This is a genomic window from Corynebacterium mendelii (assembly GCF_017307055.1).
Lineage (GTDB): Bacteria > Actinomycetota > Actinomycetes > Mycobacteriales > Mycobacteriaceae > Corynebacterium > Corynebacterium mendelii.
The window spans coordinates 228,965-286,635 of record NZ_JAFLEQ010000008.1; the positions used below are offsets into that span (position 1 = coordinate 228,965).

Here is a 57,671-nt window from a genome sequence, read left to right on the forward strand (position 1 = left end):
CGGGGACTGGTAGTGGATGAGCATTTCCAGTACCCATTTTTTCTGCAGGTTCGTCTTGGTCAGGACCTGTTCCAGCTCCGGATAGCACGACAGTAGGCTGGCGCGTATCTGGTTGATGTGGCTGGTGCAGTGTCTCCTGAGATCCTCGTCAATGCCGTTCAGGTATTTCAGGGCCGTAAACAGTTCATTTTCCCGGTCGGTGGGAAGAAGTACCTCGGGCCGCACGCGGCTGGTATCAGCAATGATGTAGGCATCGCGTTTGTCGTTTTTCGCGTTTCCTTTGTAGGTTTTTGCCATGTTCCGCATCGCCAGCCCCGGTAGATATGCGGTGTCCAGGCCTGCGTGTTTGGCCGTGACAACAGCCAGTTTGCCGATATTGTTGGGTTGATCAACAGTGACTAGTACTTTTCCCCACTGCGTGACTTCGGTGAACATGGACATCAGTGCGTCGGTGGTGTTGGCCACCGGAGCGGCTTTGATCTTTTTTCCCTCGGAATCCAGTGCGTAGGCGTAATGCTTGGTTTTGCCTACATCGATACCGAGGAAGACGTCATAGTCGGACATGTGAGTCTCCAGGGATTGAAAGTGGATGTTTTCAAGCCGCTGGATTGTCTACGGCGATGCAGAACTGGCAACCACATTACAAGGAGACGTGTCCGCACCTACGGCGAATGTCATGCTTCTATCAGCAAATCCTGCACGCCACTGGTGCCCGGCGGCATCACCCCCCGGATCATCTGGGACAGGGCAAGAATTAGCCATACCGGGCTCCAGCGACTACCCCTTCAACAGAAGGGCCATCTACAAGCTTAAAACTCGGAGGCCCCCGTTCTCGGGATAGTCTTCAACGTAATGGGCAAGTTTGCGCGGATGAACCCGGGGATTTGTGTGTGTTGCCCCGGGACACGGAAGGTGAAATCCCGGTCGGTGCAGCACGGTGCCTTGGCTTGCGCTGCACGGACACTGGTGTGGGCCGGTACGGCCGGGACTAAACCCGTGGACCGATGGCACCGACACGATTGGCGCTATCTGCCTGTGCTACGGCACGGGCGGCCCTTGCGCCGGGTATGTCGGGTGCGAATGCAATCACCGGGTGTCCCGTGAGATTGGTGCCTTGATTCCGACGCAAAAAAGGACCAGCGGCTGCTGTGTGGTGCTGTGGGGATGCGTGTTTAGGAGGATGTTGCGTTGTGTGCGGTCACTTACCTAGCGCGGGTTTTGTGCCCGCCCGGTGGTGGTGAATGGGTGGCTTATCGCAAGCTGTGCGTAAAAAAGTAAAACCCCGCACCCCGGCCGTGCGTGGCGGTAACAGGGAGGGATCACTCGGCACACCACTGCGACGGATGTCCGTTGGCGCTTGTTCTGGTGAGGTGTTTTCCAGGTGCCACCTGCATTCGAACTGCTGGGCACACATCGCTGGTGGTGTTGGTTGCCGGTGTGATCCCCGTGGCTGTCGCCGCTTGTTGCGGGCCGGGCTGCGGGTGCTTGTCGGGCAGGAAAGCCGCTGGCTTTGCTGCAGGTTCCGGTACCCGGCCGGTTGCCAATTATTTTTGGTGATTGGCAACCGGCCGGTGCCACAGGGCCACAAGATGTGTGGCCCTGCAGTTGTTGGCCGGGTGGTTAGTCCAGGCCGAAGATGCCGTCGTCGTTCAAGCGGGCATCAGTATCGAGCAGCATCCGGATTTCGGCTTCGTGGGCGCCGTGTTCCGGCAGGCGGCGGGCAACCGGTACCTCGTACAAAGGTGTGGCGCCAATCATGCCGGCTTCCAGGGTGCGGGCACCGGCCTGCAGACGGTTGGTGGCGGCTTCACGCCACTTGTCCACGTCGTAGCCGGCGTTTTCGGCTGCCTTTTCGAAACAGGAGGGATGCGCCAGCACAACCACCGCCGAGACGTGGCCGAAGCCGAGGGAGGTCAGCACACCGGCTTTGACCGCCCCTTCGCCCAGATCCAGGTTCTGCCGCAGCCACACCAGGTTTTTCGCCTTCGGTTCGATCGCCGGATCAACACAGTCAAGCGAGGCGTTGGCCGGCAGTGCGCCGGTGGCCAGAATGTGGGTCAGCCCGCCGATCTGGAACAGGGCTGCACCACCCTTGGCGTGTCCGGTCAGCGACTTCTGGGAGACCACGAACAGCGGGTTGGCGTCGTCGCGGCCCAGTGCCTGCCACATCAGCGAGTGCAGCTCCGACTCATTCGGGTCGTTGGCGTTGGTGGAGGTGTCGTGCTTGGAGACCACCCGCACATCGTCGGCGGTCAACCCCAGTTTAGTGAGCGAGGTCGCCAGCGCCGAGTTCTTGCCGCCGCGGGCCGCGGCCAGGGCACCGAGTCCCGGGGCGGGAATCGAGGTGTGGGTGCCGTCGGCGTAGCTTTGCGCGTGCGCGACCACAGCCAGAACGGGAAGACCCAACCTGGCGGCGACATCGCCGCGGGCGAGGATCACTGTTCCGCCGCCCTCGGCTTCCACGAAACCGCCGCGGCGCCGGTCGTTGGCCCGGGAGTAGAAACGCTCGTCGATGCCCTTGTCGGCCATGGCCGATGATTTCGCGGTGGCGTTCATGTCACCGAAACCGGTCAGCGATTCCACGGAGATGTCGTCGATACCGCCGGCCACCACCACATCGGCTTTGCCCAGTTTGATCTTGTCGACACCTTCCTCGACCGATACCGCCGCCGTGGCGCAGGCCGCCACCGGGTGGATCATGGAACCGTAGCCGCCGACCCAGCTCTGCATGACGTGGGCCGCCACCACGTTGGGCAGCGCCTCCTGCAGAATATCGCTGGGCCGGTCCTCGCCGAGGAAGCGGGAGACGAACACTTTGTGCAGGGACTCCATGCCGCCGATGCCGGTGCCCTGGGTGGAGGCGATGGCAGAGGGGTGTACCGCTTTGAGCAGTTCAGCCGGGGTGAAACCGGCGGTTAAGAATGCGTCCACGGCGGTGACCAGGTTCCAGGCGGCAATCCGGTCCAGGCCGTCGAGCATGGCCGGCGGGATGCCCCACTTCGCCGGATCGAAACCGGTGGGCATCTGGCCGCCGACAGTCCGGCTCAGGCAGGCTTTCTTCGGGATGCGGGCCATCGCACCCTTGGATTTGGTGACCTGCCATTCGCCGTCCTCGGTGAGGGTGACGGTGGTGGTGGCCGGATCGGCTGCCTCGTAGTCGCGGGCCTCATCTTCGTTTGCGACGGTGAAGGTGATGTCGCGGTCGAGGAAGACGGTGGCCACATCGATCGAGCCCTTGTCCACCAGGGTGAAGTCGTCGACGAAGCTGCGGATACCGCAGCGGGCGATCACCTCATCGCGGAAACGGTCGTAGACGTCTTCTTCTGCAACCCGGTTGCCGTCGGTGTCGTACCAGCCGGGGTTGGAATCATCCGAGAAGCTGATCAGCCCCATCATCCAGGCCAGTTCCATGACACCGGCGGCGGTCAGCTCCACCGAGCCGTCCCGGCCCATGCCGTATTCGGCCTGGGTGCGGGTGCGTCCCGATCCCCACGAGGAAACCTCGCCGACACCGCAGATGACAACCATATCCGACAGGTCGGCGGTGACATCACCGATGGCCACCGGTTCCGGTTGGGCGGCGGTGGCCGGGTTCGGCAGCGCCTTGATGGTCACGCCGTCTTGCGGCTTATCGGCGTTGGTGCCGCGGGCTGCGGCAAGCTCCGCCGGGTCGATGGATGCCGCAAGCTCCGACAGGGACACCCCGGCATCAGCCAAACCGCCGGTGAAGTCGGCGTCCAGCGGTGCGGTGGCAGCCTTGCTGCGGGAGTCTGTGCTTGCAAGATCCAGCAGATGGCCGGTGATCTCGTCCGGGGTGTAGACGTGGATGCCGGCTTTTTTCGCCGCCGGAACCATGATGTCGTTGCCGCCCATCAGGTTGGTGCCCGCCACCCAGCCGATACGGGCCTGGGCGAGGGTGACGTATTCCGGCCAGCCGGTTTCCGACGCCCACTTGGCGAGTATGGCGTCGAAGGCGGCTTTGACTTCACCGTAGGCGCCATCCCCGCCGAAGGTTCCGCGGTTGGGGGAACCCGGCAACACGACGTGGACACGATCGCCCACACCGGCTTTGTCAGCCAGACCGGCAAGACCGGCGATGGTGCGTTCCACCGACCACAAAAGCAGCCGGGCCTGGTTTTCCGCCTGCGCACCCGCGTCAGCCAGTGACCCGGCAACCCGGGGCGCGGCAAACGGGAAGCACAGGGTAGGCACCAGCGCCGGTTTGGTGATGATGGTGTTGTCCCCGACGGTGGTTTTCTGCTCTTCACCGATCCAGCCGATCAGGGAATCAATGTCCCGGAAAGAGGTGAGGTTGGCGGGCACCAGCCACAGTTTCGCACCGTCGATGGCGTGCTCGGCATAGAGCTTGCGGGCGTATTCCTTGCGGGCCTGACCCACATTCGAGGCGGTCATCACCACGGTGGCGCCACCGGCCAAAAGGCCTGCGGCAACGGAACCGGCAATCGAACCCGGGGCGGCACCGGTGACCAGTGCCACTTCGCCGATGAACTCGCCGGAGGGTTTCTCCGTCGCCATCCGGGAGATGGATTCCAGCAGCTGGGTGGCGGTTTTCGTGTCGGCTTGTTTTGCCCACCAGGCGGCCTGTTTGGCCACGGTGCAACCGGTACCGGCGAACCGTCCCGCCCGGATGCTCTTCAACTCCTCGCCGCGGACCGCCCCGGAGCCGATGCGGGCAATGTCCTCCCGGGCCTGCGCCCACCGGTCGTCGAAGACCACTGCCTTGTCCGCGTCGAAGCAGGGGGTGACGGTTTTAAGCCAGCCGGCACCAAGTTCAGCTTCCACTGCCTCCAGCAGCGCGGTATCGGCCGGCTCGCCGGGTGCTTCCGGCGCGGGAAGAAGACCCAGTTTGTCGAGCACGGTCCGGGCGGCGGTGGCCAGCACACCATTGTCGCCGGTGACTTCCTCGGCGAAAGCGCCCAACGCTGCGGAATCAACAACCCCGCCGCCGACGGCGGCATCGCCGCTGGACAAAGAGACTGTGGTGCCGTTGGCGGCGGCCACATTCTGCACCGCGGCATCGGTGAGCGCGTCCAGGTCGGCCCCGGAGGTCGGGGCCGCGGTGGGCAGGGTCGCCAGATCCCCGCCGCGGACTGATTCCTCATCGCGGGTGCCGAGCACGATTTCGATTTCCACCGGGGCGACCCAGCTTGCGGGAAGAGACCAGGTGCCGGTGACCCGGTCGCTGATGCGGGAGGCTTTCGCCCCGGCCTGGGCGGCCAAAGTGCGCAGCCTGGAGCCTGTCAGCTCACCGAGGACCGGGCCGAAGGCCTGGTAGGAGGGGGCGGCCTGTATGACCCGGGTTTTCAGGGTGTCGACATCGGCTTCCGCGGCCCCGTCAATGGTGGGAACCCCCAGTTCACCGGCCATGTCCATCAGCAGCTGGTTGCGCCGCGAGGACACCCCGTTGGTCAGTGTTTCGGTGGTGTCGGTGCCGGTGATCTGGTCGATGCGGATTTTGTTTTGTGCCGCCACCAAAGCCAGGATCGCGTTGGCCGCGTTAAAGCCCAGCTCCGGGGCGGGCCCTGCGGCCGCCGCACCGGCTGCTGCCGGTGCCGGGGCAGCGGCGGCCGGGGACGCCTCGGCGGGAACCGCCGCCGGCTCCGGTGCTGTCCCGGTGGTGGTGGCCTCTGCCGCCGGGGCGACAGGGGTGGCATCGGTGCCGGTGGACTCGATGTCGTCGTCTGTGACTGTGGTGGCCGGGGCTTCCTGTGCGTCAGCGAAGTAGATGATCTTCTCGTCGCGTTCGACGTTGTAGACCTCCACCTGGCTGGCGGTGTTTTCCGTCAGCTCCAGGGTGCGGGCCATAAGGTTGGCCAGCGTCGGCGAGGAGGCGAGCCCCACCTCGATCACCCGTTCCACACCGTCCGGGCCAAGGAGCAGATTCTGGGTTTCAATCCACCGCACCGGGGAAGCGAACTGCCAGCTGAGCAGCTCGATCAAAAGGATGCGGGCAAGTTTCGCCGGTGCCTTGTCGGCCATGGTCTCGAAACTGTCGCCGTCGGCGAGCAGTGTTTCCACCGGCTGTGCCGGCACCACGGCAAGAATCGATTCGGCGAAGTCGCGGGTCAGCTCGAAGGGGCGGGCCACCAGGTTCGGGATGTAGCGTCCCACCAGCGCATCGACATCGAGTTCGTCCGGCAACAGGCTGTCGAGTTTCTCGGCGAAAGCCGGGACACCGGGGCGCAGCACCTCCGAGTGGAAGGGCACGTCAATACCGGGAATCTGGATGTAGGCGCGCCTGCCGCCGGCTGTGGCGGCCCTGGCTTCGGCATCGGATCGCAGGGCTTTGAGCCCCTTGATGGTGCCTGCCACCGCATACTGCTGGCCGGCCACATTGAAGTTGACGATCTGCAGGAATTCGCCGCTGGTGTCGGCAATCGAGGCAACATAGTCGACGACCTCGGAATCGGTCATGCCGAACTGGTTGGGGCGCAGCGCAGCCAGCTGGTAGTTGGAGCGCCCCTTGTCGTCGCGGGGCACCAGCGAATGCATCGCCGAGCCGCGGGAGAACACAATGTCGATAACCCCCTCCAGCTCGAAGATACCGGCGGTGGAGGCCAGCGAGGTGTATTCACCCAGCGAATGCCCGGCATACATGGCACCTGGGGTGAGCAGCCCCTCGCTGCGCAGCCGTTCGGTTTGCCCGTAGGCCACCACAGCCAAAGCGACCTGGGTGAACTGGGTCAGATACAGCACACCGGCCGGATGCCGGTAGACGGTATCGCCGACTTTCAGCACAGTCGGGTTGTTGTCGACCACATCGACAATCGAGAACCCCAGGGCTGTGCGGGTGTGTTTGTCGGCCCGCTCCCACACCGCCCGGGAGGCGGCGGAGGCCTGCCGGTCGGCGGTGGCCATGCCCTTTTCCTGGATACCCTGGCCGGGGTAGACGTAGGCGGTCGACGGGGCTTCCAGCAGCGCCTGGCCGCGGGAAACAACGTTGCCGCCGATACGGCAGGTCACCTCAACGGCGGGATTGGATCCGGCCCGGCCGACCCGTTCGACGGTGATTTCCACCTCGTCGCCGAGCTGCACCATGCCGTACATGGAGTAGGTCCAGCCGACAAGCCTGGCACTGTGGCCTTTCTCGCCGGTGGCGCACGCCAGGTGCTGGGCGGTGGCCGACAGCCACATGCCGTGCACCAGGGGCGCGGAAAGACCGACGAGTTTCGCCGCGTTGGTGGAGGTGTGGATCGGGTTGTAGTCCCCGGAGACCATGGCGAACGGGGTCATATCGCCCGGGGCGGTCACTGTGGCCCGGCGGATGAAACTGCGCGGGGTGTCGGTGATCGCCGCACCGGTGTTGCCGAAGTTCGGTGCCAGCGGGGCGGCTTCGGTGGTGGTGACCCGGCCGCGGATGGCGAAACGTTCGATCATCTTCGCCACCACAGTGCCGGTTGCGGCACAGGTGAGCACCAGATCAACGGTGACGATCCGGCCCGAGGCGGATTCGTCGAAAGGCCGGGTGCGGGCCTCGACATTGATGGTGCGGGTGGTGCCGTCCATCAAGGTGTCGACCGGGACTTTCAGGTCGATCAGGTGATCCAGGTGCACCGCGTTGAGCAGGCCCTCAATGACCGGGTAGCCGTCCGCGAGCCTGCCGGACCCCAGGGCCGCGTAGATGGCCGGCCAGCAGGGGCCGACCAGCGCGTCGGCGGTGCCGGCGGCAGTCAACGTACCCGGCAGGGCGGAACCGGTCACCCCGGTGTGGCTGGTGAACAGATGCGCCGGCAGGCTGAAGGAATCCTTGACCACCCCGAACGCCGTGTCAGCGTCGTCGTGGACCTCGGGGATGGCGGTGATTTCATCGCCCGCGGCAGAGACACTTCCCACACCGGCCACACCGGCCAGAAGACCGTAGACGGCCTCCGGCAGGTGCTCCCGGGACACCACCGGGGATGCGCCGGTGGCGCAGGCGGCGGTGACATGTACGGGAATATCGACCTGCGTGACGACATAGGGACGCTCGCCGTCCATGCCGTCCCAGTAGGAATCACACAGAATACGGATGATCCACGGGTCGTCAGCGGACTCGGGGGCAATCAGTTCGAAACTGTCCTCGTCGAGCACATGCGCCGGGTTGTCGATGAGATGACCGTGCCAGACGATATGCGGGGTGGCGCGCAGGAAAGCTTCCGCATCGGCGGCCGAACCCAGCCGGGAGAACACGGCCGCGGGCTCGGTGCCGTTGCCCTCCAGATCGGTGATGCAGGCATGTTCGAAACGGCCCAGAATATCGGCCACCGGCTCATCGACGGTGGTGATACCGGCCACAGACACCGGCCCCGGGATCACCCGCACAGCCTGGGCGTCATAGCGTTCATCCTGTGACTGCCACAGGGTGTCCAGGCCCCACCAGCGGGCCACATCGGTGTCGATGGCGGGCACCCACGGCATCGGCTTGTGGTGCTTGCGCATCAGCCCCACAAACCATGTCGCGTCGCGGGCGCCGACAATGAGTTTGTTCGCCCGCGGGTAGCGGGCGAGGAATTTCTTCACCGCCGCCGGGGCATCCATGATGGATTCCTCATCCGGGAAATCGGTGGTGATCTCCCCGTGATCGGCCTCGTTGAGGCGGGCCTCGAAACGGTGGATCAGATCGAGGAACCGGTCCGACCAGGTCGGGTCGGTGAACGGGTGGGCCAGCGACACCCAGCGCTCAAGCACCTGCGCGTAGGTCATGGTTGTCAGATCGCCGAAATAGGGCTTGGCGGTTTTATCCAGGGCGGCGATGATCTCGTCGCGGTGGGCGTCCACAGCCTCCTGGCTGGAGGTGTCCAGCTGGGAGAGCAGACGCGAGCAGGCCGCGGAATCATTGTCGACCTCGTACATGTCGGCGTGCAGGTGCGACAGCCCGGAGGTCACCCCGCCGCGGGCCGCACCCCGGCCCACCCAGCCGCCCTCATCGTCGATGCTGATACCGGGGGTATCGACCAGAAGCTGCTTGACCTGCGGGGAAGTGGTGGCTTCTTTGGCGGTCATGGTGGCGGTACCAATCAGCACACCATCAACCGGCATGGCGGGAAGGCCGTGCTTGTCGGCCCACGAACCGGTGATCCACTGGCTTGCTTTGTCGGGGGTTCCGATACCGCCGCCGACACACAGCACCACATTGGTGTGCTCCCGGATCAGGGCGTAGGTGGCCAGCAGCAGGTCGTCGAGGTTCACCCACGAATGGTGCCCGCCGGCATGGCCGTCCTCGACCTGGATGATCACCGGGAAATCGGGTTTTGCCTCCGCAATCGCCAAACAGGCGCGGATCTGTTCCACGGTGCCGGGCTTGAAACAAATGTAGGGGAAACCCTCCCGGGACAGGGTGTCAATCAGTTCGGTGGCCTCGTCGACCTCCGGGATGCCGGCCGAGACTGTCACACCGTTGATCGCCACCCCGGCAGCCCGCGCCCGCGACACAATGCGCTGCGCGCCGAACTGCAGGTTCCACATGTAGCGGTCGAAAAACATCGAGTTGAACTGGGCGGCCCGACCCGGCTGCAGCTGTGCGACCAGCCCTTCCCGGTTTTTCGCGAACACTTCCTCCGAATACTGTCCGCCGCCGGCCATCTCCGCCCAGTAGCCGGCATTGGCGGCGGCGGCCACAATCGCCGGATCCACGGTGGTGGGGGTCATGCCGGGCAGGAGCACCGGCGAATAACCGGTCAGCTTCGTGAAACGGGTCTCCACCACCACAGTGCCGTCGGGCAGCTCAATCAGACGGGGGGCGAAATCGGACCAGTCCGGTGCCGGGGCGATGCGGGTGCCGGGAGTGGCCAGCCTGTCACGGGCCGAGGAGGTGGAACCGTCGACCAGTTTCACGCCCATGCCGGCCACGACCGGTTCGGTCAGCCTGGCCAGGGAACCACCCGGATCAGTGGTGATCAGGTGGGTGCACTGTGTGGGGTAGCCGTTGAGCTCTTCCACCCAGTTGTGGTGGTCGACCAGAATGTAGCGGGCCAGCTCAGCGGCGTCGGGAACATCCAGCCGGCAGGCCTTCGCCCAGGCCAGTGTGTTGTCGACGGCCTGCTGCATCGACGAGTGGTGGAAGGGCGCGCACACATTCAGCCAGGTGATCTGCGGCTCAATGGTCGCTCCGCCGCGTTTTTTCTCCTCAATGGACTTGTTGTGCTGTCTCGCCCCGTCTTCCAGTGCCCGGACCACCAGGGCCAGGTTCTTCGCCCGCCCGGAAAGCACGAAATGGCGGGAAGAGTTCTGCAGCGCGACCTCCACCCCGGAGCCGCCGATTGCCGCCAACGCGCCATCGATGGCCGGGCGGCACAGCCCCCGCACACTGACCATGCAGCTTTCCGAGGAACCGATGCCCTGCCGGCGGGCCTCCGCGGAAGTCGCCGCCCCCATGATCAGGGCGAAAGCCAGCACATCGACCAGGCCCTCCTGGTCGCCGTCGCGCAGGGCGCGGGCAGCCGCCACTCCCAGTGAACCCTGCGAATGGCCCGCGAAACGGCAGGCGCCGATATTCAGCCCCACCCCGATCAGCTCATTGACCACCGCGATCTGTGACAGGGTGATGCCGGCCACCGACACTGCGGGCTGGGCATCCAGTTCCGTGTCGCTGGAGGCCGGGGAGCTGATCAGGGTGCTCAGGCGCTCCTGCGCGCCGGGCACAATGACAGCCAGCTGACGGGCCACCGGCGCGGTGCGCGCCCGGGCCTTGGCCAAAAGTTCGTTCAGCAGCGCCACCGACGAGGTGGTGGCGGCGCAGTCGCGCAGTGCCTCCTGCCATTGGGAGGCCTGTCCGGCGAACAAAATACCGGGCTTGTCGAAGCTCAAAAGCGGAACCGCGCCGATCGTGCCGGCCGTGCGGGAATCGCTGAAAGTTGTGGTCACGTGAAAAGTCTCCTGGAAAAGTAGCCCCGGATCGCCAACACCCCTTCGCTGTCCGCGGAAAACGGACAAAACAAAAATGCATTGAAACGTGGTGATCCGGAAAGTTCATACCGAACGGCCCCGGCGGCGGAAGAGTTTTTTCCGCGCGGGGCGTGCTGCCGGATGGTAGGAACATTCCCCGCCGGAGTCGAATACGGATAGGTATTGGCAAACCGGCCCCCGACGGGTGCCACACCCGCTGTAACACCCGGGGTCAACGACGGGTGAGGGGAGAAAATAAACCCAGCGCACACCCGTGATTGAGGCCCGAAGCAGGATACGGGCGTGTATCGGCCGCCCGCCCCCGAAGGCCCATATCCGCCCGTATGGTGTGTCCATACAATCACGCATGCGGCGAATACGTATCGGTATCCTCACCCGGCGGTGGCGGGGAGCGGATTTCGCCGCCGGGTGAGGGGGTGACCTGCCGGTTGCGGCCACCGAATGACCCACCCCGAAAAACACCCCCATTGTTCATTAAATATCTAAAGAGAAACTGTGTCCAAGATCACAGTTATGCGGGGTTGCCGGGGCGCCGACGTAAACGGGCCGGTGCCGTCTTTCGGCACCGGCCCGGGACAGGGTGGGGCATGGTTGCGCTGTGGCTAGGACTGCTCCTGGCCGGTCGCCCCGCCGTCGTCTTTTTCGACCGAGGAAGCAAACAGCAGGGTCACCACCAGATCGAGAACGTCCTCGAGCTGCAGCAGGGTGCCGCGCACCTGGTAGGTGGGTTTTTTCTCGGAGAGGTAATCCCACCACACGCTGACCCCGGTGTAGCGCATGGCGATACCGATCACGGCCTGGGCCAGCGCCTCGGTGCGTTTGGTGGCCACCCGTCCGACCTCGGCGAGCATCAGCTCCAGAATGTGGCCCATGCACACCACGAACTGGCGGTTGATCTCCATGAACTGCAGTGCCCATTCCGGTTCCCGGGCGGCGCGGGCCAGCAGCTCGTTGTGCAGCACCAAAAATCTGCGGTCCATGCCGACGCGCTGCCTGGTCTGCAGCAGAAACATCGCCACCCGGGCTTCGGTTTCGTCGTCGGTGAAGCTGAAATTGTCGGAGACAGGGGTGGTGTGCAGCTGCCGGATCCAGTCCTCGCTGACGGTGTTCATCCGGTCGATGATCTGGTTGTACTCGTCTTTGACGAGCATGGTGAACAGGGCTTCTTTGTCGGTGAAGTTCGAGTAGAAGGCACCACGGGTAAATCCAGCGGTCGAACAGATCCGCTCCAGGGTGCAGCCTTCGAAACCGGCGTCCACAATGACTTTCCGGGCGGCATCAACAAGCTTTGCTTCGGTTTCAGCGCGGTTGTGCATGAGGATCGGGCCTTCCTGTCGGATGCGTGACAGTGTGAAAAAACTGTCCTGTGCGAAAAGCGTCAACGTATTGACATGCGCGGCAGGGTCCAATCATAACCGACGCAGCCTGCCCCGCCCGTTGCGGCCGCGGGCCGGCCGGACGGGGTGGCGGACAGGCGGTGACTGGCGCGGGTAGTGAACAAACGGGTGTGGTGTCCACAAAACCCGGCCCGTTGCGGCCTAGACTTTTCCGGTGTACCTGCGGGAGCCGCCGGAAAAAAACTTTTCCCCGGCTGAGAGGGCTTTGTGTGGAGCCGACCGCCATACCTGATGCGGATCATGCCGCCGGAGGAAAGGACAAGTGTGGTGACACCTGCCGCTTGTTGTGTCATTGGGGCGGGCCTGGTGGGCCTGGCCACCGCTTTTGAACTGGCCAGCCGGGGCCATCCGGTCACAGTCATCGACCCGGAGCCGATGTCGGGGGCGTCGCACCATGCGGCCGGCATGCTGGCCCCGGCCGCTGAAATCCAGTACGGCCAGGACAATCTGGTGCCGCTGATGCGCGCATCAATGGCACTGTATCCCGATCTGGTTCAGCGGGTGGCCGCAGCATCCGGCTGCCCGACCGGCTATCTGACCTGCGGCACGATTGTGGTGGCCGCCGATGGTGCCGACCGCAGACACCTGCGGGAACTGGCCGATTTCCAACACGCCGCCGGCATGGATGTTGAGGTAGTCACCACCCGTTATCTGCGGCAGCTGGAACCGGCGATCGCCCCGGTGGTGGCTGGTGCGGCGCTTATCCCCGGCGACCACCAGATCGACCCGCGGGTGTTCGGGGCGGCACTGATGTGCGCGCTGAAGAAACTGGGGGTGCGGTTCGAGGAAAGAAAAGCCACCCCGGACGATCTGGGCCCCAAGACGGTGATGGCCGCGGGCCTGGGGGCGGCCGAGTACTTCCCCTTCCTGCCGCTTCGGCCGGTGTGGGGGGAGATCATGAGACTTGATGTTCCCGACGCAATGACACCCCTTGTCACTCATGTGATCCGCGGTTTCGTCGAGGACCGGCCCGTCTATGTGGTCCCGCGCGGCAACGGCAGTGTGGTGTTGGGGGCAACCAGCCGGGAAAACCACCGGAAGTGGGGGAGTCTCGGGGGCGTGTACCAGCTGCTGCGCGACGGCATCCGGCTGGTTCCGGGACTGGAGGAATGCTCGATCAGCGACATCGGCACCGGCGGCAGGCCCGGAACACCTGATGATCTGCCGCTCGTCGGCACGGACACCGCCACCGGCACCGTCATCTCGACCGGATACTTCCGGCACGGGATTTTGCTCACCGCCCTAGCCGCCCGCCTCGGCGCCGCCCTGGTCACCGGTGACAGGCATGTGACGGGCCTGGACGACCGGGCAGTTGAATCGATACTCACCCACACCGACCCCTACCGTTGGAGCAACTGATGGACAACACAATCACAATCACCCTCAACGGCGAGACGACGGTCATTGCCGCACACACCACGGTGGCCGGCCTGATCGATCAGCGCGGCATCAGCCCCGATGGGACGGCGGTCGCGGTCGGCGAGACTGTGCTGCCCCGGAGCCGGTGGAAAGACAACCGGCTCAGGCCGGGCGATACCGTCGAAATCCTCACCGCGGTGCAGGGAGGCTAGACGATGACCACGCACAAAGATGGCGGCACCACGCTGACCCTCGGCAGCCTGGAGATAACCAGCAGACTGCTGCTGGGAACAGGCGGCATGACCGATCTGGACGCCATGGACAAGGCCCTGGTTGCCTCCGGGGCGCAGGTGGCCACGGTGGCCATGCGGCGCTACGGCACAGGCGGGCCTGACGTGTACGGCATGCTGACACGACGCGGGGTCAACGTGCTGCCGAATACCGCCGGGTGCAAAACCGCCCGGGATGCGGTGCTGACGGCACGCATGGCCCGGGAAGCGTTGGGGGTCAACCGCATCAAACTGGAGATCATCGCCGACGATCACACTCTTCTTCCCGACACCGTGGAGCTTCTCGATGCCTGCGAGCTGCTGGTCGCAGACGGTTTCGAGGTTCTGGCCTACACCAACGACGACCCGGTGGTGGCCCGCCGCCTGATGGCCGCCGGCGCGGTGGCCGTCATGCCCGGCGGGGCGCCGATCGGCACCGGCCTGGGCATTTTGAACCCGCACAATATCCGGCTGATTGTCCGGGAAGCCGCAGCCCACAACATTCCGGTGATCATTGACGCCGGGGTGGGCACCGTTTCTGATGCGGCATATGCCATGGAGCTGGGCTGTTCCGGGGTGCTTCTGGCCAGTGCGGTCACCCGCTGCCGGCAACCGGCGGTGATGGCCAAAGCCATGGCCATGGCGGTGGAGGCCGGATACCTGGCCCACCGGGCCGGCCGGATTCCGCGGCGCGATCATGCCCTGGCCTCATCCCCGGTGACCGGGCGGGCCTGGTCGCAAGAAGTTCTGTAGCAATGGGAAAAATACAGCCTCTGGTCAGTGACGCCCGCGCGGCGGCGGTTGAATTATCGGCAGCCGAAAAGCGCCGCACCGCCCGGCAGATGGTGCTCGACGGGTTCGGCGACATGGCGCAGAAAAGACTGGCCGCCGCCCGGGTGCTGGTGGTCGGTGCCGGCGGGTTGGGCAGCCCCTGTGTGATGTCGCTGGCCGCCGCAGGGCTGGGGCATGTCACCATCGCCGAAGACGACACCGTCGACTATTCCAACCTGCAGCGCCAGATCTTGTACGGGGTGGATGATGTGGGAAAAAACAAAGCCGACACCGCCCGCGCGCGTCTGCTGGCCATGGCCTCGGACATGACCGTTGCAACCCCCGGCCGGATGACCGCCGCCCGTGCGGCGGAGATGATTGCCGGCCATGATCTGGTCATCGACGGCTGCGACAACTTCGCCACCCGCTATCTGTGCGCCGATGCCGCGGAAATCGCCCGTGTGCCGGTGGTGTGGGGTGCGGTTTTGCGGTATTCCGGCCAGCTGGCGGTCTTCGGGGTGGACGGCTTTCCGGTGCTGCGGGACATCTACCCGTCACCGCCGCCACCGGACAAGCGTCCCAGCTGTGCGGCAGCCGGGGTGTTGGGGGCGACCACTGCTGTCATGGGTTCGCTGATGGCCACGGAAGCGATCAAACTGATCACCGGTATCGGGGAGCCGTTGGTGGGCGCGATGCTGGTCTATGACGCACTGTCCGCGCGCACCCGCATATTTCGTGTGGGATGTGATCCGTCACGGACCCCGGTTTCAGCCCCCGGCACCGGGCCGGTGGTCCACCTCGGCGCGGCGGATTTCCGGCGGTTCGTATCCGCGCCCGGACATGTGGTCATCGATGTCCGGGACGCAGCCGAGATCACCCCGGCCACCACTGTTGACGCCGCCGGCGGGCGCCGTGTGCAACCGGTGGCTGATCTTGTCGCCGGGGGACTTGCATCCCTTGATCCGCCCCTGCCGGAGACCACGGAAGCGATCTGTTTCTGCTGTGCGTCCGGGGTGCGCAGTGCGGCTGCCGCCGAAGCCGTGGCAGAAGAAGCAGCCGGGAAAGGTATCCGGGTTTTCTCCCTTGACGGTGGAATCACCCCGCGGCCCTGAAATTGGCCAGTGCTTGTCGTGCCTCGGCCGCCGGATCGTCGGCATCCATCAGGCTGCGCACCATGGCGCAGCCGGCGATACCGGTGGCCGACAGGTCGGCCACATCATCGGCGGTGACATCACCGATGGCGATCACCGGCAGTGTGGTGGCGTCAACAATCGGCCGGTAGCCTGCCACCCCGAGGGGCGGCCTGCCGGAGTTTTTGGTCGGTGTCGGCCGGAACGGCCCGCAGCCGAGGTAGTCGATGACCCCCGGGTTCCGGTTGAGCAGCTGCTGCGCCTGCCGGACAAGATCCAGTGTTCCGGTGGTCAAACCGATCAGCGCATCCGGACCCAGCATCGCCCGGGCCGCGATGGGCGAGAGATCATCCTGGCCCAGATGCACCCCGTGGACCGGGGCACCGGCGGCCCGGGCGGCAAACGCCACATCAGCCCGGTCATCGACCACCGTCACAGCCGTGGGATTGGCCCGCCGGACAGCTTCGGCCACCGCCACGGTAAAAGCGGTCAGCTGCCTGGCTGTGGCATCTTTGACCCGCACCTGCACAATCCCCGCCCCGGCCGCGGCAACCGCGGCCGCGGTAGCAATGGTCGTGTCATCGGTTCCCTTGGTCACCAGATACAGCCGGTAGTCGGGGGTCATGGAAGGTCACATCCTCATCACATATTTTTCCTCCCCGGCTTGCGGTCAGCCGGCCGGGGGCAAGGAAGACAAGCGCTGTTTAACGCCCCTGGCCTTCGGGGACGAAATGGATCACCATCGCCTTGAACCCGGGGGTGTTGGATTCCCGGGCCACCAGGTGGCGGTGCACCAGCGGGTTGGCTTCCGGCATGTAGGCGGCGGCGCATCCGCGGGCAGTCGGGTAGGAGACCAGACGGAAGGAATTGACCCTCCTGGTTTCCCCCTTGTACGTGGAGATCACATCGACCATGTCACGGTCGTTGAACCCCAGCGTGGCCAGATCATCCGGGTGGACCAGAATGACCCGGCGGGCATTGTCGATGCCGCGGTAGCGGTCATCCAGGCCGTAGATCGTCGAATTGTACTGGTCGTGTGAGCGCATGGTCTGCAGCAGCAGGTGGCCCTCGGGGCAGGGCAGCCACTCGAACGGGCTGACGGTGAAATGTCCCTTGTTGGCTGCGGTGGCGAACTGGCGCTTGTCCCGCGGCGGGCTGGGCAGCTGGAAGCCGTTGCGCTGGCGCACCCGGGTGTTGAAGTCGTCGAAACCGGGAATGGTGCGTTCGATGCGGTCGCGGATCACATCGTAGTTGTCGGCCATCGCCTGCCAGTCGATGTCGAATCTGTCGCCGAACACGGCATCCGCCAGACGGCACACAATCACCGGCTCGGCCAGCAGATGGTCACTGACCGGATCCAGGCGGCCCTGCGAGGAGTGGATCATCGACATGGAGTCTTCGACGGTGACGAACTGCGGCCCGGCGGCGTGTTTGATGTCTTTGTCGGTGCGCCCCAGGGTCGGCAGGATCAGCGAGGTTTCCCCGTGGACCACATGCGACCGGTTCGGCTTGGTGGACACATGGATGGTCAGCTTGCATTTTTTCAGCCCCGCCTCGGTGTGGGTGGTATCCGAGTTCGCGGACGCGAAGTTCCCGCCCATCTGCATGAACACATCGACTTTGCCCTCGTAGAGGGCGTTGAGCGCCATCGTTGAGTCGTAGCCGTGGCTGCGCGGGCAGGTGATGCCGAATTCTTTGTCGGTGGCGGCCAGAAGCCACTCCGGCGGGGCTTCCCAAATACCCATGGTGCGGTCGCCCTGCACATTGGAGTGCCCGCGCACCGGGCAGGCACCCGCCCCGGGTTTGCCGAAGTTGCCCTGCACAAGCAGCAGGTTGACGATCTCTTTCAGGGTGTTGACCGACTGCGGTTGCTGGGTCAGCCCCAGTGCCCAGCAGATCACCGTCGCCTTGGAATCGGCCAGCATGCGGGCGACTTTCTCGATTTCTTCCCGCGTGAGCCCGGTGGCTTTTTCCGTCGCCTCCCAGTCGATGGTGGAGCGGGCCGCCGCATACTCATCGAAACCGGCTGTCACCGAGTCGATGAACTCGCGGTCGACAATGGTGCCGGGGGCTTGTTCTTCCCATTTCAGCAGCAGATGCCCGAAAGCCTGCAGCAGCGCCAGGTCGCCGCCGACGCGCACCTGCAGGTATTCGTCGGAGATTTGGGCGGGTTTACCCAGCATGCCGGTGGGTTTCTGCGGATCCATGAACCCCTGCAGCCCGGCTTCCTTCAGCGGGTTGACGGCCACAACTTTTCCGCCGTTTTTCCGGCAGGTCTCCAGGGCAGAGAGCATCCGCGGATGGTTGGAACCCGGGTTTTGGCCCATCACCAGGATCAGTTCCGCTTTGTGCAGATCCTCCAGATGCACGGTGCCTTTACCGACGCCGATGACCGGGTTGAGGGCTTTACCGGTCGACTCGTGGCACATATTCGAACAGTCCGGCAGGTTGTTGGTGCCCACACACCGGGCAAACACCCCGTAAAGGAACGCCGTCTCATTGGCGGTGCGCCCCGAGGTGTAGAACACGCACCTGTCCGGATCGGTGGCGTTGATGTGGTCGGCGGCCAGCCGGAAAGCCTCCGCCCAGGGGATCGGCGAATAGTGGGTGTCACCCGGGCGCAGCACCATCGGATGGGTGATCCGGCCCTGCTGGCCCAGCCAGTAGTCGGTTTTGTCGGCCAGCTCGTCAATGGAGTAGGCGGCCCAGAAATCCGGTCCCGCGGTACGGGTGGTGTTTTCCTCCGCGGCGGCTTTGATGCCGTTTTCGCAGAACTCGGCGGCTTTGCGGTGCCCCAGCGGATCCGGCCAGGCGCAGCCCGGACAGTCGAAGCCGCCGCGCTGGTTGATGCGGTGCATCGATTTCACGGTGCGCACCACACCGGACTGGGTCAGACCACGGTGCATGGCGGTGACAACGGCCACGGGACCTGCGGCAGCGTCTCCCGGTTCGCTGACTTTCAGATTGTCCTCGTTGATTTCCTCGACGGGGGACTTGCGTGTCATATCCGCTCCTGGTCTGTTGTGGGGCAGTCGTCACCCCGGGTGAGGTTGATGATTTTCTGTGTGTGCGTGTACACCGTGGCCCGGTCGCCGCGGGAAAACCCGACCAGTGTCAGGCCCGCATCAGCGGCCAACTGCACGGCCAGTGATGACGGTGCACTGACCGCGGCCATGACCGGGATACCGGCCAGCACACACTTTTGCACAAGTTCGAAGCTGGCTCTACCGGAGACCTGCATGATCGTCCCGGCCAGGGGAAGCCGGTCGGCCAGAACCATCTCGCCGATGACTTTGTCCACCGCATTGTGCCGGCCCACATCTTCGTGGGCGGCAAGCAGACGACCGGCCCCGTCAAACAGTCCCGCCGCATGTAAACCACCGGTGGAATCGAAAAGCCGCTGGTGCCGGCGCAAGGAATCCGGCAGGCCGAGCAGAAGGTCACGGTCGATGACCGGGCCGGTGGGATCAATGGTGAATTCCGAGGTTTTGCGCACCTGGTCAATCGAGGTTGATCCGCAGATACCGCAGGCAGAGGTGGTGATCACCCGGCGGAAATCCACCGCGCAGGAATCCAGCGACGGGATGGTCGCATCCACCACGTTGTAGCTGCGGTCCCCGTCGGGGCCGGGATTGTTGCTGCAGTAGCGCAGCGAATCGATCTGCTCTGCCCGGGTGAGGAAACCTTCGGCCACCAGGTTTCCGGCGACGAGGAAAAAATCATTGCCCGGGGTGCGCATGGTCACCGCCAGCTGCTGGCCGTTGACTCTGATCTCCAGCGGCTGCTCACCGGCCAGGGTTTCCCGGCGGATGGTGGACGTGCCGTCTGCGCGCAGCACAGTGGCCCGGGTGCGGGTGGTGATCCGCCGCCCGGGTGTGGTGCCAGCTGCCGACGACATAGGTGCATTCTACGTGTGGGCGAAGATGTGCGTGTACGGGGCCTATAGATGCTGGTTGGCAAGGATGGCCGGTGACAGAAGCCGACACGGTGGCTTAGGCTTTCGACTATGACGAACACCGGAATCGATGAGCTCGTGGCCAGACGGATCGACGCCATTGTTGATGACCCGGGGCTGGGCACCGATCAGCTGACCGCCGCCCTGGACCAGGCGGCCTGCTGCGGGGTGGGGCAGCTGGTGGTGGCCCCGACTTCCCTGGTGGCCGCCACACATGCGGCCGACAAAGCCCGGCGCAGGCCGCGTCTGGTCGCCCAGTGTGGCTACCCGTCAGGTACCCACCAGGACCTGGTGAAAGCAGCCGAAGCCCGCCTGGCGATCGAATACGGGGTCGACGAGATCGATGTGGTGCTCAACCACCGGGGTATCGTCGACGCCGACAGCAACCGGCTGATCAGTGAGATCGTCACCGTGCGGGAAGCAGTCCCGCGGCCGATGGTGCTGAAAGTGGTCCTGGACACCGTTTTACTCACGGGCGAACAGATCGCTTTCGCCGCCCGCACCGCACAACTGGCCGGCGCGGACTACATCCGGGCCGGAACCACCCGCACCAGCGACGGGGATGCGGCCGAGGTGATTGCCGGCATCGCACAGGTGGCGGGAACCCGCCTCGGGATCGAAGCGGTCGGTGATTTCACCGCCGCGGATGTCCGGCGCCTTTTTGACGCCGGTGCCAGCCGTATCGGCACCCGCACCCCGCAGCTTCTGTTCTAGGGTTCACCCAAGCCCGGCAGGATCCCGGACACCAGGTCAAACGCCTGCGACCAGTCGGTCATTCGGGGACCCGGCACCTGCCTGTTGTAGAGCTGGTCGGCCACGATCACCGGGATGTTCTGCCGCCGCAGGGATTCGATATTGCCGGGGGCATCCTCGATATAGACATCCGCCCCGACACTGTCTTTCAGCCCGGTGAAACACAGCGACATATACGGGATGCTGTTGTTGTCCAGCCATTCGGCGGTTTGCGCCACGGTCTCCCGGTGGGTGCCGCCGAGAAACAGCCGGTGGCTGACCACCCTGATGTGGGCGCCCGCTTCGGACAGGGACTGCAGCGCTTCCGGCGCGCCGTCGATGACGGGAAGACTCGCCAGCATGCCGTGCTCGACACCCGCTTTGTGGGCGGCGCGGAAATCCGCGAAATCGGCGAAACCCCAGGCTTTGACCATGTCGTAGACAGCCGGGTCGGCGAGATCGTTGTCGCCCACCCCCAAATGTTTCGCGGCGTAGGGGCGGAAACCGGCAGTGTAGTCGGCGCACACCCCGTCCAGGTCCAGGCCGATCACCAAGCGTCCGCCGGGGGCGGTGTCACCGAAACCTTTCATGCTGGTTGCAGTTCTTTTCTTCCTCGGGGTGGTCAGTAGGTGGTGTCAATGGTGTTGATATTGACGTTGCTGCCGTGCAGGGTCAACCCCAGGCCGTCGTCGCCGACAGTCGCGGAGACGATCTCCATTCCGGTGGCGGCCATATCGGCGGACTGTTTGCCGATCGCGTCGGTGATCACCGTGGAGACGGATTCGGGAAGATCAAACCCCAAAATCGAGGCATTGTCGGCGGTGAAGGTCATATTCCCCTTGGCGACCTCGGGCTTGAGGCTCAGCACGGCGGCACCGTTGGTGAACACCACATCAAGATTGCCGGTGGCGGCGTTGGCGTTGACGTCGGTGACTTTGACCAGGTTTCTGAAAAGCTGCGCGCCGAAACCATCATCGTCCCCGGCTGTCTGCTCGGCCATGGCCTGCTGGATCTGCGCCAGAATGAAGGTGTCCGGCACAGCCGTATCCACGGTCAGTGACTCGGCGATCGGGGCGTTTGGATCACTGATATCCAAATTGTCGATGGTCACTGTCGCGGCGGGCATACCCTCGATGACCGGTGCACCATCCGCGCCCTGCGGATAGGTGATCGACAGCGTGGACGGGGTGTCGACCGCCACATGCGGCACAGAGCCGGTGGCGACCGAAAACAGCAGCGGTGTCGCCGAGAATTCGATTGACGGCTCAGCCTCGGTGGCGGCACCGGTGGCGGTCGCCTGCTGGGCGTAGGAGCTTTTCAGCTGGTTGCCGATGTAGTGCCGCAGACCGAACTCGGCCAGCGCCCCGCCGGCAATGATCAGCACGAGGATGACAAGGAGGATGGTCCAGATAATGGAGGAGACGGACTTTTTCATAGTGCGGTCCAGTCTTCACGAATGATCCGCCGCTGTCATCTTCCCCCGGTTTCCACAGGTGTCAGCATCCACTTAAAAAAACAGTCACCGCCCGGGTGGCACCGGCTGGCGGCTACAGCGGTGCCACCTCGTGCCAGGGCAGGGTGATCTGGTTGTCGCGCAACACCCGCCGCTGGGCGGTGAACTCCAGCCCGCGGTCGTGAAGAATGCGCAGTGCTTCCCGCCAGCGCACCCGGGGGCCGAACGGGGCCAGCGGGGCAGCCACCTGCCAGGCGTCATCCATCATCGACAGCACCCGGTGAATACGGTTTCCGGGAGTGTTGAGATGAATGAGAATTTTCGGCAGCCGTTCGGCGATCCGGGACGGGACATCCACATCATGCGGATCCCAGCACAAAGACAGCGATACCGGTCCGGTGCGGTCGAGCAGAATCCAGGTTGCCCGCCTGCCGATCTCATCACAGGTGCCTTCCACAAACAGCCCGCCGCGATCCATATTCGAGGTCACCGTCTCCCAGGCCCGGTAGACCTGGTCGACGTCATACTGGCGCAGCACATTAAATGCCCGCACCAGTTGCGGGCGAAGACCCGCCAGCTCGAATCCACCCAAAGCGAAAGTCACCCCGTCACGGGGCTGAAGTACCCGGTCGGGATGGATTTCCAGACCTGTCACCGCAATATCGGCCCGGATCGTCCGGAGTCTGGCCGCCCACTCGCAGGTGGTGGTGTGGCTGGCACCGTAGCCCACATCCACCGCCACAGGCCGTGGCGCGGTCAACAGCAGCCGACGGATATCCGGATGGTGGATCATCCAGCGATCGGCTTTGCGCAGCCGGTTGGTGTTCGTGGTCCCCCGGGTGGCAACACCAATCGGCCCGGTGGTGGAAAACCGGGCTTTCATATTGTGGGAATGGTCGGCCATGGGAGATCGGCTGGTTGAAAAAGAAAAAAGGGGACGGCGGGAAAACCGTGACAACCCGGAATCTGCCGGTGGGGCGTTTTTGCCGGGTGAACACGAAAACCGGGCCACCAGCAGGCGGCCCGGCGATACCGATATTTTTCTAGGAGTTGTTGCGGATGAAGTCGGCGGTCAGGTCGGCTTCCTTCTTCGACAGCTCAGCCAGGGCGTCAGCCACCTTCGGCTCAATGGCGGAACCCATGAACGGAATGTTGACGGTGACTTCGTTGGCGTAGGAAATGGTGGTGGAGTTCTCGTCACCGGACAGCGACATATCGGCCTTGAACTCGACCGGGGCGCCCTTGACATCGGCATTGAAATGCCCGGAGAACGAATCCCCGTCGAGGTCGTTCCAGGAGACAACCCGCTTGATCTTCAGCGAATGGCTGACCATGGCCTGCACCGCCTCGGGAAGAAGTTCCATCGGCATGACCTCGTAGAGGACTGCCTCACAGGTGTTCTCGCCCTCAGTGAACTCGTGCACCTCGCCCGGCTCGGTGGAGAGGTTTTTGACGTTGTACTCCCAGTACTCCTTGTTCCGGAAGGCTTCGGCAACCTTGGCGGGCGGGAACGGAATAGATACGGTGTGTTCTGTACGCTTCGACATGGCAACAACACTACCGGTTTTGTATGTCACGTCCCAGTTACGCGCATTAGGATTCAGGCCGATCATCATGTCCCACACCCCGTCGCCCCACAGCCCAGCCACCCCCGTGGATACGCCCGCCGAAATCCCCCCTGACAAGCTGGAAGAAGCCCTGCGTACAGTCGGGGATCTGTCCTTCGACCCCGATTTCACCTTCGCTTCAGCCACCTCACTGCGCTGTGGGGGCGCACCGCGGCTCGCCGTCAGATGCCGGACAGCCGAAGCACTGGCCACAGCGGTGGGCCTGGTGGATGCGGCGGGAAAAAAGTGTGTGGTGGTCGGTGGCGGATCAAACATGGTGGTCGCTGACGGCGAACTTGATGTGGTCGCCGTGATCGCCGCCGACACCGGGCTGCATGTCGACTGTGCAAGCGGGACAGTGATTGCCGGTGCCGGGGCCACATGGGACGACGTTGTTGCCACAGCAGTAGGCAAAGGCCTCGGCGGCATCGAAGCACTGTCGGGAATCCCCGGATCAGCCGGTGCCACACCGGTGCAAAACGTCGGCGCCTACGGTGCGGAGATCGCCGATGTGCTTGTTTCCGTGGAACTCTACGACCGGGAAAACCGCACCCTGTCGTGGGTTCCGGCGGCGGATCTGGATCTGGCTTACCGGTACTCGAACCTGAAACACACCGCCCGCGGGGTGGTGTGCGCAATCGAACTGAAATTGTCCACCGACGGGTTGTCGGCGCCACTGCGCTACGGGGAACTCGCCCGGCGCCTGGGGGCGGAGAAAGATCCCGCTTCCACAGGCGCGAAGACACTGCGCTTCCCGGTGGCTGAAGTCCGGCAGGCGGTACTGGATCTGCGCCGCGGCAAAGGGATGGTGCTCGACAGTGGCGACCACGACACCTGGTCGGCCGGAAGCTTCTTCACCAATCCGATCGTCGATGAGCATGTGGCAGACCTGGCCGCTGACAAAGTGGCAGCGCTGCACGGGGAGAAAGAATCATCAACCATGCCCCGTTTCGCCGCCCCCGGCGGGAAAGTGAAACTGTCGGCCGCATGGTTGATTGAACGGGCCGGCTACCCGAAGGGGTACCCCGGAAAAGGCCCGGCCACACTGTCGACCAAACACACACTCGCCCTGACCAACAGGGGACGGGCCACCACAGCCGACATCGCGGCCCTTGCCCGGGAAATCCGTGACGGTGTGAAAGCCCGCCTGGGCGTTGAACTGGTGCCGGAACCTGTATGGATCGGGACCGGCATCAACGACGCCCAAGCGTCCTGAGCCGAAAACTACCTGGCGGAAAAGCGAGGGCCGCCCCGCTCACGCGGGGACAACGCGGCTTTTTCCTCCACTTTCTCCAAGCGCTTGGGATCAGCCCCGCTCACGCGGGGACAACAACTGCATGGCGAACAGTCGGACCTGGTCATCAGGATCAGCCCCGCTCACGCGGGGACAACGCTAGTACGCAGTCTGCCGTTGAGGGGGAGGATGGATCAGCCCCGCTCACGCGGGGACAACGCCGTGGGGCTTTCCGCCAACGAGTACAACGAGGGATCAGCCCCGCTCACGCGGGGACAACACCGCGGATGCGCGCCGGGCCCTCGGCGATAACGGATCAGCCCCGCTCACGCGAGGACAACGCTGGTCATCTCCCGGCATGACATGAGCGTAGGGGATCAGCCCCGCTCACGCGGGGACAACCTGGTGTGGACAACCCCGGCGGGGAAAACCAGGGATCAGCCCCGCTCACGCGGGGACAACCAGTCGGGGTCGGTGCTGTGATTTCGGAGCAGCGGATCAGCCCCGCTCACGCGGGGACAACGTCGATTTCCTTACGTAGCCCATCCCTGTCTTTGGATCAGCCCCGCTCACGCGGGGACAACTGTGTCATGTGTGTTTCCTTCATGTGTGTTGTGGGATCAGCCCCGCTCACGCGGGGACAACTCGGCTTCGGCGGCGAAAAGAGCAGCAAAGACGGGATCAGCCCCGCTCACGCGGGGACAACACGGTACGCGGGTCGAGTGCCACGCTAGAAGAAGGATCAGCCCCGCTCACGCGGGGACAACCGCTGTTTCTCCCAGCGTGTGCCCCAGTCTTGGGGATCAGCCCCGCTCACGCGGGGACAACAGCGCTGCCGCTCGTCCTCCCGTATGCCAGCGAGGATCAGCCCCGCTCACGCGGGGACAACCAGGGAGCGTTTGATCAGCTCCCGCACACGCTGGGATCAGCCCCGCTCACGCGGGGACAACATCCACGCCGTGTTCAGCTGCTTATCTTTTATCGGATCAGCCCCGCTCACGCGGGGACAACTCGCGGTGTCGCGGGTTCGATGGGATCCGTTCCGGATCAGCCCCGCTCACGCGGGGACAACGTGCCACAGTCACGGGACAGGGCCTACTGGATAGGATCAGCCCCGCTCACGCGGGGACAACTCCCGGCATCGTGCGGTATTGCGCTATCAGCTGGGATCAGCCCCGCTCACGCGGGGACAACCTCTCAATCCCTCAGTGGACGGTGGCCGACCGGGGATCAGCCCCGCTCACGCGGGGACAACGCACCTGCTTTCCATCTACTGAATGCCGATTGGGGATCAGCCCCGCTCACGCGGGGACAACACTGCTTGGCGTGCTGAGTTCTGGGAAAGATGGGGATCAGCCCCGCTCACGCGGGGACAACTTTTTCAGCGTATTCTTTTGCTTTAATGCATTCGGATCAGCCCCGCTCACGCGGGGACAACGGGCATACGGCGATCCAGCTGCCGGACGGAACCGGATCAGCCCCGCTCACGCGGGGACAACGATACAAATCCTCTGTCCTGGCCCTCCGACGTGGGATCAGCCCCGCTCACGCGGGGACAACAGCCCCGCGAATTGGCCGCGGTGACCGCCGAGCGGATCAGCCCCGCTCACGCGGGGACAACGCGATCACCTGACCGATGAGCACGAAATCCAGGGGATCAGCCCCGCTCACGCGGGGACAACCTTGCGCCGTCGTAGGCCAGGGGGCGGATTTCAGGATCAGCCCCGCTCACGCGGGGACAACCGGTGGACCCGGATCCGGTTGTCGGCCAGGTGCGGATCAGCCCCGCTCACGCGGGGACAACATGACCACCACCGCCACCACCAAGCAGATCACCGGATCAGCCCCGCTCACGCGGGGACAACCTCCGTGGTGGTTTCAGGCCCCACCCGCAGCGGGGATCAGCCCCGCTCACGCGGGGACAACTTCGATTCCGGCCATGACGTTGCTGGTGTCGAAGGATCAGCCCCGCTCACGCGGGGACAACACCCGGCAGTATCCCGTGACGGCAGTATCACTAGGATCAGCCCCGCTCACGCGGGGACAACGCCTGCAACCGCGGGATCATGCGATTGTGCAGGGGATCAGCCCCGCTCACGCGGGGACAACTCCTTTCCCGTCCGCTGACGTATAAGGAGAAAAGGATCAGCCCCGCTCACGCGGGGACAACGCCTCTACCTGCTCGGCCGTGGCCTTCGCATCGGGATCAGCCCCGCTCACGCGGGGACAACTAACCGTACAACTAGCCAACCGTCAACTAAAAAGGATCAGCCCCGCTCACGCGGGGACAACCTGCGACCCTGATCGGTGGAACCCGCCGGGACGGGATCAGCCCCGCTCACGCGGGGACAACCCGAAGACCCCAACCTTCCCGACCCGGCACACAGGATCAGCCCCGCTCACGCGGGGACAACAAGATCGGACCACATCCCAAATGCAATCCGACAGGATCAGCCCCGCTCACGCGGGGACAACCGGACTGGCACCGGCACATCACAGCGTCAAAGGGGATCAGCCCCGCTCACGCGGGGACAACGCCGGTGCTGTCCCGGGTCTCTGCCATGCCGCGGGATCAGCCCCGCTCACGCGGGGACAACGCCGGTGCTGTCCCGGGTCTCTGCCATGCCGCGGGATCAGCCCCGCTCACGCGGGGACAACTTTTTCGAAGGCAACCTTGTTGATGCCCCCGAAGGATCAGCCCCGCTCACGCGGGGACAACGCAATTGCATTGCTGGTCATGTTGATGCCGATAGGATCAGCCCCGCTCACGCGGGGACAACGATCCACTTCACCGTGGCGGAGTCACCCACTGCGGATCAGCCCCGCTCACGCGGGGACAACACACGCAGCGCCTTCGTGTCCTGCTGCATCAGGGGATCAGCCCCGCTCACGCGGGGACAACAAACCGGCCGTGGCCTGCCAATCGACCTTCTGGGGATCAGCCCCGCTCACGCGGGGACAACCGATTCACGATCCAGCGGGTCGTCTTTTCCCCGGGATCAGCCCCGCTCACGCGGGGACAACGTGGGGTTTTGATTACCGGAAGCGGGGTGATTGGGATCAGCCCCGCTCACGCGGGGACAACCCTCCTCTCCCCCTTGGAAAGCTCCCGGCCTGCGGATCAGCCCCGCTCACGCGGGGACAACCAAATTACGCCATAGGTACGCTACCGCTTGCTAGGATCAGCCCCGCTCACGCGGGGACAACGGCGCGACGAGCCTGATGGACCTACAGAAAAAGGGATCAGCCCCGCTCACGCGGGGACAACACTTCTTTACCTGCAGAAATGCAGGAGTGAAGCAGGAATTTACTTTACTTTATTCAGTTGGATGTTTTCCCGGGGGATTGTCTCCCAGCATACGTGGTGTCCGGGAGACGGGATACCCATGTGGCCGGGTGGTTTTTCAAAGCTAGTCTTTGCGGTGTTTGGCGGCGGCCAGTCTTGCTTTGTCTTCCTCGGAGCCGTAGCGCTCGATCAACTGGTCGCGGACCTCCCGGCGGCGCACTTTGCCGATCTGGTCGGTGGGCACTTCATCGAAGTGGTAGAAGGTGCGCGGAACCTTGTAGCGGGTCAGCCGCTCACGGCAGAACTCTTTGAGTCCTTCCGGATCCATGGCGGCGCCTTCGACCAGGGACACCGCGGCGACGACGTTTTCGCTGCCGTCGGGTCGGGGCATGCCGACCACGGTGGCGACTTCGACGTCGGGGTGGGCCAGCAGTGCTTCTTCGACCTCGACGGGGTAGACGTTGAAACCGCCGGTGATGATGACTTCTTTGATGCGGGCGACGATTTTGATGAAACCGTCTTCTTCCATGACGCCGACATCACCGGTGCGGTACCAGCCGTTGTGGAAAGCGTCGGCTGTTGCTTCCGGCTGGTTGAGGTAGCCCTGGAAGACCTGTGGTCCCTTGACCAGGATTTCACCTTCCACGCCGCGGGGCTGTTCCCTGTCCAGATCATCGGGGTCGGCGATCATCACGGTGGTGTCGGGGAAGGGGATGCCAACATAGCCGGGGCGCCGGTTGCCGTCCATGGGGTTACCGACGATCACCGGTCCGGTTTCGGTCAGCCCGTAGCCTTCGACCAGCAGCCCGCCGGTGAATTCTTCCCAGCGTTCCACAGTCCGCGGCGGCAGTGACGAGGCGCCGCAGAAGCTGTTTTCGACACCGGACAGGGATACGCCGACTTCTTCGGCGGTGTCGACGATTTTCTCGTACAGGGTCGGCACACCGGGCAGCCAGGTGGGGGTGTGTTTTTTCATCACCTGCATGATCAGTGTCAGATCGGGGGCGGGAAGCAGCACCACCTCACCGCCGATCAGGACCGACAGGGTGATGTTCATTGTCAGCCCGTAGGCGTGGAACATCGGCAGCGCGGCGAGCATGATTTCGTCGTCATCACCCAAGCCGGGCACCCAGGAGCGGCCCTGCAGGATATTGGCCACCAGGTTGCCGTGGGACAGCTGTGCCCCCTTGGGCACACCGGTGGTGCCGGAGGTGTACAGGATCAGGGCGATGGCGTCTGTGGTGTTGTTGTCCGGGTTGTCGATATCTTTGCCGTCGCCGCCGATGGCGTTGCCGACCAGGGCTTCCCACGGCACGGTGTTGGGGGCCGCCCCGGAGAGTTTGTCGTGTTTTTTCTTCATCCCCGGCAGCGGCAGGTTCAGGGCGAACCGCATGGGCCGCGGCATGGCCTCGATCATGTTGACCGAGATGATGGTCTCCAGGGGGGTGGTGTCGCGGAGTTTTTCCAGCATGGTCGCGACTTTGTCCCAGCAGATGGCGATCCGTGCCCCATGGTCGTTGAAGGGGTGGCGCAGCTCGTGGTGGGTGTAGAGCGGATTGTGCTCGACCACTGTGGCCCCCAGTTTGAGGGTGGCCCAGAAAGCGATCACATGCTGCGGGCAGTTCGGCAGCACCAGCGCAACCCTGTCGCCGGGGCGCACGCCGAAGGCCCGCAGGCCGGCCGCGGCCCGGCGGACATGCCGGTCCATTTCCGACACCGAGATGGTGCGTCCGAAAAAGTACAGGGCCGGTTTTTCGGGGCGTTCGGCCAGGTTCCGGTCATAGATGTCGAGCAGCGTGTCGTCGCCGTAGTCCAGGTGGTGGGGTGTCCACTCGGCGTAGGAATCAAGCCACACCGGTTCATCGGCCGGGCGTTGGGGGGTGTCAGTCACTGGGGCTCCTGATGCTGATGTAAAGCAGGATTGCTGTTGGCGGAACGAGGATAAAATCAAGCCTTCTGACGCAGTTGGGGATTGCTTATTGACCGCCGCGTCCCCACCACCCTAGCCATCCCGCAGCCGGGGCGGTCACCCAGGGAGCGGGTCGGCATGATTTCGCCTACTGTGTGGCTCATGCGTATCGCGATGATCTCCATGCATACTTCGCCGCTGACACAGCCGGGCAGCGGGGACGCCGGCGGGATGAATGTCTATATCGCGAATCTGGCCCGGCAATTGGCCGGTCTGGGGCACAGTGTGGACGTCTACACCCGGGCGACCCGGCCGTCGTTGGGGGAGGTTGTCGAGGTCTGTGAGGGCTACCGGGTGATCAATGTGGTGGCGGGCCCCTATGAGGGGCTGCCGAAAGAGGAACTGCCCACCCAGCTGGCGGCTTTTGCCGGCGGGGTGTGGGCGTTTGCCCGGCAGCACCGGCTCGACTACCACCTGATCCATTCCCACTACTGGCTGTCCGGGCAGGTCGGCTGGCTGTTGTCGGATGTGTGGCAGCGGCCGCTGGTGCATACCGCCCATACGTTGGCGGCGGTGAAAAACCTGGTCCGGGCCGCCGACGACACCGCCGAATCAGAAGCCCGCCGTATCTGTGAACAGCAGATCGTCGACAATGCGGCCCGCCTGATCGTCAATACGGAGGAAGAAAAAAACAATCTGCTGCGCCACTATGACGCCGATGGCAAAAAGATCGCGGTCATCGCCCCGGGGGCTGATACCGGCACGTTTACCCCCGGCAACGACCGGGCCACCGAACGCTGCCGCCGGGAGCTGGGGTTGCCGTTGAACGCGAAGGTGGTGGCTTTTGTCGGCCGGCTGCAGAAATTCAAGGGCCCGCAGGTGCTGATCAAAGCCGCCGGTCTGCTTGTCGGTCAGCATCCGGACCTGCCGTTGAAGGTGGTTGTCTGCGGCGGTGCTTCCGGTCCGGAGGCCACCGGTGAGCAGTACAAGAAACTGGCCGCGGATGCGGGGCTAGGCTCGGTGGTGCGTTTCTATGATCCCCGCCCCCCGGAGGAGCTGGTCGATATCTACCGGGCGGCCGATGTGGTGGCGGTTCCCAGCTACAACGAATCCTTCGGCCTGGTGGCGGTGGAAGCCCAGGCCGCCGGAACCCCGGTGGTGGCGGCTGCCGCCGGGGGGTTGCCGATTGTGGTTTCTGACGGGCAGACCGGAATCCTGGTCGACGGCCACAACCCGCAGGACTGGGCCGATGCTCTGTACCGGCTGCTCGTCGATGACCGGCTGCGGGTTGAAATGGCCGAAAACGCCCCCCGGCGGGCCGCCGGGTTGTCGTGGACGGCGACGGCGAAAAAAACCGCGGTCGTCTACTGCGGGGTGTGCGGGGAAACCCCCGGGGCCGACGGCGACCGCGATGCCACCGGCTAGGGGTGTGCCCGCGGCAGTGTGGCGAAGGTTTCCTTCGGCCGGTATCGGCAGTTCAGGTGGGCGGAGGGCACTCTAGTCCCGGCCCGGTTTTCCGACATCACCGGCCGATTGGTGTAACAATGGGAGCCATGACTGATGGAAAACTGATTCTGCTCCGCCACGGCCAAAGCCAGTGGAACGCCTCCAACCAGTTCACCGGCTGGGTGGATGTGGCACTGACCGACAAAGGTGAGGCCGAAGCAAAACGCGGCGGCGAGCTGCTGAAGGAAAAGAACATCCTGCCGGATGTGCTCTACACCTCGCTGCTGCGCCGGGCGATCTGCACCGCCCACCTGGCACTGGATGCCGCTGACCGGCTGTGGATTCCGGTGATCCGCGACTGGCGTCTCAACGAGCGCCACTACGGTGCGCTGCAGGGCCTGAACAAAGCCGAAACCAAAGACAAATACGGCGACGACCAGTTCATGGCATGGCGCCGCTCCTACGACACCCCGCCGCCGGAGCTGGCCGATGACGCCGAATACTCGCAGGCCCATGATCCGCGCTACGCCAACCTGGATCACGTTCCGGCCACCGAATGCCTGAAAGATGTGGTCGACCGGTTCGTGCCCTACTTCGAGGAAGAAATCCTGCCCCGCGCCAAGAAGGGCGAAACCGTCATGATCGCCGCCCACGGCAACTCGCTGCGGGCCCTGGTCAAGCACCTGGACGGGATCTCCGACGAGGACATCGCCGGACTGAACATCCCCACCGGTATTCCGCTGGTCTACGAGATCGCCGCGGACGGAACGGTGACAAACCCCGGCGGCACCTACCTCGACCCGGAGGCCGCGGCCGCCGGCGCGAAAGCAGTCGCCAGCCAGGGTTCGAAGTAACCCGACAATTCACAGGCACCCCGGCTTCCAGCCGGGGTGCCACACTTTTCACACGGCCGTTCGGTACCGGTCACCGAAAGTTCAGGTTCCGGTCACCTGACTGTGCCAGTCTGGCCAGTTGACGGCTTGCCGCCGCCGGAAGTTGCCCCCACCGCCTAAACCCCGCCGCACGTCAAGGAGACCGGGATGTTTGTTGCCGCCACCGCCGGTCTTGTCGCGGGTTTTCTCCTCGCTTTATGGGCAAGGCCCTGGATGGATACGGTGTCCCGGCGGGTGCGCGGCACCAAACAGGCGAAAACACTCGCCGACAACCGGGTGTCGACCATCGGGCAAATCCTGCATCTGGCCGTCCAGGGATCCCCCGCCGGGGTGACGGTGGTGACCAGAAACGGGGCGGTGATCCTGTCGAATGCGAAAGCCCACGAGATGGGCATCGTCCACGAGCGGGCCGTGACCGAACACGTGTGGGACAACGTGCTCGGGGTCTTCGACGACCATGAGCCGCGCACCATCAGCCTGCCCGGGCCGGCCAAACGGCACGGCAGCCGGGTGATGGCCGTCAGTGCCGACATCAAACCCCTGACCTTGGTTGACCCGCGGTTCGTGATCATCTATTCCTCCGACGAATCGGAAAACGTGCGCATGGAATCGGCGCGCCGGGATTTTGTCGCCAATGTCTCCCACGAGCTGAAAACCCCCGTCGGCGGGATGGCGCTGTTGGCCGAGGCCCTGCTGGAGGCCGCCGATGATCCCGAACACGTCACCTACTTCGGCACCAAACTGAACAAAGAAGCCAACCGGCTGGCCGACATGATCAACGAATTGATCAGCCTGTCGAAACTGCAGGGTGCCGAACGGCTGCCCGACATGCAGCCGGTGGGCATCGACCGGGTCATCGACGAAGCGATCGTCCGCAACCAGCTGGCCGCCGACCAGGCCGACATCACGCTGACCCGGGACGAGAACACCGGAACCACCGTCATGGGTGATGAAGGACTGCTGATCACCGCGGTATCGAACCTGGTGGGCAATGCGGTGAACTATTCGCCCACCGGCACCACCGTCTCGATCACCCAGGCACATAATCCCCCGGACACCGGCAAACGCGGGGGATCGGTGTCGATCAGGGTGACCGACCGCGGTATCGGCATCGCCCCGGAAGACCAGAAACGTGTCTTCGAGCGTTTCTTCCGGGTCGATAAAGCCAGAAGCCGTTCCACCGGCGGTACCGGCCTGGGCCTGGCCATTGTCAAACACGTCGCCGGAAACCACGGCGGCTCCATCGCCCTGTGGTCGCGTCCGGGCACCGGCTCCACCTTCACCCTGACGTTGCCGCTGCCGGACCCGGACGGCGGCACCGGTGACACGATCACCGATTCCGCGGCCCCGGAACTGGCCGAACCCATCATGCTGAAAGACCCTGCGCCGGTCATGCGGCGTACCGAGAAAGGTTGACCCATCCCCATGCCCCGCATCCTCATCGTCGAAGACGAAGAATCGCTTGCCGACCCGCTGGCGTTCCTGCTGAAAAAGGAAGGCTTCGAAGTCGTCATCGCCGGCGACGGCCGCACCGCCCTGGACGAGTTCGACAAAGGCGGCATCGACATTGTGCTGCTCGATCTCATGCTGCCCGGCATGTCGGGAACCGATGTGTGCAAGAAACTGCGCGCCACCTCCTCGGTGCCGGTGATCATGGTCACCGCCCGCGACAGTGAGATCGACAAAGTCGTCGGGCTGGAACTCGGCGCCGACGACTATGTCACCAAACCGTATTCCTCCCGGGAGCTGATCGCCCGCATCCGGGCGGTGCTGCGCCGCGGCGGCGAGGCCGCCGACGAGGCCGCCGACGACGCCGACGACACCGCGGTGCTGTCGGGCGGACGGGTGGTCATGGATGTGGACCGCCACACCGTCACCGTCGACGGGCGGGATGTGCAGATGCCGCTGAAAGAATTCGACCTGCTGGAATATCTGCTGCGCAACTCCGGACGGGTGCTCACCCGCTCCCAGCTGATCGACCGGGTGTGGGGTGCGGACTATGTCGGCGACACCAAAACACTGGACGTGCACGTGAAAAGACTGCGCAGCAAAATCGAGGAAAACCCCTCCCACCCGGTCAATCTGGTCACCGTGCGGGGGTTGGGCTACAAATTCGAGGACTGACAACACCCGGGCCGGGCCGGGCACCCTGCTGCCGCCGTCAGTGACCCGGTGACAGCCCGCGCGCGGCCACCGTGGCCGGATGGGTGGCAAAGACCTCATCGGTGGTGTCGGCCCCGGCCGTGGCCCGCATCATCTGCCGCGCCCGGGCACGCTCCAGGCAGTGCTGTTTGAGTATCGCGTAGCCGGCCGGGCCGAGCAGTGCCGACAGTTCCGCGGCAGCGGAGATATACAGCGGCTCGGTGGTGGTGTGGCAGGCCGGGGCGCTGGTGCAGTACCAGTCGAAATCCTCCCCGCCCTCACCCCAGCCGTAGCGCTGGTATTCGGTGATGGTGGTTTTCAGGATTTCCGTTCCATCGCCCCGGTCAACCCACTCCTCGAGCCGGCGCAGCGGCAGCTGCCAGCACACCTCCGGTTTCACCACGGTCAAATCCTCCCCGGCAGCCACCGCCCACTGGTGCAGCGCGCAGCCGCCGCCGGTCGGCCAGTCCGGGCGGTTGGAAAACACGCACACCCCGTCGACCACGGTGGTTTTCAACGCCGGTTCCATCTCCCCGTCGTCTGTTTCCAGCTCATCCCATTCCAGCCACGGTTCTACCCAGTCCGGATCCGCCCGGTGGCCGCGCAGCCAGTCCCCGGTCTGTTCCGGGCAGTTCTGCCAGAACCGGGCGCGGTCCATGCGGGCCACCGCATCGGCGAGCTGCCGCCGGTCGTCGTCATCGCATAGAAAAGCACCGTGGGTGCAGCAGCCGGCGGCCGGGTTGTCCCGGTCGATACCACGGCAGGTCCCGGTGCCGAAACGGCAGGAATAGTGTGATTCCACCCAGGTTAAATCGATGGTGAACACATGCTCCGGATCATCCGGGTCGGTGAATTCGAACCATTGGCGGGCATGGCCCGGCGGCAATTCATCGCCCGCACGAATCGACCGGGCGGCCGGGCTGGTGGCCGGGAACCCGAGATTGACAGCTGTGCCCGAGGGGCGGCCGGGGTTTTTCTTCGGGTTGCTCACACCCGGACACAGTAGACCTATTACCATTTGTGGTGTGCGTTTAGGTGTATTGGATGTGGGCAGCAATACTGTCCACCTCGTGGGCGTGGATGCCCGCCACGGCGGCCATCCCACCCCGATGAGCGATTGGAAGACGTCAATGCGTCTTGTCGAGTATCTCGACAAAGACGGCGCAATCAACGACAAAGGGGTATCCAGGCTGCTCAAGGGGGTCAAGGAAGCCCAGTCGATAGCCGGGCGCATCGGCTGCGAGGAACTGGTGCCGATAGCGACCTCGGCGATCCGGTCGGCGGCCAACGGTGACGAAGTCATTGATCTGGTGGAAAAAGAAACCGGCGTGCTGCTGCAGGTGCTCTCCGGGCAGGAGGAAGCGGAACTGACGTTTCTGGCGGTACGCCGCTGGTACGGGTGGTCGGCCGGGAGGATCGTCAATCTCGATATCGGGGGTGGCTCGCTGGAGATGTCCACCGGCACCGATGAAGTGCCCGATGTAGCCAAGAGCGTGGATTTGGGTGCCAACCGGCTCACCCACCAGTGGTTTGACACCGACCCCCCGGAGAAAAAGACCATTTCCCTGCTCAGGGACTATATTGATGCCGAATTGGCGGAGGCGGCAGGGCAGATCGGCAGGTGCGGCCCGGCGCAGAAAGCGGTCGGAACATCCAAGACCTTCCGCACGCTGGCCCGCCTGACCGGCGCGGCCCCCTCCTCGGCGGGTCCGCGTGTCGTTCGCTATTTGACGGCACCGGGGTTGAGGCAGCTGATAGCGTTCATATCGAGAATGACTGCAGCCGACCGCGCGGAACTGGAGGGGGTCAGCTCCAACAGATCCCACCAGATCGTTGCCGGTGCCCTCGTCGCGGAGGCGTCCATGCGTGCCCTGGACATCGACAGGCTCCAGATTTGTCCCTGGGCACTCAGAGAAGGCGTCATTTTACGCCGTATTGACAACCAATTGACCGATAACCGTGTTTAACTCGTAGGTCATAGGAAAGGAACGCGCACATGAGCGAGAAGAAACTCACCGTCGCGGAACTGATGGCTCGCGCAGCGCAGCAAAAAGGTACCCACGATGCCTCTGCGCCCCGCAGGCGCCGTCGGCGCTCCCTGGAAGAGGGCGGCGTGTCTGTGGCCGAATTAACCGGTTCGCTGCCGGCGGTGAAAGACAAACCGTCGGATTCCCGGCACACCAGCCAGCCAATCGACGATGAGGACAGTGCCTCGCGTATCAGTGCCTCGGAACTGGCGGCCCGCCGCGGCTTCGCCGCGCCGGTGGCCGGCCCCACCGACGCCGAACCCGCCCGCGGCGCCCACGAAGCCCCGCATGTCTCCGCGCACGCCGCCGACGACGACGATGACGACACCACCGCGGCTGCCGGCACCGCTACGGATACCGGCACCGGTGATCCGGCGGCCGGGACCACCACTGCGGCGGACCATGCTGATACCGCTGCCGCCGGTACCACCGAATCTGCCGCAGTGCTGCCGGGGGCCGGGTCCTTCCCCGACGGCGGTGGCGCACCCGCCGCCGAGCAGGCAGCCGGTGACACCGCACCTGCCGCCGGCACCCCCGAAGATGCGGGGGCTGCCGCCACCGACAGTGGGGCGGCCGCCACCGCGGAAGCCGACACCGCCCCCGCCGCCGAGACCCCCGCCGAGACCGCCGCCTTGGCCGCCGCCGCCACCGGCGCGGCGACGCCGCCGGCGGTTCCTTCCGCATTCGACAAGGCCGTTGCCGCCGCCAAAGCGCAGCGCGCCTACGCCGACGGCACCGAGACCACCCCGGAACAACCGGAGACCCCGGTCGACGGCACTGAGACCACCTCACCTGACCCGGCCCCGCGGCTGACAATGAATGTGGTCGATGAAAAAGACCCGGTGCAGCTGACCACCGGCAGCTTCCCGGCGGTGACTCCAGCGCAGGCGTCGGCCGCAGCCGCCCCCGATTCCACCGCCGCGGCGGCAGACAGCGGCACCGCCGCCGACACCGGTGATGGGTCCGCGCCCGCGGCTACGGCAACCGCCACCGACGATGCCACCGCCGCCGTGACTGCGGCCGCGGCCCCGGGGACAACCGCGGCGGTTCCCGCCACCACCGACGACAGTGCGGCGGACACCGTCGACGACGACGAAGACGACGAAGACGAGAACAGCACCCGGTCGACCATCTCGATTGTGATCATGGTTCTGGTCGCCCTGGTGCTGGCGGTGGTGATCTTCAAGGGCTTCGAACTGCTGTGGCAGAACCTCAATGTGTGGGTCACCGCGGCCCTAGCCTTCGCGGTCACCCTGGGCTGCGTCGGCGGGGTGCATGCCCTGCGCACCGAAAAAGACACCCTGTCGATGGGTCTTGCCGCCCTGGCCGGGCTGGCAGTGACCTTCGGCCCGCTGGCCGTGGTGGCCATGTAGGGGTAAGCACCGGGACAAACAGAAAAAACACCACTGTCGCCGGGTGGCTGTGCCGCACAGCCGCCCGGCAGCGGCCGGCGGCCGGCATCTTATTTCAACGGGGAAGAAGGTGCGTCGGCCGTTTTTTCGTGGCAGGGTGGGGCCATGATGAAAACAGCTATTCTCGGCGGCGGAAAAATCGGCGAGGCCCTTCTGGCCGGACTGATAGGCGGGGGCCAGCAGGCCAACACTATCCATGTCACCAACCGTGACAGTGACCGTGGCCGGGAGCTGACGGAGACCTACGGCATCACCCACTTCACCGACAATGCGGCGGCTGTGGCGGATATGGACGTGGTGTTTGTCTGTGTCAAACCCGCCGACACCGTCCGGGTTCTGCAGGAGGTCTCCGCAACACTGGACACCAACGACTCCGACACCCTGGTGGTGTCGATGGCCGCCGGAATCCCGATTGCGGCCCTGGAAGATGTGGTCAGCGCCGGAACACCAATCGTGCGGGTCATGCCCAACACCCCGATGCTCATCGGGCACGGCATGTCCGCGGTGGCCCGCGGGCGCTTCGTCTCCGACGACCAGCTCGACAAAATCACCGAACTGCTGGAAACCGTCGGGGATGTCGCCGTGGTCGAGGAATCCAAGATGGATGCGGTGACAGCCATGTCCGGTTCCTCCCCGGCATATCTGTTCCTTGTCGCCGAAGCAATGGTCGACGCCGGGGTGAACCTGGGTCTTGACCGCCAGTTGGCCGGGGAACTGGTGATCTCCACGCTGGAAGGCGCGGCGGCGATGATGAAAGAATCCGACCAGGAGCCGGTCGAGCTGAAAAATGATGTCTGCTCCCCGGGCGGCACCACCATCGCCGCGGTGCGCGCCCTGGAGGAAGCGGGCATCAGGGCGGCACTGTTCCGGGCCACCCAGGCCTGCGCCCACCGCTCCGCCGAACTGGGCGCACAACTGGCCCCGCCCCGCTGACCACCGACGGCACTGTTCGGGCGCAACAGTGGATAACGGGGATGTCCCCACCCCGGGAGTGCGCCCGGAAAAACGGCATCCACCTGCAGAAACAACCGGTTTCCGTCTCCGGTGCGGGGGCTGGACGGGGGACGGATTCGACCCCACCGGTCGCATCAGTCACACCGATCACGGTAAGCTTGTTCAAGCACGCGCGTGTTTACTCTGCGGGAGGGGAAGCCTGCAGCGCGAAGCGTGCTGAAGGGTTAACTGACAATGGCAAACGAAGACCAGGGAACATTTCTTACTGTCGCCGAAGTCGCCGACATTATGCGAGTGTCGAAGATGACGGTGTACCGGCTGGTTCACTCCGGTGAACTTCCCGCCGTGCGCGTCGGGCGTTCCTTCCGCGTGCATGAAAAAGCGGTGAAAGACTACTTGGACTCGTCCTACTACCAGGTCGGGTAACGCATCCGGAGCCGGCGGCCGCGGCCGCGTCACAGGTGATGCTTTTGGCCGCAGGCGGCTGCGTCGGTATTATGGCTACAATGCACGCCGGTGACCAGCCAACGGCACCGGGTGGCCGTATCCTGTGATGCGCCGGGAGGCTCTCCCCGCGCCGCGGCGCCCGTGGCCCTGGCCGTGTATGACGGTCCCCGGTCAGCAGCCGTGCCGGGAGGATTTCCACGGGCTGCATGGAAGCAAAAAAATTTTTAAGGCAACACGAAGCGAGGACACCCCATGGGTTCAGTGATCAAGAAGCGCCGCAAGCGCATGTCGAAGAAAAAGCACCGCAAGATGCTGCGCCGCACACGCGTCCAGCGCAGAAAACTCGGTAAGTAAGCTTCCCGGTAGTGTGGTGACACACCCCCGCCGGCGCGCGCACCGATCATCCTTCACCCCCGGTGGAGTGTGGTCAGGTGCGCGTTGTGCTTGTATCAGCCCCCCTGTATCCCCGCCCGGCCGGAACCGGCCAACGGGCGGGACGGGGGCTATTTTTTCATCCAGGTCAACCCGCCCCAGGTGAAAGCGGCGGTGATCAGTGCCGGAAGCCCGAAGGTGCGCACCGCTTTGCGCAGGGAGCGGAAATCGCGCACTTCCCAGCCCCGCCGGTCGGCCTCCCGGCGCAGTTTCCGGTCCGGGTTGATCGCCACCGCGGCCCCGACCATTGACAGCATCGGCACATCGTTGAAGGAATCGGAGTAGGCGGTGCAGCGGGACAAATCCAGCCCTTCGACGGTGGCCAGGGCGGCCACCGCCTTGGCTTTGCCGGGGCCGTGCAAAATATCGCCGACCAGCCTGCCGGTGAAACGGCCGTCATGGACCTCGGCCACCGTGCCCAGTGCGCCGGTGAACCCGAGCCGTTTGGCCAGAATCTGGGCCAGATGGACCGGGGTGGCGCTGACCAGCCACACCTGGTGGCCGTCGGCCAAATGCTCTTCGGCGGCCCGGCAGGTGCCCTCCCAGATTTTGTCGCTGACATTCTCGTCGACGATTTCCTCGCACAGGGCGACCAGCTCGTCGACTTTCCGGCCCTTGATGAATTCCAGCGCCTGGCGGCGGCCCTCGGCGACATCGGCGGCGTTTTCGGAACCGGTGATACGGAACTTCAGCTGCTTGTAGGCCACCGGGAGGATTTCCGAGAGGGAGAAATACCGTCTTTTCGCCAGGCCCATGGCAAAGACGATGATCGAGGCCCCCTGGATCAGCGTGTTGTCGACGTCGAAAAAAGCGGCCGCCCCGGCATCGGGTTCCACCCCGGGAGCCGGGTCGGAGACATGCGGCGCACCGGCGGCCTCCCAGGCGCCGCGCACCGTGTCGATGCCCTGGGTGTAGTCGTCAAGATCAAGATTGAACGCTTCGGCGACCGCGGCTGCCGCGGCGGCTTCACCGGCCTGCTTCTGGGAATCATCATCCAGGGGCGGCAGGGCGACGTCTTCGAAAAACCGCCTCAAACCGCCCCTGTTGAGCGTCCAGTTGGCCAGGAAATCCTCCGGCGAGGTGTAGGGGGAATTGTTGCTTGCACGGTCCACGGGGGTAACGCTTCAACCTTCACTCGGGGTTTGTGGGGGTGCGTTTGTCATGCACCAAGTCCACCTTTTTTTCAAAAAATTCGGTGTCTGTCCAGCCGAGCTTATCGGAAAAAACCGGTGGGCCGAATACGGCGGTCGGCCGGTGGTGCCGGGCGGGGTTGGCCCGCCCGGCCGGTAGGGTTGCAGGAGGAGATGGCAAGACAAAGAAAAAGGGTGTTCACCTAGTGAAGACTGTCGAATTGATCGTGCGTGACGGCTGTGGCTCCTGTGTGCGGGTGGAGCGGGACATCCGCGGTGTGGTGGCCCGGGCGGGATGGGATTTCAAGGTCATCGACACCGCCGATGATCCGGAGATCGCCGGGGAGTTCGGGGACCGGGTTCCGGTGGTGCTCGTCGACGGTGAGGAGTTCGCCTGCTGGGAGTGCGATCCGGATGAGTTAGCCCATGCTTTGTTGTGACCGGTGGGTGGGGGAGATAAGTTTGTAAGCACTGTGATTGATTGCTGGCATCATACTTTTGGTTGATCACGGGCTGATTGAAGGTTGGTGGCGGGTGGTGTCCGTCACCGATGAATAAAACACCGGCAACCCCGCCCCCGGCGGAGAACCAGACGAAAGGCGAGGCGAAGGTAACCGCATGAGTGTGCTCATTGTGGGGATGTCCCACCGTTCGGCCCCGGTGACCGTGCTGGAAAAAACCACCATGGATGTTTCCCGCCGCGCCGAGGCCTGCCGGATGCTGGTGGGCAAAGCCTCCGTTGACGAAGCGATGGTGGTCTCCACCTGCAACCGCGTCGAGGTCTATGCGGTCACCAGCTCCTTCCACACCGGTGTCACCGACATTGTGGAGGTGCTGGTCTCGCTGTCCGGGGTGGATGCGACCACCCTGCGCTCCCATCTGTATGTCCGCTACGCCGATGCCGCCGCCGAGCACCTGTTCGCCGTGGCCGCCGGAATGGATTCCATGGTTGTCGGCGAGCAGCAGATCATCGGCCAGGTGCGTGCCGCCTACCAGCAGGCCCACGAGCTGGGGACAGCCGGAAAATCCCTGCATCTGCTGGCCCAGTGCGCCCTGCACACCGGCAAACGGGTGCACAGCGAAACCGCCATCGACGATGAGGGTGCGTCCATGGTCTCGTTTGCTTTCGACCAGGCCTGCCGTGTGACCGGCTGGTCGGGGCATAACCCGCTTGAAGGTAAAACAGCTGTGGTGCTGGGGGCCGGGGCGATGGCGTCGCTGGCCGCCACCCACCTGGGGCGGCTGGGCGTGGGATCGCTGGTGCTGGCCAACCGGACCCGCGCCCGGGCCGACACCCTCGCCGAGCATTCCCGGCAGGCCGGGGTGCCTGCAACCGTTGTCGACTGGGGCAGCCGGGCCGCCGCGTTCCGCGATGCGGATCTGATTGTGTCGGCCTGCGGGGCGGGAATGTTTACCGTCGCCGCCGCCGATGTGCCGCTGCGCCGCGGCGCGGACAAGCCGCTGGTGTGCATCGATTTGTCGATGCCCCGCGATATCGATGATTCGGTGGCCGCCCGGCCCGGCATTGAGGTCGTCAATATTGAGTACCTGCACGCCACCCGCACCGACCCGACCGCCGACAGCCAGAAAAAAGCCCTCGCCATCCTGGCGGAGGAACTGGGCGCCTACTCGTCCGCGCAGCGGGTGCGCGATGTGGTTCCGGCGGTCTCCGCGCTGCGCCGTCACGCCGCTGAACTGGTTGATTCCGAACTTGCCCGGCTGGACAAGAAAACCCCCTCGCTCACCCCCGCCGAGCGCGCGGAGGTCGAACGCACCGTCAACCGCATTGTCGACAAGCTGCTGCACCAGCCGACCGTCCGGGTCAAGGAACTGGCCGCCCATTCCGGGTCGGTGAGCTACAAATCGGCCCTGCAGGAACTGTTCGGACTGGCGGAACGCCGCGCCCACAACAGCGACAACCTCATCCACATCGACCCGGCCAGCCTGCTGCACTCAGGTGGCGGCCGTGCCGGCCGCAGTGTCAGCCTCACCGGTGCGGTGGCCCAGGCGGAAGCCCATGAACTGGCCGATATGGCCAACCGGGGCCGTACCGTCAACCAGCAGCACCGGCATACCGTCACCGCCCACCGGATCAATCCCCGGGCGGCGGGCCAGGGCCGCTAGCCCGGGCGTGCGGGCCCGGCCCGCGGCGGTGGGTGGTGTGTTTCGTCCGTGTCCTCTTTTTCCCTAGTGATTGCGATAACCCGATGAACAGTGTTCCCGCCGATGATCCCTGCGCCACCGCCCCCGATCTTCACGCCCCCGCCATCCGGGTCGGCACCCGGGGGTCGGTGCTGGCGATGGCCCAGACGTCGACGGTGATCGCCGGCCTTTCCGCCGCCGGGGCGGGGGCGATCCGCCCCCGGGTGGTGACCACCCCGGGGGATGTCAACCATGATCCGGTGCACCGCATCGGGGTGGGGGTGTTCACCCAGGCTCTGCGGGAGGCCATGGCCGACGGCACCGTCGACTGTGCGGTGCATTCGTACAAGGATTTGCCCTCCGCGGCTGATCCCCGCTTCCATCTGGTGGTGCCGGTGCGCGCCCCGCGCCATGACGCCCTGGTCGCCCGCGACGGGATGGGGCTTGCCGATCTGCCCCGCGGGGCACGTGTGGGGACCTCCGCGCCGCGGCGGGTCAACCAGCTGCGGAAACTGCGCCCCGACCTGGATGTCCGTCCGCTGCGGGGCAATATCGACACCCGGATCGGGAAAGTCACCGGCGGGGAGCTTGATGCGGTGGTGCTGGCCTATGCCGGTCTGCTGCGCGGCGGGCGGGCACACACCGCCACCCACATCTTCACACCCGACGAACTCACCCCCGCTCCCGCCCAGGGGGCGCTGGCTGTCGAATGCCGGGCTGATGACCACGTGTTGACCGGGGTGCTGGACCGCCTGGCCGACCAGTGCGCCACCGTGGAAACCCGGGCCGAGCGCGCGGTGCTGGCCCGGCTGGGTGCCGGATGCACTTCCCCGGTTGCGGCCTGCGCCTTTGCCGATACCGCCCGTGGCAGCCTGCTGCTGTGCGCGGCGGTGACCGGGCCTGACGGGGCCGGTGAAGCGCGGGTGAAACTGACCGGCACCACCGCTGATCCGGAAGGGCTGGCGGGCCTGGTGGCCGAGGAGCTGCGGGCGGCCGGGTGCGGGCAGTGGCTGTGACAACCACCGGCAGATTCCACCCGCTTCGGCGGCGGCGATTTTCTTTGCCCCCCTCGGTGCTTTATCGTTGACCTAGCACACAGCGACCGCGCACCCGCAACCCGGGTGCGTTTTTGGCACCGGTTGCCGCGGGGGAGGATCCTTGTCGTCCCCCGGCTGCGTGCGGCAGGCACCAACCGGGCCGTCGGCCGGTCAACGGGGTGTTTTTTCCGTCCAGGCCCGGGCTGTTTAGTTTGCTCGCCGCTTACGTTCACCCCCGCCACCGTCACGCCGGTTGTACCGACAATCCAAGCGTAGAAAGCTTCGAGAAGACATATGACCACCGCCCGCCAGGCCACGACAGTGCCCACCCCGCCGCCGGGAACAGTCATCTTCGTCGGCGCCGGCCCCGGCAACCCGGAATTGATCACGGTCCGCGCCCGCGAGGTGCTGGCGCATACCGCCATCGCGGTCACCGACCCGAAGGTTCACCCGGGGGTGGTTGATCTTGTCGCCAGTGATCTGGCCGTCCCCCAGGCCACCATCGACCGGGCGGAAGCCGACTACGCGCAGCTGTGCGAGAAAGCCAAACAGGACGGTGCCCGGCGCAAACCGCCGCGGCCGCCGCTGCCCACCGCCGCCGATATCCGCCCGGTTGACGCCGACGCCGATCCCGCCCACGTCGCCGAGACACTCAAACAGGCTGTCGCCGACGGCAATGACGCCATCCGCCTGGTCACCGGCAACCCCCTCAACAGCGACCGGGTGCTGGCCGAAATCGATGCCGTCGCCCAAGCAGGCATCGACTTCCAGGTGGTTCCCGGTATGCCGGTCCCGGCCACCGTCCCGGCGTTCGCCGGCATCGCCCTGGGGTCGACCTACACCGAAACCGACATCACCAGCGGCACCGTCGACTGGGACCAGCTCTCCCGTGCCCCGCACCCGCTGGTGCTCCTGGCCACCTGCGAGCAGCTGCCCGAGATTTCGGCGAAACTGACCGAGCGCGGCCTGGCGGCCACCACACCGGTGTCGGTGACCGTCAACGGCACCACCCGCCTGCAGCGCACCTACGACCTGACGCTGGGTACGGTGGGCAAACTGGATGCCGATCTGCCCGGCTCCCTGGTGGTGGCCGTCGGGTTGAGCATGGATGACCGCACCAAATACTCGTGGTGGGAAAACCGGGCCCTCTACGGGTGGCGGGTGCTGGTTCCGCGGGCGAAAAAACAGGCCGCACCCATGTCGACCAGGCTGATCACCCACGGCGCGATCCCGCAGGAAGTGCCGACGATCTCGGTCGAACCGCCGCGCAATCCCGCGCAGATGGAACGCGCCGTCAAAGGCATTGTCGAGGGCCGCTACCAGTGGATCGTGCTCACTTCGGTCAACGCGGTCAAAGCCCTGTGGGACAAAATGGCCGACTTCGGTCTGGATGCCCGCGATTTCGCCGGGGTGCGCATCGCCGCGGTGGGGCACAAAACAGCCGCCGAAATCCGGCAGCTGGGAATCTCCCCGGAACTGACCCCGAAACCGAACCAGCAAAACGCCCACGGGCTGGTGGAGGTGTTCCCCGACTACGACGAGGATCTGGATCCGGTCGGCCGGGTGTTGCTTCCCCGCGCCGACATCGCCGGCGACACCCTGGTGGAGGGCCTGCAGGAGCTGGGCTGGGAAGTCGACGACATCACCGCCTACCGGACAGTCCGGGCCGCCCCGCCGGCCGCCGAAATCCGGGAAATGATCAAATCCGGTGGTTTCGACGCGGTGTGCTTCACCTCCCCGTCGACGGTGAAAAACCTGGTCGGTATCGCCGGTAAACCCCACCAGCGCACCATCATCTCCTGTATCGGCCCCACCACCGCCGACGCGGCCAAGGAACTGGGCCTGCGGGTGGATGTGGTGCCGGACACCGCCGGGGTCGCCGAACTGGTGGACGCGTTGGCCGACCATGTCGCCCAGCTGCGGGCCGCCGGGCAGCTGCCGCCGCCGAAAAAGAAACGCCGCGCCCGCCGCAGCGGCGGCGCCGACAAAAAATCCTGACGCCCCCGCTGTCCCCGGCCGGACTGCTGCCGCCCGCGCCGGGGGAGGGGGATGAAAAAACCTCCCGCGGCGGGTAGAAAAGGGTCCGGCCGGAAAAAACAGTCTCCGGCCACCGGTGCACCCGGTCCAGAAAAGATGAACAGGGGCGTAAAAGAAAAGATTATGGCCACCACTCCGTTTCCCCCCGCCGGCGGCTACCCGCGGCGCCGGCCCCGCAGGCTGCGCGGCTACCAGGCGATGCGGGACATGGTCGCTGAAACGACCCTTGCCGCCAACGATCTGATCTATCCGATGTTCGTCGCCGACGGTATCGCGGACAAAAACCCGATCAGCGCGATGCCCGGGCAGTACCAGCACACCATCGACAGCCTGAAATACGCGGTCAGCCAGGCCCTGGAAGCCGGGGTGCGCTGCGTGGATCTGTTCGGTGTGCCGCAGCAGGCCGACAAAGACCACCGCGGGTCGGCGGCTTTTTCCGACGACGGTATTTTGAACCGGGCGATCGCCAGCCTGCACACCGAATTCGGCGACGATGTGATGATCATGGCCGACACCTGCCTGGACGAATTCACCGACCACGGCCACTGCGGGGTGCTCACCGGCGACCATTTCGGCCGCACCGTCGTCGACAATGACGCCACCGTGGAACTGTACTGCCGGATGGCGCTGTCCCAGGCCCGGGCCGGGGCGCATATCGTCAGCCCGTCGGGAATGATGGACGGCCAGATCGGCGCGATCCGCGCCGCCCTGGACAAAGAGGGCTTCGAATCGGTGGCGATCATGGCCTACTCGGCCAAATACGCCTCCAGTTTCTTCGGCCCCTTCCGGGAAGCGGTCGGCTGCAGCCTGACCGGGGACCGCCGCACCTACCAGCAGGATCCGGCCAATATCACCGAATCGCTGCTGGAAGTGGACATGGATATCGCCGAAGGCGCCGACTTCGTGATGGTCAAACCGGCGCTGCCCTACCTGGATGTGCTCGCCCGGGTGGTTGACCGCAGCCCGGTGCCGGTGGCCGCCTACCAGGTCTCCGGGGAATACTCGATGATCCGGGCGGCCGGCGCCAACGGCTGGATCGACCAACAGGCGGTGATGATGGAATCACTGCTGTCGATCAAACGCGCCGGGGCCGGGCAGATTCTCACCTACTTCGCCGTCGACGCGGCCCGGGAGCTGTCCCGCTGACCGGTGGTGGGCGGCGGCTGCCGCGGCGCGGTGGCACGCAGGGCTGCACCACCCCGGATTTCCGTGCCGGGGATTTGACCCGGTAATCTTTGTCTGCCCGCCGGGCCGAAGGGTGTGTGCGGGCTGCCTGTCCCCGGGTGATCCCACCGCCCGTCGCCCCCAAAAGGAAAGTGTCCGGAAAATCCCCCATGCCGAGTGATCCCACCACCCCCAGCCGCAGCGGCACCCCCGACACTGACGCGGCCCCGGCCCACCGCATGCCGGAAGCCGTGCGCCTGGGCGGGGGAGCCTGGTATGTCGCGGTGGCGGTGGAAATCATCCACCAGGTGCTGTCGACGGTGATGCGGCTGATCGACCCCGGGGAGTTGACGTCGATCGCCCGGGACGCCGCCGGGGCGGACGCCCCGGAAGCCCTGGCCGACGGGACGGTGACGGCCACCATCATCACCGCCGGGGTGTTCAGTACCGCGGTGATGGTCTTTGTCGGCTGGGCGACAAGCGCTCTCACCCGCAACAACCGGCGGGCGCGCACCATGCGGATGCTGCTGGGCTATTTCACCGTGTTTTTCACCCTGCGGGCGATGCTGCTGTTTACCTCCGGGCAGACGATGACCGCCGATCAACCGCTGTGGTTGTCCGCCGTCGACGGTTCCCTGCAGATTCTGGCCGCCGCCGCGGCCGTGACCGGCACGGTGCTGCTGTTTCGGAAACAGGCAAACGAATTTTTCGCCGCCGCGGAACCGAAAAACCACCGCGACAGCCACTAGGCTGGGGCATGAACACCGTGTGCGGCACACCGTGCGCAGCACAATACGGTCACCACAATGAGTCGACAAAGGGGCAGCGGATATGGCGTTGGACGATACCGGTGACAGTTCGGTTGAGGCCGCCATCGCCGAAGCGAAGCTGGCCGCCCGCAACGCCGGGCTGTCGGCGGAACCGGCCGCGGGGGAGACCACCCACGGCACCGGCCCCGGCGACCATTTCGACTGGACTTCTTTCGCCCTGGAGATCGAGGAGATCCGCTCCGCGGCGCATATCGCCGACATCGAGCACGCCCTGACACAGGTCGCCGGGGTCAGGGCCAGTGTCATCTACGCCACCAACACCGCCTGGATTTCCGCCCCCGACTCGGTGGATCCGAACCTTCTGATCGAAAAACTCGACGATATCGGGGTCACCGCCTGGCTGACCCGCTCCAGTCTCAGGCGGCGTGCCGAAAGACTGCAGTCGGCCACCCGCCGCAACCGGCTCAGCTACCACCGGGGGGCCAGCTGGAAACTGCGCAGCCTGGGGATCAAGGGCATCGGTGGCAGGGACAGTGGGGAACGCACCGACGCCACCCGGGAAGAAGGCATCCTGCGCACCGATGTGCGGCTGATGCCGAAAGAAAAAGAACCCACCGATGTGCTGTTCACCGCCCGCGCGCTGGTGACCAGAACCCGCCTGGTGGTCTCTGTGCTGTTGACCATCCCGGTGCTGGTGATGGCCTATGACCGCAGCGCCCAATTCGACTACTGGCAGTGGGTGTCGCTGGCTCTTGCCACCCCGGTGGTGCTGTGGGGCGCCTGGCCCTTCCACCGGGCGGCGGTGGCGGGACTGCGGCGCGGCATGTCCGCCCTGGATGCGGCCTCGTCGGTGGCGATCATCGTGTCCTACCTGTGGTCGATCATCCTGCTCACCTCCACCCCGGCGGGGGAGGTGGGCTGGAAATCGAGCCCCGAATGGTTTGCCGTGCAGCATTCGGTCTTCGCTTCCGGGGAGCTGTTTTTGGATGTGGCCTGCGGCTGCACGGTGCTGCTGCTGTTCGGTCGGCTGCTGACCAGGTTCTCGGCGAGTTCACTGCTGGATGACAAACGCTGGCCGGAGGTCGACCCGCACGACGAAGTGCAGGTGGTGCGCAAAGACCCGGACACGAAGAAAATGACCTCCACCGCCATTGCGGTGCAGGAAATCCGGGTCGGCGACGACATCACCGTCGACGACGGCCACACCATCCCCTCCGACGGGCGGGTGATCGGCGGGTCGGCGAAAGTGCATCCCGGGCTGGTCGGCGGCGGGAACATGACGGTGGATGTGAAGGTCAACTCCACTGTCACCGCCGGATCGGTGGTGGAGGGCGGGCCGCTGAAAATCCGGGTCGCCAACACCGGGTCGCGGACCAAACTCGCCGCCATCAGACGGTGGCTGGTCGAATCCAGCCGGTACGGCAACCGTTCCGCCCAGCTGGCCACCCGCTCGGCCTCCCTGCTGGTGCCGTGGGCGATCAGCCTGTCGATGGTCGACTTCATTTTGTGGTGGCTGATCGGCGGGAACCTGAATTCGGCTTTCGCCACCGCCCTGGCGGTGCTGTGCTGTGTCGGGCCGGTGGCCCTGGCGTTGTCGACCTCGATCGCGATGCGGCTGGGGGTGGAAGCCGGGGTGCGCCGCGGGGTGCTGGTCCGGGATGCGGAAACCATCCGGGAACTCAACGAAATCACCACCGTGGTGTTCAACCGGGTGGGAACCCTGGCCGCCGGGGAAATGTCGGTGGAAACCATTACCGCGGAAGTCGGCGAAAACCCGGAACTGGTGCTCCGGGTGGCCGGTGCGCTGGCCATGGAATCGGATCACCCGGCCTCCCGGGCGCTGGTGAAAGCGGCCCGTGAAGCCCGGGATGCCGGCACCGGTGGCGAGGACATCCCCCACTGGATTGAAGCCAGTGACGTCCACTTCGACGGGCAGGGCGATTTCGTCGGCCGGGTGGAAATCCCGGTGGCCACCGCCGACGGGTCGACGGAGATGAAATTTGTCGACGCCCGACTGTGGCGGCCGAAGGATTTGTCCCAACTCCACGGGCGTATCGCCTCAGCCACGGTGGCCGGCGGCACCCCGCTGGTGGTGTCGTGGAAAGGCACGGTCCGCGGCGTGATCACCCTCTACGACCGGGTCAAAGACGACGCCCAGGACGCTGTCGGGGAGTTGGAGTCACTCGGCTACGAAACAGTGATGCTCACCCGCGACACCTATCCGGTGGCCCGCCGGTTCGCCGACAATCTGGGCATCAGCAAAGTGCTGGCCGGCATCAGCCCCGACAAGAAAGCCTCCGCGGTGCGCAGCGTGCACGCCGCCGGGGAAAAAGTCTGCTTCGTCGGGGACCCCTCGGTGCTGGGATGCCTGCGGGTGGCCGATGTCGGGGTGCTCATGGACGGCGACGACCGCATTGATGTGCCGGAAGCCGATGTGGTGATCCTGCGGCGGGAAGTGCAGTCCGTGACCGAGCTTCTGGTGCTCTCCCGGCGAGTGTCGGCCGTGGTGGACCGCAATATCGCCATCAGCTGGGTCTACAACGGGGTGGCGATCGCCGCCTCCTGCGCCGGGGTGCTGCACCCCATGGCCGCCACCGTGGCCATGATCGCCTCCTCGATGATCATCGAGGCCCGCTCCAACCGGGTGCGCAACTTCTAGCCGACGGACACGCGCCCGCACACAGCTGCACGGGAGATGTCCAACTTTGTGTGGGGGCACCCGTGCATCCTTTGTTTTCCCTGGTTGTCGGGCAGGTGAGGGCAGCTTTGCCCGGGTGCCGGTTTTTGCGTTCGTGTTGACTGGGGGCACTATTGAACCCATGACATCCCCCCGCAGGACCATTCCCGACGCACCGCTGATTGCCGCCGCCACAGGGTCGGTTCCCTCCCGGCAGCCTGTGTGGTTCATGCGCCAGGCCGGCCGCTCGCTGCCCGAATACCGGAAAGCCCGGGAAGGCATCGGCATGCTGGACGCCTGTTTCCGCCCCGACCTGCTGGCTGACATCACCTGCCAGCCGGTGCGCCGCCACGATGTCGATGCGGCGATCCTGTTCTCGGATATTGTGGTGCCGCTGAAAGCCGCCGGGGTGGATGTTGATATTGTTCCCGGCCGCGGACCCGTGATGGGCAAAGCCGTCACCACAAAAAGTGACGTCGACAACCTTCCCGTCCTCGACCATGAGGTGAGCCACGTTGCCGAGGGCATCGGCATTATTCTCGAGGAACTCCAGCCGGCGCAGGCGCTGATCGGTTTCGTCGGCGCGCCGTTTACCCTGGCCTCCTATCTGGTGGAGGGCGGCCCCAGCAAAAACCACTGCGCCACCAAGGCACTGATGCACGCGGAGCCGGAAATCTGGCATGCGCTCATGCGCAAAATAACCGACACCGTCATCCGCTTCCTGCGCACCCAGGTGGACGCCGGAATCGACTGCATGCAACTGTTCGACTCCTGGGCCGGGTACCTCACGGCCGCCGACTACCGGCGCCATGTGCTCCCCTATTCGGCGGAAATCCTCGCCACCGTGGACGGGGTCATCCCCCGCATCCACTTCGGGGTCACCACCGGGGAACTGCTCGCCCCCATGTCGACGGCCGGTGCTGAGGTGATGGGCGTTGACTGGCGGGTACCGCTCGACCAGGCCGCCCGGCGCATCTTCGACGCGTCCGGCGCGAAAGTGCTGCAGGGTAACCTCGACCCCGCGATGCTGTTTGCCGGGGAGCAGGTCATGGAAGAAGAAATCGGCCGTATCCACCGGGAGGCGGCCAGCGCCATGGCCAACGGCACCGCCTCGGGCCATATCTTCAACCTGGGCCACGGGGTCCTGCCCGACACCGACCCGGATGCGGTGACCCGCGCGGTGGAACTGATCCACGAACTGTAGGACAACCACCTGCACCACCGCCGGCAGCACACCGGTGACAACCCCACACATCACCACAAGCAGTAATGGAAGAGATGAACATCCCATGAAATACGCGGTAATCGGCGCCGGACTGGCGGGACTTGTAGCGGCCCGGGAATTAAGCAGAGCCGACAGTGATGCCCACATCGATGTGTTCGAGGGATCGGACCGTATCGGCGGCAAGCTGTACACCGTCCCCTACGACTGCGGCCCGGTGGATGTGGGAGCGGAAGCCTTCCTCGCGTTCCGGCAGGATGCCGTCGACTATTTCACTGACCTGGGGCTGGCGGACAAGATAGTCCATCCTTCCGGTCTCGGGTCGCTGATCTACTCCGGGGGCAAACTGCACCCCATGCCGCACCAGACGGTGATGGGCATTCCCGCCGCGGCAGCAGTTCTGGGGGATCTGGTCGACGGGGACACCGCCGCCCGCATCGAGGCGGAAAAAGACGCCGACCCCATTGACTGGGACACTGACGGCGACATGTCGATCGGTGAGCTGGTCGGGCAGCGCTTCGGCACCCAGGTGGTCGAACGTGTGGTGTGTGCCTTTTTGGGCGGTGTGTATTCCTGCCACGCCAACGATCTGGGGGTGCGCGCCACTGTCCCGCAGCTGGCGAAAGCACTCGACGACCTGGTGGAACACGGCGACAAAGTAACGCTTACCGCGGCCTGCCTGCGCATTGACGAAAAACGCCGGAAAGCGGCGGAAAAACAAACTGCGACCACCCCGAAAACCCGGCCCGTGTTCGGGTCGTTCACCGGCGGCTACGCCACCCTGTACGAGGCTTTGGCCGATGACATCCGGGGTGATATCTATCTGGAGACATTCATCACGGCCATCGACAAAACAGAGGCGGGCTACCGGCTCACAGGCGCGCCGGGCGACGGTTGTTACGACCGGATTGTGCTGGCCACACCGGCCCCCATGACCGCCCAACTGCTGACAAACATTGCCCCTGAAGCGGCTACCGCCCTAAAAACCGTGCGGCTGGCCTCCAGTGTGGTGGTGGGCATGAAATTCGCCCGAGACCCGGGCCTGCCGGACAACTCCGGGGTGCTGGTCGCCACCGATGAGGGCCTGCACGCCAAAGCGTTTACCTTCTCGTCGAAGAAATGGCCGCACCTGGCGGAACGCGGCGGCGCCCTGGTGCGCGCCTCCTTTGGCCGCCTGGGCGATGACACCGCCATGAAAGCCGACGATGACACCCTGGTCGACTGGGCGCTGGAAGATTTGCGCACCATCACCGGGGTGGACGGCATCGCCGCCGGACTGGACGAGATTTTCGTGCAGAAATGGTGGGGTGGTATTCCCCAGTACGGGCCGGACCATCTGGCAACCGTGGACAAAGCAACCGCGGCAATCGCGGGCGTTGACGGTCTGGCGGTCGCCGGTTCCTGGGTACGCGGCGTCGGGGTACCGGCCGTGATCGCCCAGGCACGGGAGGCAGCCAAAAACCTGGCCGCAAAACAGTAGGGCGCCGCACCGCGTTTAGCCTGTTGCATCCCGATCCGATGCGCTGCTACCGCACCGCCCGGCGCGCCCGGCCCCACAGGCCGGTCCGCCGGGCGGTGCGGTTTCCTACAATGGGGCCATGACTGCTCTTGATCCGACCTCCGCCCACACATCGACCTCCGCCGACTGGTTTGCCAGAGCCAGGAACGCCACTCCCGGTGGGGTGAATTCGCCGGTGCGTGCTTTCGGCTCCGTCGGCGGGCAGACCCGGTTCATCCAGAAAGCCAAGGGGTCGCGTCTGTTTGATGTGGACGGCAACGAATACGTCGACCTGTTCTGTTCCTGGGGGCCGATGCTCATGGGGCACGCCCACCCGGAGATTCTGGAAGCAGTCGCGAAAGCCGCCGAACACGGACTGTCTTTCGGCGCCCCCACCCCGGGGGAGGTCACCCTGGCGGAACGGGTGATTGAACGCACCAGCGTCGACGAGGTCCGCTTCGTCAACTCCGGCACCGAGGCCACCATGTCGGCGGTGCGGCTGGCCCGCGGATTCACCGGGCGGGAAAAAGTCATCAAATTCGCCGGCTGCTACCACGGGCATGTTGATGCGCTGCTGGTTGCCGCCGGTTCCGGGGTCGCCACTTTCGGCCTGCCGGATTCACCCGGGGTGACCGGCGCCACCGCCAAAGACACCATTGTGGTGCCCTACAACGATATCGCCGCTGTGGAACAGGCCTTTGCCGACAACGAGGGACAGATCGCCTGCGTGATCACCGAAGCCGCGGCCGGCAACATGGGCACCGTGGCGCCGAAAGACAACTTCAACCAGAAGCTTAAAGATATCTGCCATACCCACGGTGCACTGCTGATCCTGGATGAGGTGATGACCGGTTTCCGCACCTCCTACTCCGGCTGGTACGGCGTCGACGGGGTGGCCGGTGACATCACCACCTTCGGCAAAGTGATCTCCGGGGGGCTTCCGGCGGCCGCGTTCGGCGGGCGGAAAGACGTGATGGACAAACTGGCCCCCACCGGGCCGGTCTACCAGGCCGGCACCCTGTCCGGAAACCCGGTGGCCATGGCCGCCGGGGAAGCGTCGCTGCGGATCGCCACCAAAGAGGTCTATGACACGGTGCGGGCCAACGCCGACACACTGGCCGACATTGTCAGCCAGGCGCTGACCAGGGAAGGAGTGGCCCACCACATCCAGCGGGCCGCCACCATGCTGTCGGTTCGTTTCGCCGAAGGCGAAGGCCTGAACTTCGCCGACATGCAGGCCGCCGACACGTTCCGCTTCCCGCCGTTTTTCCATGCTCTGCTCGACCGCGGGGTGTTCATCTCCCCGTCGGTGTTTGAAACCTGGTTCGTCTCCGCGGTGCTCACCGACGATGACTTCCAGAGGATTGAAGACGCCATGGGCCCTGCCGCGAAAGCCGCGGCCGCCGCCACCGCATAGCCTGCCATGCCCCGGGCGGGCATATGCCCCGGCGTGAGATAGAGTTGTCCGTTACAAGACATCCCGGGGCAAGGGACCCGGGATGGTTGCACACCCGTCCCCACCCGCGGAAAGACCACCACATGTCCACCACCATCGTCCACCTTGTCCGCCACGGTGAGGTGCACAACCCCGACAAGATTCTCTACGGCCGTCTGCCCGGCTACCACCTGTCCAGCAGGGGCGTCAGCCAGGCCGCCCGCACCGCCCGGTCGTTCACCGGCGCCGATGTGACACATCTGGTGTCCTCCCCGCTGCTGAGGGCAAAAGAAACCGCCCAGCCCTTCAGTGAGATCACCGGCCTGGACATCGGCACCGACGACGATCTGGTCGAAGCCGGAAACGATCTGCAGGGCCACCGGATCCGGGGAATGAAAACTGAGCTGTGGAAACCGTCGCTGTGGCCACTGCTGACCAACCCGACCCTGCCCAGCTGGGGGGAGCACTACACCGACATCGCCGAACGCATGATGGCTGCGGTGGAACGTGCCCGGCAGGCCGCCGAGGGCCATGAGGCGATCTGCGTCTCCCACCAGCTGCCGATCGTCATGGTGCAGCGGCTGGTGCGCTGCCTGCCGCTGGCCCACAACCCGGCGCTGCGGGAATGCGATCTGGCCAGTGTCACCTCGCTGGTTTTCCACGACGACCAGATCAGCGACATCTACTACTGCGAACCCGCGCAGCATATCTAGCCGACACACACAAACCACCCCGGGAACAAAAAACCCGTCCCCGCGGCACCGCCGGGCGGCGGGTGGTGCCCGGTGTGCGCTGCGGGATGAGTTTTGCCCCGGCAGCGGAATACCCCCGATGACCCCTAGCAAGGACTGGACAAGGACTATGCGAGATACCCGCCCGTCACTGCGGCTGGCCTGTCTTCTCACCACCTGTGTGATGGCCCTCGGGGCCGCGGCCGCCGGCTGCTCCGGCGGGGATGCCGGCGATGCCGGCGAGCCTGAACCGATCATCAACGAAACATTCACATTCGCCTCCCCGGGTGGGCAACTGGAAATCACCTACCCGGAAGAAGAACGCAAACCGGTGGCCGATTTTTCCGGGCCGTCGCTGATGGAACCGGACACCACCCTGTCGCTGTCCGATTTCGACGGACAGGTGGTGGTGCTCACCGCCTGGGGGCAGTGGTGCGGACCCTGCCGCACCGAGATCGATGACCTGGAAAACATCCAGGAAGAAATCAGCCCCCGCGGAGGCACCGTCCTGGGAATCAACGTGCGCGACGCCAACCAGCAGATCGCCCGCGACTTCATCACCGACAACGGTGCCACCTACCCGTCGATCTGGGATCCGCCGTTCAAAACCGCGGCGGCACTGGGCGGGGTACCCGCCTCGGTGATCCCCACCACGGTGGTGCTTGACCGCGACCACCGGGTGGCGGCGGTATTCCTGCGGGCGATCACCGACCGGGAAGTGCTGGAGGTTGTGGAGCCGCTGCTGGAGGAGAGCCGGTGACCGGCGCCGGACTGCTGTTGGCCGATGGTTCGTTGGGGCAGATACTGTCCAACGCCGTCAGCCAGGGAACACTGATCGCCGGGCTGGCGGCCGCGGCGTGTGCCGGACTGCTGTCTTTCGCCAGCCCCTGCGTGGTGCCGCTGGTCCCCGGCTACCTGTCCTATCTGGCGGGCATTGTCGGCGGGGAAATGGACTACGACAGTGGTCAGCCGCGGGTGGCCCGCCGCCACCGGTGGCGGGTGGCCGGGGCGGCCGCCCTGTTCGTCCTCGGGTTCACCGTGGTCTTTCTGCTGGCCACCGTCACCTTTTTTGGCGCCATCAGCATTATCAACGTCGGGGCCACATTCATGCAGCGGGTCGGCGGGGTGGTCACCATCATCATGGGATTGGCCTTCATGGGGCTGGTGCCGGGATTGAGCAGGGAACACCGGCTGCACCCGAAACGCTGGTCCACCTGGATTGGGGCGCCTTTGCTGGGCGGGGTCTTCGCCCTGGGATGGACCCCCTGCCTGGGGCCGACACTGGCGGCGATCATCTCCGTTGCCGCCGGTACTGAAGGCATGACCGCCCTCAAAGGCGCCATCCTCATCTTCGCCTACTGCATGGGCCTGGGCCTGCCGTTTATCGTGCTGGCACTGGGATCCGCCCGGGCGGTGCGGGCCGTGGGATTTCTGCGCCGCCACACCCGTGCCATCCAACTGATGGGCGGTATCTTGCTGGTGGTCGTCGGTATCGCGCTGCTCACCGGCTACTGGGCGCATTGTGTCGGGGTGCTCCGCGAGTGGAGTTTCTCCTCCGACTACGCCATCGTGTGATCGGCCGCGGGCAGGCCGGCTGGTAGATTTTTTAACCCGTGGCAGCAACCCCTGCCACCAACAGACGACGGAAACCGGACGTGGCAATGAACAGCATGATCACCTACCCGAAGATGGCGTGGCGCTGGCTGACCAGTATGCGCACCGCTTTGGTGCTGCTGTTCCTGCTGGCTGTCGGGGCGGTGCCGGGAGTGCTGCTGCCGCAGCGCAACCTCAACGAGTCGAAAGTCCGCGACTATATCGCCACCGGCGGAAAAACCGCGGAGATTTACGACAAACTGCAGCTTTTCGATGTTTTCAGCTCCCAGTGGTTCACCGCCATCTACGTGCTGCTGTTCATTTCTTTGATCGGCTGTATCCTGCCGCGCACCGTCGACTCGGCGAAAGCGTACAAGAAACAGCCGGTGCGGGCGCCGAAAAACCTGGCCCGGCTGCCGCTGAACGGTCACGGCCACCGGGAACAAAGCCCGGCGGAAATCGAGCAAGAACTCAC

At 65.1% G+C, this 57,671-nt stretch carries 42 protein-coding genes and 1 CRISPR repeat array (1 of these 43 cut by a window edge); of the genes, 29 read left to right on the forward strand and 13 right to left on the reverse strand.

Features of this window, described 5'->3' with window-relative positions; genetic code table 11:
- The 3 genes from JZY06_RS04340 to JZY06_RS04350 all read right to left on the reverse strand — a co-directional run.
- Positions 1 to 564: IS110 family transposase (locus tag JZY06_RS04340; protein WP_207118575.1), on the reverse strand; the 564-nt coding region annotated here is incomplete at its 3' end.
- A 1,056-nt stretch (positions 565 to 1,620) separates the two neighbouring features.
- A complete protein-coding gene (locus tag JZY06_RS04345; RefSeq protein WP_377768784.1) occupies positions 1,621 to 10,863 on the reverse strand; it encodes a fatty acid synthase subunit beta domain-containing protein in 9,243 nt (3,080 codons plus the stop codon).
- 644 nt (positions 10,864 to 11,507) lie between these two features.
- Entirely contained in the window at positions 11,508 to 12,221 is a 714-nt protein-coding gene (locus JZY06_RS04350; RefSeq protein ID WP_207118576.1) for a TetR/AcrR family transcriptional regulator, read from the reverse strand.
- 348 nt (positions 12,222 to 12,569) lie between these two features.
- On the opposite strand from JZY06_RS04350, the gene thiO reads away from it, so the two are divergent.
- From thiO to JZY06_RS04370, 4 genes are read left to right on the forward strand one after another with little or no spacing between them, the layout of a single operon-like run.
- Positions 12,570 to 13,661 carry a glycine oxidase ThiO gene (thiO, locus tag JZY06_RS04355; RefSeq protein ID WP_330617081.1) on the forward strand — a complete coding sequence of 364 codons (1,092 nt, stop codon included), beginning with the start codon at positions 12,570 to 12,572 and terminating at the stop codon, positions 13,659 to 13,661.
- Positions 13,661 to 13,873 (forward strand): sulfur carrier protein ThiS, encoded by a 213-nt coding sequence (gene thiS / locus JZY06_RS04360; protein ID WP_207118578.1) that lies wholly within the window; start codon positions 13,661 to 13,663, stop codon positions 13,871 to 13,873. The genes thiO and thiS overlap by 1 nt, the downstream gene beginning before the upstream one ends.
- 3 nt (positions 13,874 to 13,876) lie before the next feature.
- The gene (locus JZY06_RS04365) at positions 13,877 to 14,683 is read left to right on the forward strand and encodes a thiazole synthase (protein WP_207118579.1); all 807 of its coding nucleotides are present in this window, start codon (positions 13,877 to 13,879) and stop codon (positions 14,681 to 14,683) included.
- A gap of 2 nt (positions 14,684 to 14,685) precedes the next feature.
- Entirely contained in the window at positions 14,686 to 15,813 is a 1,128-nt protein-coding gene (locus tag JZY06_RS04370; protein WP_207118580.1) for a ThiF family adenylyltransferase, read from the forward strand.
- Here JZY06_RS04370 and JZY06_RS04375 read toward each other — a convergent pair.
- The 3 genes from JZY06_RS04375 to fdhD all read right to left on the reverse strand — a co-directional run bounded on the left by JZY06_RS04375 (position 15,797) and on the right by fdhD (position 19,729).
- Complete coding sequence (locus JZY06_RS04375; RefSeq protein WP_207118581.1) at positions 15,797 to 16,456, reverse strand: thiamine phosphate synthase; 660 nt, start codon at positions 16,454 to 16,456, stop codon at positions 15,797 to 15,799. The genes JZY06_RS04370 and JZY06_RS04375 overlap by 17 nt on opposite strands.
- A 79-nt stretch (positions 16,457 to 16,535) precedes the next feature.
- The gene (locus JZY06_RS04380) at positions 16,536 to 18,836 is read right to left on the reverse strand and encodes an FdhF/YdeP family oxidoreductase (RefSeq protein ID WP_207118582.1); all 2,301 of its coding nucleotides are present in this window, start codon (positions 18,834 to 18,836) and stop codon (positions 16,536 to 16,538) included.
- Positions 18,833 to 19,729: a formate dehydrogenase accessory sulfurtransferase FdhD gene (fdhD, locus tag JZY06_RS04385; protein ID WP_207118583.1), complete on the reverse strand. Its 897-nt coding sequence runs from the start codon at positions 19,727 to 19,729 to the stop codon at positions 18,833 to 18,835. The genes JZY06_RS04380 and fdhD overlap by 4 nt, the downstream gene beginning before the upstream one ends.
- A 108-nt stretch (positions 19,730 to 19,837) precedes the next feature.
- On the opposite strand from fdhD, the gene JZY06_RS04390 reads away from it, so the two are divergent.
- A complete protein-coding gene (locus JZY06_RS04390; RefSeq protein WP_207118585.1) occupies positions 19,838 to 20,500 on the forward strand; it encodes a beta/alpha barrel domain-containing protein in 663 nt (220 codons plus the stop codon).
- On the opposite strand, the gene JZY06_RS04395 is transcribed toward JZY06_RS04390, so the two are convergent.
- The 4 genes from JZY06_RS04395 to JZY06_RS04410 form a co-directional block, all read right to left on the reverse strand.
- The gene (locus tag JZY06_RS04395; RefSeq protein ID WP_207118587.1) at positions 20,497 to 21,108 is read right to left on the reverse strand and encodes a 5' nucleotidase, NT5C type; all 612 of its coding nucleotides are present in this window, start codon (positions 21,106 to 21,108) and stop codon (positions 20,497 to 20,499) included. The two genes, JZY06_RS04390 and JZY06_RS04395, sit on opposite strands and share 4 nt — an antisense overlap.
- Positions 21,109 to 21,140: 32 nt before the next feature.
- The gene (locus tag JZY06_RS04400; protein WP_207118589.1) at positions 21,141 to 21,953 is read right to left on the reverse strand and encodes an LmeA family phospholipid-binding protein; all 813 of its coding nucleotides are present in this window, start codon (positions 21,951 to 21,953) and stop codon (positions 21,141 to 21,143) included.
- 112 nt (positions 21,954 to 22,065) lie between these two features.
- On the reverse strand, positions 22,066 to 22,875 hold the full coding sequence (locus JZY06_RS04405; protein ID WP_207118591.1) for a class I SAM-dependent methyltransferase: 810 nt from the start codon (positions 22,873 to 22,875) through the stop codon (positions 22,066 to 22,068).
- A gap of 139 nt (positions 22,876 to 23,014) precedes the next feature.
- Positions 23,015 to 23,518: a DUF2505 domain-containing protein gene (locus JZY06_RS04410; protein WP_207118593.1), complete on the reverse strand. Its 504-nt coding sequence runs from the start codon at positions 23,516 to 23,518 to the stop codon at positions 23,015 to 23,017.
- Between the two features lie 67 nt (positions 23,519 to 23,585).
- Here JZY06_RS04410 and JZY06_RS04415 point away from each other — a divergent pair, with 67 nt between their 5' ends.
- Positions 23,586 to 24,794, forward strand: a complete 1,209-nt coding sequence (locus tag JZY06_RS04415; RefSeq protein ID WP_207118595.1) for a UDP-N-acetylmuramate dehydrogenase — start codon at positions 23,586 to 23,588, stop codon at positions 24,792 to 24,794.
- A 26-nt stretch (positions 24,795 to 24,820) separates the two neighbouring features.
- Positions 24,821 to 28,080: direct repeats of the CRISPR family, unit length 28 nt; unit sequence GGATCAGCCCCGCTCACGCGGGGACAAC.
- A 142-nt stretch (positions 28,081 to 28,222) separates the two neighbouring features.
- Here the strand turns inward: JZY06_RS04415 and JZY06_RS04420 are convergent.
- Positions 28,223 to 29,989: a long-chain-fatty-acid--CoA ligase gene (locus tag JZY06_RS04420; protein ID WP_330617083.1), complete on the reverse strand. Its 1,767-nt coding sequence runs from the start codon at positions 29,987 to 29,989 to the stop codon at positions 28,223 to 28,225.
- Between the two features lie 180 nt (positions 29,990 to 30,169).
- Between JZY06_RS04420 and mshA the strand changes: the two genes are divergently transcribed.
- The 4 genes from mshA to JZY06_RS04440 all read left to right on the forward strand — a co-directional run bounded on the left by mshA (position 30,170) and on the right by JZY06_RS04440 (position 34,470).
- Positions 30,170 to 31,432: a D-inositol-3-phosphate glycosyltransferase gene (gene mshA / locus JZY06_RS04425; RefSeq protein ID WP_207278739.1), complete on the forward strand. Its 1,263-nt coding sequence runs from the start codon at positions 30,170 to 30,172 to the stop codon at positions 31,430 to 31,432.
- 128 nt (positions 31,433 to 31,560) lie between these two features.
- The gene (locus JZY06_RS04430) at positions 31,561 to 32,307 is read left to right on the forward strand and encodes a phosphoglyceromutase (protein ID WP_207118597.1); all 747 of its coding nucleotides are present in this window, start codon (positions 31,561 to 31,563) and stop codon (positions 32,305 to 32,307) included.
- Positions 32,308 to 32,493: 186 nt separating this feature from the next.
- A complete protein-coding gene (locus JZY06_RS04435; protein ID WP_207118599.1) occupies positions 32,494 to 33,762 on the forward strand; it encodes a sensor histidine kinase in 1,269 nt (422 codons plus the stop codon).
- Positions 33,763 to 33,771: 9 nt separating this feature from the next.
- Positions 33,772 to 34,470: a response regulator transcription factor gene (locus tag JZY06_RS04440; protein ID WP_207118601.1), complete on the forward strand. Its 699-nt coding sequence runs from the start codon at positions 33,772 to 33,774 to the stop codon at positions 34,468 to 34,470.
- 37 nt (positions 34,471 to 34,507) lie between these two features.
- Here the strand turns inward: JZY06_RS04440 and JZY06_RS04445 are convergent, their stop codons facing one another.
- Positions 34,508 to 35,479 carry a hypothetical protein gene (locus tag JZY06_RS04445; RefSeq protein WP_330617085.1) on the reverse strand — a complete coding sequence of 324 codons (972 nt, stop codon included), beginning with the start codon at positions 35,477 to 35,479 and terminating at the stop codon, positions 34,508 to 34,510.
- A 34-nt stretch (positions 35,480 to 35,513) separates the two neighbouring features.
- On the opposite strand from JZY06_RS04445, the gene JZY06_RS04450 reads away from it, so the two are divergent.
- The 5 genes from JZY06_RS04450 to JZY06_RS04470 all read left to right on the forward strand — a co-directional run bounded on the left by JZY06_RS04450 (position 35,514) and on the right by JZY06_RS04470 (position 39,682).
- On the forward strand, positions 35,514 to 36,455 hold the full coding sequence (locus tag JZY06_RS04450; protein ID WP_207118603.1) for a Ppx/GppA phosphatase family protein: 942 nt from the start codon (positions 35,514 to 35,516) through the stop codon (positions 36,453 to 36,455).
- Between the two features lie 29 nt (positions 36,456 to 36,484).
- Entirely contained in the window at positions 36,485 to 37,888 is a 1,404-nt protein-coding gene (locus JZY06_RS12195) for a hypothetical protein (protein WP_242516651.1), read from the forward strand.
- 144 nt (positions 37,889 to 38,032) lie between these two features.
- Positions 38,033 to 38,860 (forward strand): pyrroline-5-carboxylate reductase, encoded by an 828-nt coding sequence (gene proC, locus JZY06_RS04460; RefSeq protein ID WP_207118605.1) that lies wholly within the window; start codon positions 38,033 to 38,035, stop codon positions 38,858 to 38,860.
- A 255-nt stretch (positions 38,861 to 39,115) separates the two neighbouring features.
- Positions 39,116 to 39,307, forward strand: a complete 192-nt coding sequence (locus JZY06_RS04465) for a helix-turn-helix domain-containing protein (RefSeq protein ID WP_207118607.1) — start codon at positions 39,116 to 39,118, stop codon at positions 39,305 to 39,307.
- A 273-nt stretch (positions 39,308 to 39,580) separates the two neighbouring features.
- On the forward strand, positions 39,581 to 39,682 hold the full coding sequence (locus tag JZY06_RS04470; RefSeq protein ID WP_003855542.1) for a 30S ribosomal protein bS22: 102 nt from the start codon (positions 39,581 to 39,583) through the stop codon (positions 39,680 to 39,682).
- Positions 39,683 to 39,831: 149 nt separating this feature from the next.
- Here JZY06_RS04470 and JZY06_RS04475 read toward each other — a convergent pair whose 3' ends face one another.
- Positions 39,832 to 40,872: an HAD family hydrolase gene (locus tag JZY06_RS04475; protein ID WP_330617115.1), complete on the reverse strand. Its 1,041-nt coding sequence runs from the start codon at positions 40,870 to 40,872 to the stop codon at positions 39,832 to 39,834.
- Between the two features lie 224 nt (positions 40,873 to 41,096).
- Here JZY06_RS04475 and JZY06_RS04480 point away from each other — a divergent pair, with 224 nt between their 5' ends.
- The 14 genes from JZY06_RS04480 to JZY06_RS04545 form a co-directional block, all read left to right on the forward strand.
- Positions 41,097 to 41,330, forward strand: coding sequence for a glutaredoxin family protein (locus JZY06_RS04480; protein WP_207118609.1), 234 nt, complete (start codon positions 41,097 to 41,099; stop codon positions 41,328 to 41,330).
- 178 nt (positions 41,331 to 41,508) lie between these two features.
- A complete protein-coding gene (locus tag JZY06_RS04485) occupies positions 41,509 to 43,014 on the forward strand; it encodes a glutamyl-tRNA reductase (RefSeq protein WP_207118611.1) in 1,506 nt (501 codons plus the stop codon).
- A gap of 83 nt (positions 43,015 to 43,097) precedes the next feature.
- On the forward strand, positions 43,098 to 44,048 hold the full coding sequence (gene hemC, locus JZY06_RS04490) for a hydroxymethylbilane synthase (protein ID WP_207118614.1): 951 nt from the start codon (positions 43,098 to 43,100) through the stop codon (positions 44,046 to 44,048).
- 315 nt (positions 44,049 to 44,363) lie between these two features.
- The gene (locus JZY06_RS04495; RefSeq protein WP_207118616.1) at positions 44,364 to 46,067 is read left to right on the forward strand and encodes a bifunctional uroporphyrinogen-III C-methyltransferase/uroporphyrinogen-III synthase; all 1,704 of its coding nucleotides are present in this window, start codon (positions 44,364 to 44,366) and stop codon (positions 46,065 to 46,067) included.
- A 162-nt stretch (positions 46,068 to 46,229) separates the two neighbouring features.
- Positions 46,230 to 47,252, forward strand: a complete 1,023-nt coding sequence (gene hemB, locus JZY06_RS04500; RefSeq protein ID WP_207118618.1) for a porphobilinogen synthase — start codon at positions 46,230 to 46,232, stop codon at positions 47,250 to 47,252.
- 188 nt (positions 47,253 to 47,440) lie between these two features.
- Positions 47,441 to 48,019, forward strand: a complete 579-nt coding sequence (locus JZY06_RS04505) for a hypothetical protein (RefSeq protein ID WP_207118620.1) — start codon at positions 47,441 to 47,443, stop codon at positions 48,017 to 48,019.
- An 82-nt stretch (positions 48,020 to 48,101) separates the two neighbouring features.
- Positions 48,102 to 50,699: a heavy metal translocating P-type ATPase gene (locus tag JZY06_RS04510; protein WP_207118622.1), complete on the forward strand. Its 2,598-nt coding sequence runs from the start codon at positions 48,102 to 48,104 to the stop codon at positions 50,697 to 50,699.
- 160 nt (positions 50,700 to 50,859) lie between these two features.
- On the forward strand, positions 50,860 to 51,921 hold the full coding sequence (gene hemE, locus JZY06_RS04515) for a uroporphyrinogen decarboxylase (protein ID WP_207118624.1): 1,062 nt from the start codon (positions 50,860 to 50,862) through the stop codon (positions 51,919 to 51,921).
- 85 nt (positions 51,922 to 52,006) lie between these two features.
- Complete coding sequence (locus tag JZY06_RS04520) at positions 52,007 to 53,419, forward strand: protoporphyrinogen oxidase (protein WP_207118626.1); 1,413 nt, start codon at positions 52,007 to 52,009, stop codon at positions 53,417 to 53,419.
- A 118-nt stretch (positions 53,420 to 53,537) separates the two neighbouring features.
- Positions 53,538 to 54,854, forward strand: coding sequence for a glutamate-1-semialdehyde 2,1-aminomutase (hemL, locus tag JZY06_RS04525; protein ID WP_207118628.1), 1,317 nt, complete (start codon positions 53,538 to 53,540; stop codon positions 54,852 to 54,854).
- Between the two features lie 122 nt (positions 54,855 to 54,976).
- Positions 54,977 to 55,585 carry a histidine phosphatase family protein gene (locus tag JZY06_RS04530; protein ID WP_207118630.1) on the forward strand — a complete coding sequence of 203 codons (609 nt, stop codon included), beginning with the start codon at positions 54,977 to 54,979 and terminating at the stop codon, positions 55,583 to 55,585.
- Between the two features lie 148 nt (positions 55,586 to 55,733).
- A complete protein-coding gene (locus JZY06_RS04535; protein ID WP_207118632.1) occupies positions 55,734 to 56,363 on the forward strand; it encodes a TlpA disulfide reductase family protein in 630 nt (209 codons plus the stop codon).
- Positions 56,360 to 57,178 carry a cytochrome c biogenesis CcdA family protein gene (locus JZY06_RS04540; RefSeq protein ID WP_330617118.1) on the forward strand — a complete coding sequence of 273 codons (819 nt, stop codon included), beginning with the start codon at positions 56,360 to 56,362 and terminating at the stop codon, positions 57,176 to 57,178. The genes JZY06_RS04535 and JZY06_RS04540 overlap by 4 nt, the downstream gene beginning before the upstream one ends.
- 95 nt (positions 57,179 to 57,273) lie before the next feature.
- A protein-coding gene (locus JZY06_RS04545) for a cytochrome c biogenesis protein ResB (protein ID WP_207278742.1) crosses the window boundary here: on the forward strand, positions 57,274 to 57,671 show its 5' portion. The gene runs 1,210 nt beyond the window's last position; only the first 398 of its 1,608 coding nucleotides appear in the window; it begins with the start codon at positions 57,274 to 57,276; its stop codon lies beyond the right edge, outside the window.

Excerpts from the sequence above, each read along its gene's own strand:
- JZY06_RS04350 (WP_207118576.1), bottom strand. The coding sequence starts at position 12,221 with ATGCACAACCGCGCTGAAACCGAAGCAAAGCTTGTTGATGCCGCCCGG.
- thiS (WP_207118578.1), top strand. The coding sequence starts at position 13,661 with ATGGACAACACAATCACAATCACCCTCAACGGCGAGACGACGGTCATT.
- JZY06_RS04365 (WP_207118579.1), top strand. The coding sequence starts at position 13,877 with ATGACCACGCACAAAGATGGCGGCACCACGCTGACCCTCGGCAGCCTG.
- JZY06_RS04370 (WP_207118580.1), top strand. The coding sequence starts at position 14,686 with ATGGGAAAAATACAGCCTCTGGTCAGTGACGCCCGCGCGGCGGCGGTT.
- JZY06_RS04375 (WP_207118581.1), bottom strand. The coding sequence starts at position 16,456 with ATGACCCCCGACTACCGGCTGTATCTGGTGACCAAGGGAACCGATGAC.
- JZY06_RS04380 (WP_207118582.1), bottom strand. The coding sequence starts at position 18,836 with ATGACACGCAAGTCCCCCGTCGAGGAAATCAACGAGGACAATCTGAAA.
- fdhD (WP_207118583.1), bottom strand. The coding sequence starts at position 19,729 with ATGTCGTCGGCAGCTGGCACCACACCCGGGCGGCGGATCACCACCCGC.
- JZY06_RS04390 (WP_207118585.1), top strand. The coding sequence starts at position 19,838 with ATGACGAACACCGGAATCGATGAGCTCGTGGCCAGACGGATCGACGCC.
- JZY06_RS04395 (WP_207118587.1), bottom strand. The coding sequence starts at position 21,108 with ATGAAAGGTTTCGGTGACACCGCCCCCGGCGGACGCTTGGTGATCGGC.
- JZY06_RS04400 (WP_207118589.1), bottom strand. The coding sequence starts at position 21,953 with ATGAAAAAGTCCGTCTCCTCCATTATCTGGACCATCCTCCTTGTCATC.
- JZY06_RS04405 (WP_207118591.1), bottom strand. The coding sequence starts at position 22,875 with ATGGCCGACCATTCCCACAATATGAAAGCCCGGTTTTCCACCACCGGG.
- JZY06_RS04410 (WP_207118593.1), bottom strand. The coding sequence starts at position 23,518 with ATGTCGAAGCGTACAGAACACACCGTATCTATTCCGTTCCCGCCCGCC.
- JZY06_RS04415 (WP_207118595.1), top strand. The coding sequence starts at position 23,586 with ATGTCCCACACCCCGTCGCCCCACAGCCCAGCCACCCCCGTGGATACG.
- mshA (WP_207278739.1), top strand. The coding sequence starts at position 30,170 with ATGCGTATCGCGATGATCTCCATGCATACTTCGCCGCTGACACAGCCG.
- JZY06_RS04430 (WP_207118597.1), top strand. The coding sequence starts at position 31,561 with ATGACTGATGGAAAACTGATTCTGCTCCGCCACGGCCAAAGCCAGTGG.
- JZY06_RS04435 (WP_207118599.1), top strand. The coding sequence starts at position 32,494 with ATGTTTGTTGCCGCCACCGCCGGTCTTGTCGCGGGTTTTCTCCTCGCT.
- JZY06_RS04440 (WP_207118601.1), top strand. The coding sequence starts at position 33,772 with ATGCCCCGCATCCTCATCGTCGAAGACGAAGAATCGCTTGCCGACCCG.
- JZY06_RS12195 (WP_242516651.1), top strand. The coding sequence starts at position 36,485 with ATGAGCGAGAAGAAACTCACCGTCGCGGAACTGATGGCTCGCGCAGCG.
- proC (WP_207118605.1), top strand. The coding sequence starts at position 38,033 with ATGATGAAAACAGCTATTCTCGGCGGCGGAAAAATCGGCGAGGCCCTT.
- JZY06_RS04465 (WP_207118607.1), top strand. The coding sequence starts at position 39,116 with ATGGCAAACGAAGACCAGGGAACATTTCTTACTGTCGCCGAAGTCGCC.
- JZY06_RS04470 (WP_003855542.1), top strand. The coding sequence starts at position 39,581 with ATGGGTTCAGTGATCAAGAAGCGCCGCAAGCGCATGTCGAAGAAAAAG.
- JZY06_RS04485 (WP_207118611.1), top strand. The coding sequence starts at position 41,509 with ATGAGTGTGCTCATTGTGGGGATGTCCCACCGTTCGGCCCCGGTGACC.
- hemC (WP_207118614.1), top strand. The coding sequence starts at position 43,098 with ATGAACAGTGTTCCCGCCGATGATCCCTGCGCCACCGCCCCCGATCTT.
- JZY06_RS04495 (WP_207118616.1), top strand. The coding sequence starts at position 44,364 with ATGACCACCGCCCGCCAGGCCACGACAGTGCCCACCCCGCCGCCGGGA.
- hemB (WP_207118618.1), top strand. The coding sequence starts at position 46,230 with ATGGCCACCACTCCGTTTCCCCCCGCCGGCGGCTACCCGCGGCGCCGG.
- JZY06_RS04505 (WP_207118620.1), top strand. The coding sequence starts at position 47,441 with ATGCCGAGTGATCCCACCACCCCCAGCCGCAGCGGCACCCCCGACACT.
- JZY06_RS04510 (WP_207118622.1), top strand. The coding sequence starts at position 48,102 with ATGGCGTTGGACGATACCGGTGACAGTTCGGTTGAGGCCGCCATCGCC.
- hemE (WP_207118624.1), top strand. The coding sequence starts at position 50,860 with ATGACATCCCCCCGCAGGACCATTCCCGACGCACCGCTGATTGCCGCC.
- JZY06_RS04520 (WP_207118626.1), top strand. The coding sequence starts at position 52,007 with ATGAAATACGCGGTAATCGGCGCCGGACTGGCGGGACTTGTAGCGGCC.
- hemL (WP_207118628.1), top strand. The coding sequence starts at position 53,538 with ATGACTGCTCTTGATCCGACCTCCGCCCACACATCGACCTCCGCCGAC.
- JZY06_RS04530 (WP_207118630.1), top strand. The coding sequence starts at position 54,977 with ATGTCCACCACCATCGTCCACCTTGTCCGCCACGGTGAGGTGCACAAC.
- JZY06_RS04535 (WP_207118632.1), top strand. The coding sequence starts at position 55,734 with ATGCGAGATACCCGCCCGTCACTGCGGCTGGCCTGTCTTCTCACCACC.